The organism is Pseudomonas silesiensis, assembly GCF_001661075.1.
GTDB lineage: Bacteria > Pseudomonadota > Gammaproteobacteria > Pseudomonadales > Pseudomonadaceae > Aquipseudomonas > Aquipseudomonas silesiensis.
Window position 1 is genome coordinate 1316122 of the sequence record NZ_CP014870.1, and the last position, 56856, is coordinate 1372977.

Sequence of the window (56856 nt, forward strand, 5' to 3'; positions counted from 1 at the left end):
GGGTGGTCGCGGCGATCGCGCCCAGGGCTTCGCGGGTCAGGAAGGCCTGGTGTGCGGTAATGATCACGTTGGGAAACGTCAGCAGGCGCGCCAGCACATCGTCCTGCAGCGGCAGATCGGAGCGGTCCTCGAAGAACAGCTGCGCCTCCTCTTCATAGACGTCCAGCCCCAGGTAACCCAATTGGCCGTCTTTCAACGCATCGATCAGCGCGGGGGTATCCACCAGGCCGCCGCGACCGGTATTGATCAGCATCGCGCCGGCTTGCATGTGTGCCAGCGACTCGCGGTTGATCAAGTGTTTGCTCTGTTCGTTGAGCGGGCAATGCAGGCTGATGATCTGCGATTCGGCCAGTAACTGCGGCAGGCTCAAATAGCGGGCGCCGAGGGCCTCGACCTGAGGGTTGGGGAAGGGGTCGTACGCCAGCAACCGGCAGCCAAAGCCGTGCATGATTCTGGCGAAGGTCGCGCCGATCTGCCCGGTGCCGACCACGCCGACGGTCTTGCCGACCAGGTCGAAGCCGGTCAGGCCATGCAGGGTGAAATCGCCTTCGCGGGTGCGGTTGTAGGCGCGGTGGAGGCGGCGGTTGAGCGCCAGGATCAGCGCCACCGCGTGTTCGGCCACCGCATGGGGCGAGTAGGCCGGGACCCGTACGATCGTCAGTCCCAGCCGCTTGGCCTCGGCCAGGTCGACATGGTTGTAGCCGGCCGAACGCAGCGCGATCAGACGGGTGCCGCCGGCGGCCAGGCGTTCGAGCACCGGGGCGCTGAGGTCGTCATTGATGAACGCGCAGACGACCTCGTGATGCTCCGCCAACGCCGCCGTATCGAGGCTCAATCGCGCCGATTGAAAGTGCAGCTCGATGCCGGAGGGCAGGGCGGCGGCGAGAAAGCTGTCGCGGTCGTAGGTCTGGCTGCTGAAAAGAATGGTGCGCATGATTTCCTCCTTGTCCCCTCTCCGCTGTAGGAGCGAGCTTGCTCGCGAAAAACCAGAGAACGCCGCAGGGTGTCAGGTTCCAAGCGTTATCTTTAACGACCATCGTCGGAACGCCGCCCGGAGCAAGCTCGCTCCTACAGAGGTGCGGTGAGCTTGGCGCTGAAGGTGATCAACGCCATTGTGCTGTATCAAGCATTTATACGGGCATGGGCAGCCAGGCGGTTGATCGCCCGGTCGAGCTCTTCCAGCGCGCCGGGGGCTTTCGGGTCCTGTTGCTTGAGCAGGGTTTCGCTGCGCTGGCAGGCGGCGCGCAGTTGCGGCACGCCGCAATAGCGGGTCGCGCCGTGCAGACGGTGAACGCGCTCGATCAGGGCGTTCTGGTCGTTGGTTTCCCGGGCGCAGCGGATGGCTTCGCGGTCGGCTTCCAATGACGCCAGCAGCATCGCCAGCATGTCCGCCGCCAGATCAGCCTTGCCGGCGGCCAGGCGTAAACCTTCTTCGTGATCGAGCACCTGCAATTCATGGTCGCCGCCATGGCGGTCGCTGGAACGCTCCGGCCCATGATTGCGCAACGCCAGGCCGGTCCACTTCAACACCACTTGCGCCAGTTGCCGTTCGCTGATCGGTTTGGTCAGGTAGTCGTCCATGCCGCTTTGCAGCAGCGCGCGTTTTTCGTTGGCCATGGCGTGGGCGGTGAGGGCCACGATCGGCAGCGGCGTGCAATGCCGTTCGCTTTCCCACTGGCGAATCGCTTCGGTGCTTTGGCGCCCGTCCATGCCGGGCATTTGCACGTCCATCAGCACCAGGTCGAAGGTCTCGTTCTGCACCGCCTTGACCGCGGCATAACCACTTTCCACCGCGAGTACCTTGGCGCCCATGTCTTCGAGCAGCGTCTGCACCAGTAGCAGGTTGGCAGGATTGTCGTCGACACACAGCACCTTCGGCGCCCGGCTGGACACCGGTTCGCCCGGCTCGCTACGCAACTGGCGCGGGTTGACCAGGTCGGACAGTGCCCGTCGCAGCTTGCGGGTGCAGGCCGGCTTGGCCTGGAGCTGGCTGTGGGGATTGGGAACCGAGAGGTGGAACAGCGTCTGTTCGGTGGTCGGACACAGCACCAGCACTTTGCAGCCCAGGTGTTCGAGGTCCCAGATGTGCTGGTTGAGGCGTTCCGGCGGCATGTCGTTGCTGGTGATGCCCAGCACCGCCAGGTCAATCGCCTGATCGGTCTGATGCGCGCCGGTCACGCCATTGGTCAGGCTTTCCAGGGTATTGAACGGGGTGACGTCGAGGCCGCAGTCCTCCAGTTGATGCTGCAGCGCCTGACGGGCCAGCTCGTGGTTTTCCAGCACCGCCACCCGGCGCCCGAGCAGCGGCGGGCCCGGCAGGTCTTCGGCGTCGTCGCGGGTCTTGGGCAGGCTCAGGCTGATCCAGAACTCCGAACCTTCGCCCGGGGTGCTGTCGACCCCGATCTCGCCGCCCATCTGTTCGATCAAGCGTTTGGAGATCACCAGCCCAAGACCGGTGCCGCCGGGCTGTCGGGACAGCGAGTTGTCGGCCTGGCTGAAGGCCTGGAACAGCGCGCGCACGTCCTGGTTCGACAGGCCGATGCCAGTGTCCTGGATGCTGATGCGCAACTGCACGCTGTCCTCATGCTCTTCTTCGAGCATGGCCCGGGCGACAATGGTGCCTTCGCGGGTGAATTTGATCGCGTTGCTGACCAGGTTGGTGAGGATCTGCTTGAGGCGCAGCGGATCACCCACCAGTGACAGTGGCGTGTCGCGATACACCAGGCTCACCAGCTCCAGCTGTTTGGCATGGGCGGCCGGGGCGAGGATGGTCAGGGTGTCCTGCAACAGGTCGCGCAGATTGAACGGAATATGGTCGAGTACCAGTTTGCCGGCCTCGATCTTGGAAAAGTCGAGGATCTCATTGATGATCCCCAGCAGGCTGTCGGCGGACTTTTCGATGGTGCCCAGGTAGTCGAGCTGGCGCGGGGTCAGCTCGCTTTTTTGCAGCAGGTGGGTGAAGCCGAGTATGCCGTTGAGCGGCGTGCGGATTTCATGGCTCATGTTGGCCAGGAATTCGGATTTGATCCGACTGGCTTCCAGGGCTTCCTTGCGCGCCAGGTCGAGTTCGATGTTCTGGATTTCGATGGTTTCCAGGTTCTGGCGCACGTCTTCAGTGGCCTGGTCGATGCTGTGCTGCAATTCTTCCTGGGCATTTTGCAGGGTGCCGGCCATGCGGTTGATGCCGGACGCCAGCTCGTCCAGCTCGTGACTGCCGAGGGGCGGCAGGCGGGTTTCCAGATGCCCGTCCTTGAGTTGCGTCACGGCTTGCTTGATCTGGCTCAGCGGCCGGTTGATGGTGCGGCCCATGCGCAACGCCAGCAGCGCCGCACCGCCCAGGCCCGCGGCGATCAGCAACAGGCTGGCGAACAGGCTGCGGTAGCCACGCAGCAGCATGCCGTTGTGGGACAGTTCGAGTTCCACCCAGCCGAGCAGGCGATTGGCTTCATCGGGGATCAAGTCACCGGCCAGGTTGCGGTGCTTGCCAAATACCGGCAGTAGATAGCGAGTCGCATCGTTGCCGCTGCGACGCAGCAGCTGCGAGCCGTCGCCCAGGGGGGCAGGGTTGAGCATGATCGGGCCGGCATGGGCCAGCAGGGTGCGATCGGGCGCGAGGAAGGTCACTGCGCGAACGTCCGGCTGCTCCAGTGACTGGGTGGCGATGCGCTCCAGCAGCTCGTTGTTCTGGTGACCCATGGCCGGCGCCACCAGGGGCGCCAGTTGTTCGGCGATCATTTCGCCACGCTGCATGAGTTGGGCTTGCAGGTCGGACTGCTGCATCCAGGTAAAGTAGCCACCCAGTACCAGCGCCATCAGGCTGGTCGGTAACAGGGTCAGCAACAGCACGCGGCCTTTAATTCCCAGTTTCTTGAGCACGCCTCTCTCCTGCATCCCGCTATTCAAATGACCTGCACGTACATCCGGCACGCACCACCTGCGCAGTGTAGCGATTTGATCGCAGGCCATCCCGGTAAAATTTGAAGCAGTCATTCGTCGGCTGCACGCCTGCTTTTGCGCCGCGGGCAAACCTTGGGTTGCCCCTGGCGAGGCAATCTTGAATAATTGCCAACTGAGAATTATTTGCAGATACTCATGAATCCCATCTCTGTTGGCCATCCGCGCATCCTTTCTATCGAAGACGACCTCGTGCTCGGTGCCTATGTCCATGAGCACCTGGGACGTTGCGGGTTTCAGGTGACCTGGTGCCAGAACGGCCAGGAAGGCCTGACCATCGCCCGCCAGCAAGCATTCGATGTGGTACTGATGGACATTCTGTTGCCGGGCATGGACGGGCTGAACGTGCTGACGCAGTTGCGCCAGAGCCATTCGACCCCGGTGGTGCTGATGTCCGCGCTCGGGGCCGAGGCGGATCGCATCAGCGGCTTTCGCCTGGGCGCCGATGACTATTTGCCCAAACCCTTCAGCATGGCGGAGTTGCGGGTGCGCATCGAAGCGATCCTGCGGAGGGTGGCGCTCGACCGGCGGCCAGCGCCTGCATCGGTCGCCCCCTCGGCGGACAGCCTGCGGTTCGATGATGAGCTGTTTGAGGTCTATTGCGGCGCCCAGGCTGCCGGCCTGACCCGCAGCGAGTATCGGCTGCTGGAAACGCTGAACCGCCATGGCGATGAGGTGCTGAGCAAGGCCTTCCTTTATCAGCATGTGCTGCAACGCGGTTATGCAGCCCATGACCGCAGCCTCGACATGCACATCAGCCAGATCCGCCGCAAGCTCAAGGTCATCGGCTATACCGAGCGGGAAGTGCGCACGGTGTGGGGCAAGGGTTATGTACTGAGTGCCGTCGATGAAATGGTCTGATCTGCCGGGCCGGCATTCGCTGTTCTGGAAGCTGGCGTGTCTGTTGGTGGCCTTCTGTCTGTTGATGATCTGGTTGAGTTGGTCCTGGGGCCGCTACATGGAGCAGCGCAACCAGTTCCTGTCGGATGACGCCCGGGCCACCCTGACGCGCTATGCCAGCGAGGCCGAGCAGGCCTGGCTCGAGCGCCAGCACGAGGGTGTCGATGCCTGGTTGCAGGGCATGCAACAGCGCGAAACGGGCTGGGTGGGCGTCATTGGCGGTGATCTGCAGTCGTTGAGCAGCCTGCCGCTATCGGACAAGGACATCCTGCGCCTGACCTTTCTGCGCGGCCTGGACTGGCCCGTCCATAAAAAAGGCCGGCCGTGGCTGCGGGTGCCGTTTCCCGGCGACTCGTCCGCCGGCAGCCTGGTGATCGAGTTGCCCCAGCGTTTCGTGCCCGGGCGTTATCGGGTGTTCTGGCGGGTGATCACCAACGGCGTCATCCCCGGCCTGTTTACCTTGCTGTTGTGCGTCGGGCTGTATCGGCTGCTGGTCGTGCCGTTGAACAATCTGCGTGAGCAAGCCAATGCCTGGCGCGCCGACCAATTGGGCGTGCGCCTGTCGCGCCGTACCACCAACCGTTCCGATGAGTTGGGAGAGCTCGGCCGAGCCTTCGATCACATGTCCGAACGCCTGCAAAGCACCGTGGCCCTGCAACAACAATTGCTGCGCGACCTGTCCCACGAACTGCGCACCCCGCTGAGCCGCCTGCGGGTGGCCAGTGAGAGCGAGCAGGGGCTTGAGCAGTTGCGCGAGCGCATCAACCGGGAAGTCGATGGCATGCAGCGCCTGGTCGAAGACACCCTGCAACTGGCCTGGCTCGACACCGAGCGCTCACCGCTGCCCGACGAAGCGATCCAGATCCAGGCGCTGTGGGAAATGCTCACGGAAAACGCCTGCTATGAAAGTGGCTGGCCTGCAAGCCAGTTGCAGTGCGCGGTGGATTCATCCTGTTGGGTGCGCGGCAATCTCAATACCCTGGCCCAGGCGCTGGAAAATATTCTGCGCAATGCCATTCGTCATTCACCCAAAGGCGGCGTCGTGCGTCTGGACGGACGGCGTGATGGCGACTTCTGGCATTTGTGGCTGGAGGATCAGGGCGGTGGGGTGGCCGAGGCGGATCTGGAACGGATCTTCTCGCCGTTCATTCGACTCGATGGTTCGCGGCCGGGGAATGGTGGATTCGGCTTGGGGTTGAGCATTGCGAGGAATGCGGTGCAGCGCCAGGGTGGGAGGCTTTGGGCTGAAAATACCAGTAAGGGGTTGCGGCTGAATATGCGGTTATTGGCTGATGCCGGTGGTGTCAGTGATGACGCCTTCGCGAGCAAGCTCGCTCCCACAGGATATATGGGTAGGCCACAAAAGGTGTGAGCGACTCTAGTACCTGTGAGAGAGGGCTTGGTCTGGGCGGCATTCCGACGAAGGGGCCCTGCCAACTGCCACCTTGCTGATTTTTGCCGGAACGTTCGCGAATTTCTGTACGACATTTCCCAAAGGGTTTTGCCGGCGCCTTGGAGCATTCTTGACGGGTTAAGCTCCTGCTTTTACTCATCATCAAGGATTGGGCATGAATTCGACCGATGTTCCCTCCGGCACAGTCGACGACCGCTTCAGTGAAGTGCTTGCGCTGATTCACAGTGCCAGACAGCAAGCGATTCAGGCGGTCAACACCCGGTTGATCGAACTGTATTGGCAGGTCGGTGCTTACGTCAGTCGCAAGCTGGAACGGGCTGAGTGGGGTGATGCGGTGGTCAGCCAGTTGGCGGAGCATCTGGCTCTGACGCAACCAGGGTTGCGTGGTTTTACCCGGTCGAATTTGTTCCGGATGCGCCAGTTCTATGAGACTTACCACGCTGAAGAGAAAGTCGCACCACTGGTGCGACAATTACCCTGGTCACACAACGTGATCATTTTCAGCCAAAGCAAACGCCCGCAAGAGCGGGAATTCTATGTACGTATGGCGGTTCAGGAGAAGTGGTCGAAGCGCGAACTGGAGCGCCAGTTCAAGGCTGCGCTGTTTGAGCGCAGCGTTACCCAACCGGCAAAAGCCTCTGCAGTGCTGAGACAAACTCATCCTGAGGCGCTGGAAGTATTCCGCGATGCCTACATGATCGAGTTTCTTGGACTGCCCGGCGGCCACGCCGAAACTGATCTTCATCTGGGATTGCTGGCGCGCCTCCAAGAGTTCCTCGTCGAACTGGGCCGAGACTTCTGCTTTGTCGGCTCCCAATACCCGCTTCAAGTCGGTGGGCGTGATTTCGCCCTCGATCTGTTGTTCTTCCACCGTGGGCTCAACTGTCTGGTGGCGATTGAACTGAAGGTCGGTCGTTTTGAACCGGAGTATTTGGGCAAGCTGAACTTCTATCTGGAGGCTCTGGATCAACATGCGCGCAAACCTCACGAAAACCCTGCAATCGGTGTGTTGCTCTGTGCCAGCAAGGATGATGAGGTGGTCGAATACGCCCTTAACCGTAGCCTGTCGCCGGCATTGATCGCTGAATACCAGGTCCAGTTACCGGACAAACAGTTGTTGCAGGCCAAGTTGCATGAGTTTTATGCCCTGAATATTGCACAGGGGGAGGGGACTGAATAATTCGCTTATTCCCATAAGCCATAAGCACCGTACTTTGCGTGATATGGCCTGCGAACGTTTGCCGGTATGATAGGCGCCCCCGCAGTCTGGATTGCGAATACGCCATGACCTTGCAGTACCCAACCATCGCCGATTGCGTCGGCAACACTCCGCTGGTCCGTTTGCAGCGCCTGCCCGGCGCCACCAGCAACACCCTTTTGCTCAAGCTCGAAGGGAATAACCCGGCGGGTTCGGTCAAGGACCGTCCGGCGCTGTCGATGATCACCCGTGCCGAGTTGCGCGGGCAGATCCACGTCGGCGACACGCTGATCGAGGCGACCTCGGGCAACACCGGGATCGCCCTGGCGATGGCCGCCGCGATCAAGGGTTACAAGATGATCCTGATCATGCCGGACAACTCCAGCGCCGAGCGCAAGGCTGCCATGACCGCCTATGGTGCCGAGCTGATCCTGGTCACCCAGGAAGAAGGCATGGAAGGTGCGCGCGACCTCGCCCAGCGCATGGAGGCCGAAGGCTGCGGCAAGGTGCTGGATCAGTTCGCCAACGGCGATAACCCCGAGGCGCACTACACCACCACGGGCCCGGAAATCTGGCGTCAGACCGAAGGCACCATCACCCATTTCGTCAGTTCGATGGGCACCACCGGCACCATCATGGGCGTTTCGCGCTACTTGAAAGAGCAGAACGACAACGTGCAGATCATCGGTCTGCAACCGATGGAAGGTTCGGCGATTCCGGGTATCCGCCGCTGGCCGCAGGAATACCTGCCGAAAATTTACCAAGCCGATCGCGTGGACCGGATCGTCGACATGGCGCAAAGCGAAGCCGAAGACGTGACCCGTCGTCTGGCCCGCGAAGAAGGCATCTTCTGTGGCGTGTCCTCGGGCGGTGCGGTGGCGGCGATGCTGCGCCTGTCCAAAGAGGTTGAAAACGCGGTGATCGTCGCGATCATCTGCGACCGTGGCGACCGATACCTGTCGACCGGCATTTTCGACGCGCCCAACTGATGGCCAAGCATGAGAGAGGCCTGCGCTTCCAGCCCACCGGCGGCAGCAAGGCCCCGCAAATCCCGACCGGCAAAAAGCAGCGCCTGACCATCGAGCGCCTCGCCAACGACGGTCGCGGCATCGCGTTTTTCGAAGGTCGCACCTGGTTCGTCCTCGGTGCATTGGCCGGTGAAGAGGTCGAAGCGCGGGTTCTGGGCGCCCACGGCAAAGTGGTCGAGGCGCGTACCGAACGCGTGTTCCAGGCCAGCGAATTGCGTCGCCCGGCACCGTGCCCCCATGCCGGTCGCTGCGGCGGTTGCAGCGTGCAACATCTGCCGCACGACGAACAGCTCGCCCTGAAACAACGCATGCTCGCCGAGCAATTATCGAAGGTCGCCGGTGTCGAGCCCGAGGAGTGGGCAGCGCCGTTGAGCGGTCCGGAATTCGGTTACCGTCGTCGCGCCCGGGTGGCGGTGCGCTGGGACATGAAGGCGAAAAAACTCGAGGTCGGTTTTCGCGCGGCGGGCAGCCAGGACATCGTTGCAATCAACGAATGCCCGGTGCTGGTGCAGCCGTTGCAGCCGATCATGACCCGCTTGCCGGAGATGCTCCGGCGCTTGAGCAAACCTCAGGCGTTGGGGCATGTGGAACTGTTCAGTGGTTCGTCGCTGGCGGTCTTGCTGCGGCACATGGCGCCGCTGTCCGACGCCGACCTGACGATCCTCAAGGATTTCTGCGCCTTCCACGGAGCACAATTGTGGTTGCACGGTGACGGCGAACCGCATCCGGTCGAGCCCGATCAGTCCTTGGGCTATCGTTTGGAAACCTGGGATTTGAATCTGGCGTACCGGCCCGGAGATTTCATTCAGGTCAACGCCGGGGTCAATGAAGCGATGGTCGCCCAGGCGCTGGATTGGCTGCAGCCAAAGGCCGATGATCGGGTGCTCGATCTGTTCTGTGGCCTGGGCAATTTTGCCTTGCCGCTGGCCAGGACCGTTCGCGAAGTGGTGGCAGTGGAAGGTGTGCAGGCGATGGTCGAGCGCGCAGCCAATAACGCCGCTAGCAACAATCTGCATAATACGAAGTTTTTTCAGGCCGATTTATCCCAGCCTTTGACCGATGCCGAATGGGCGCGCGAAGGCTTTTGTGCGGTACTCTTGGACCCACCCCGTGACGGTGCTTTCGAGGTCGTGCGCAAGCTCAAGTCGTTGGGCGCCGAACGGTTGGTGTATGTGTCATGCAACCCTGCAACCCTGGCGCGTGACACGGTCGAATTGATCAAACAGGGCTACCGGTTAAAACGTGCCGGGATTCTCGATATGTTTCCTCAAACGGCACATGTCGAGGCCATGGCGTTATTTGAAGCGAGCTAGGAAGGCTCGTCTGGTCCGACTGACCCGCCCGTGCAGCCGCGCACCAGCCCGACGTGGGTTCATGGGCTGCGAAGGTCAGCGATTTTGACGCATTGAATCTGCGTCGTAGGGAAGGTAAGCAAGATGGTACAGGTGAGAGCACACCAGCCGATCAACACCGACGGCAGTATCAATCTCGAGGCTTGGCTCGATCACGCGGTCAGTGTCGATCTGGCGCTGGATCGCGAAGCCTTGAAGGAAGCGTGCGAGTTCGCTCGCGCCTCTGAACAACAGGCCAATGCGGCGAAGAATCTCTGGTCCGAAGGGACCTCGAGTTTCCGCACGGGCCTCGAGATCGCCGAGATTCTCGCCGACCTCAAACTCGATCAGGATTCGTTGGTTGCCGCGGTCTTGTACCGCGGCGTGCGCGAAGGCCAGATCGAACTGCCGGCGATCAGCCAGCGCTTCGGTCCGGTGGTCGCCAAACTCATCGACGGTGTGTTGCGCATGGCGGCCATCAGCGCCAGCCTCAGCCCCCGTCAATCCCTGGTGCTGGGCACCCAGGGCCAGGTGGAAAACCTGCGCAAGATGCTGGTGGCCATGGTCGACGACGTACGCGTTGCGCTGATCAAGCTGGCCGAGCGCACCTGCGCGATCCGGGCGGTGAAAACCGCCGACGACGAGAAGCGCAACCGCGTGGCTCGTGAGGTCTTCGACATCTACGCGCCCCTGGCTCACCGGCTCGGTATCGGTCACATCAAGTGGGAGCTGGAGGACTTGTCCTTCCGTTACCTCGAGCCCGACCAATACAAGCAGATTGCCAAGTTGCTCCACGAGCGGCGCCTGGATCGCGAGCGTTTCATCGCCGATGTGATGAACCAGCTGAAAGTCGAATTGCAGGCCACCGGGGTCGACGCCGATATCAGCGGCCGGGCCAAGCACATCTATTCGATCTGGCGCAAAATGCAGCGCAAGGGTCTGGAATTCAGCCAGATCTACGACGTGCGCGCCGTTCGTGTCCTGGTGCCGGAAATGCGCGATTGCTACACCGCGCTCGGCATTGTCCACACGTTGTGGCGGCACATCCCGAAGGAATTCGACGACTACATCGCCAACCCCAAGGAAAACGGCTACCGCTCGCTGCACACTGCGGTGATCGGGCCCGAGGGCAAGGTGCTGGAAGTGCAGATCCGCACTCACGCGATGCACGAGGAGGCGGAGCTGGGCGTTTGCGCGCACTGGCGCTACAAGGGCACTGACGTCAAATCCGGCTCCAACCATTACGAAGAGAAAATTTCCTGGCTGCGTCAGGTCCTCGAATGGCATGAAGAGCTGGGCGACATTGGCGGTCTGGCAGACCAGCTACGGGTCGATATCGAACCGGACCGGGTCTACATTTTCACTCCGGACGGTCACGCCATCGATTTGCCGAAGGGCGCGACGCCACTGGACTTCGCCTACCGGGTACACACCGAGATCGGTCACAACTGTCGTGGTGCGAAGATCAACGGACGGATCGTCCCGCTCAACTACAGCCTGCAAACCGGTGAGCAGGTCGAGATCATCACCAGCAAGCACGGCACGCCGAGTCGCGACTGGCTGAACCCGAACCTGGGCTACATCACCACCTCGCGGGCGCGGGCGAAGATCGTTCACTGGTTCAAACTGCAGGCGCGGGATCAGAACGTCGCAGCCGGCAAGACCTTGCTCGAGCGTGAGCTCAGCCGTCTGGGCCTGCCCGCGGTGGACTTCGACAAACTGGCCGACAAGGCCAACATGAAGACGGCCGAGGACATGTACGCCGCGTTGGGTGCGGGGGATTTGCGCCTGGCGCAACTGGTCAACCTGGCACAGCAGCTGGTGGAGCCGGAGCGCGGCAACGAACAGCTCGAACTCATCCCGCGCAAGGCCACCGGCTACAAGCCGGGCAAGCGCGGCGATATCCAGATCCAGGGCGTCGGCAACCTGATGACACAGATGGCCGGCTGCTGCCAGCCGCTGCCGGGGGATGCGATCGTCGGTTACATCACCGTGGGCCGTGGCGTGAGCATTCACCGTCAGGACTGCGCCTCGGTCTTGCAATTGGGCGGGCGCGAGCCTGAGCGGATCATCCAGGTCAGCTGGGGCCCGGTGCCGGTGCTCACCTATCCGGTGGACATCATCATCCGCGCCTACGACCGGTCCGGCTTGCTGCGTGACGTATCGCAAGTGCTGCTCAACGAGCGGATCAACGTGCTGGCGGTCAACACCCGCTCGAACAAGGAGGACAACACCGCGTTGATGTCCCTGACCATCGAGATTCCGGGGCTGGATGCACTGGGGCGGTTGCTGGGACGGATTTCCCAGTTGCCGAACATCATCGAAACCCGGCGTAACCGCACGCCGTGATGGTCAGCGCCGATCCAATGTGGGAGCGGGCTTGCTCGCGAAGAGGGCGTGTCAGTCGACATCAATGTTGTCTGACACACCGCTTTCGTCGGAACGCCGCCCGGAGCAAGCCCGCTCCCACAAGGGTTTTGCAGTGAGAGAAATTGATGTACAGCCTTGAAGACTTGCTGCACCTGATGAACCGCCTGCGCGACCCGCAGTTCGGCTGCCCGTGGGACATCAGGCAAACCTACGCCACCATCGTCCCGCACACCCTCGAAGAAGCTTACGAAGTCGCCGATGCCATCGAGCGCGGTGATTTCGATCACTTGCAGGGTGAGTTGGGGGATCTGCTATTCCAGGTGGTCTACTACAGCCAGCTGGCCCGGGAAGAAGGGCGCTTCGAGTTCGCCGGTGTGGTCGACAGCATCACCCGCAAGTTGATCCGCCGCCATCCTCACGTGTTTCCCACCGGGGATCTGTACGCGCCGCTGGATGTTCCGCGCCTGAGTGAAGAACAGGTCAAGCAGCGCTGGGAGGAGATCAAGGCCGAAGAACGGGCGGAGAAATCCTCGGCGCCCGAACAGCTGTCCTTGCTCGACGACGTGCCCGCAGCATTGCCGGCGCTGTCTCGTTCGGCGAAGTTGCAAAAGCGCGCCGGGCAGGTCGGTTTCGACTGGCCTGATGCCTTGCCGGTACTCGACAAGGTGCGCGAAGAGCTCGATGAAGTGCTTGAAGCCATGGCCGACAATGATTCGGCTGCGATTGCCGATGAGGTCGGCGATCTGCTGTTTTCCGTGGTCAATCTGGCGCGTCATCTCAAGGTCGACCCGGAAACCGCCTTGCGCGGTGCCAACAGCAAGTTCGAAAGACGCTTCCGATTTATCGAACAGGCATTGCGCGACACCCACCGTCCCATGGAAGATTGCACCCTCGAAGAGTTGGACGCCTTGTGGGGCGAAGCCAAACGTCAGGAAAAGAATATGCCCAGCTGCGGTTGAGCAGTTGCCTAAGTGAGAAATAAGCACCATGAGCATTTCCCTTCGCGACCAGTTGCTTAAAGCAGGGCTGGTCAACCAGAAGCAGGCCAAGCAGGTCGGCAAAGAGAAACAGAAGCAGCAACGCCTGGCCCACAAAGGCCAGATCGAACTGGATGATTCACAGCAGCGGGCAGCTCAGGAAGCCATGGCCGAAAAGGTCAAGCGCGACCAGGAGCTGAACCGTCAGCAACAGGAGAAGGCCGAGGCGAAAGCCCGCGCTGCCCAGATCAAGCAATTGATCGAAGTCTCGCGCCTGCCGAAGCTGACCACCGAGGATTACTACAACTTCGTCGACGACAAGAAGGTCAAGCGCCTGTCTGTCAACACGCTGATGCGCAACAAGCTCAGCAACGGTTCGTTGGCGATCGTGCACCATGCCGGTGGCTACGAAGTGATCCCGCGTGAGGCGGCCCTGAAGATTCAGGAGCGCGATCCACAGCGTATCGTGCAGTTGAACGTTCACACCGAAGAAGTCGTCGCCGAGGACGATCCGTACGCAGCCTATCAGATCCCGGATGATCTGATGTGGTAAGCCGTTAAAGGCTGCAACAACGACAAACCCGCTCGGTTCTGTAGGAGCAAGCTTGCTCGCGATGGACGTTAACGATAACGCGTGTTTACCGGTTAAACGCGGCGCTCTTTCGGCCATCGCGAGCAGGCTCGCTCCTACAATTGCTTATGCGGAAAGCAGTTCGCGTTGCTGCTCCTGTTTCTCCAGTTCGGCCTTGTAGCTGTGGGCGTCGGTCTCAGAGTGAAACATCCCCACCAGCATGTCTTGTTGATGTACATCCCAGATCCGGATACCGGCGGCTACACCTTCGTGGGACTTATGTGAATCGTCGCGTTCAGTTACTTTTACAGTCATCTGCTAGCTCCAATCTCTGTTATCTGCAGCAAGGCGTGTGCAGGCCTTTGTTATATATTTTGGTAGCTTGCTAAGTAAATGGCAGAATTCGGCGAGGCATTTTTGCCAGATTTGCAAAAGTCCTGCAGCCCGCCAAACACGCGGCATTTGGTTGCAGGGCGTTAAGTTTCATGACAAAAGCTTCATGTTCGCGACGACAAAACGGCGAATTGAAACCGGTACCTGTAGGAGCCAGGCTTGCCGGCGAAGGCGTCTTTGGGTACGCCTTCGCCGGCAAGCCTGGCTCCTACAAAAGCAAATGCAAAATCAAAGGCACACAAAAACGCCCCGAACCAGTCGGGGCGTTTTTGTGTGCAGCAGAGCGGCGGGGTATTACTTGCCCGACCAGCGCTTCAGTACCAGCGTGGCATTGGTGCCACCGAAACCGAAGCTGTTGCTCATCACGGTGTTGATGGTGGCGTCTTCGCGAGTCTTGGTCAGGATTGGCATGTCTGCCACTTCCGGGTCCAGTTCGTCGATGTTGGCCGAACCTGCCATGAAGTTGCCTTCCATCATCAGCATGCAGTAGATCGCTTCGTGAACGCCGGCGGCGCCCAGGGAGTGACCCGACAGGCTCTTGGTGGAGCTGATGGCCGGCGCCTTGTCGCCGAACACTTCACGCACACCTTTCATTTCCATGACATCGCCGACCGGCGTCGAAGTGCCGTGGGTGTTCAGGTAGTCGATGGGGGCGTCAACGGTGGACATGGCCATCTGCATGCAGCGGATGGCGCCTTCGCCGCTTGGGGCGACCATGTCGTAGCCGTCGGAGGTCGCGCCGTAGCCAACGATTTCGGCGTAGATCTTCGCGCCGCGGGCCAGAGCGTGTTCCAGCTCTTCGACCACGACCATGCCGCCACCGCCGGCGATGACGAAACCGTCACGCTTGGCGTCGTAGGCACGGGAAGCTTTTTCCGGGGTTTCGTTGTACTGGCTGGACAGGGCGCCCATGGCGTCGAACAGGAACGACTGGCTCCAATGCTCTTCTTCACCGCCGCCGGCGAACACGATGTCCTGCTTGCCCATCTGGATCTGTTCCATGGCGGTACCGATGCAGTGAGCACTGGTGGCGCAGGCAGAAGCGATGGAGTAGTTCAGGCCCTTGATCTTGAACGGCGTGGCCAGGCAAGCGGAAACGGTACTGCTCATGGTCCGCGTTACACGGTATGGGCCGACGCGCTTCACGCCTTTCTCGCGCAGGATGTCCAGCGCTTCCATCTGGTTCAGCGTGGAAGCACCACCGGAACCGGCGATCAGGCCGGTACGCGGGTTGGAGACCTGCTCTTCGCTCAGACCGGAGTCGGCGATAGCGTCTTTCATGGCCAGGTAGGCGTAAGCCGCCGCGTGGCCGACGAAGCGAAAGATCTTGCGATCGATCAGCTCTTCGAGGGGAAGGTCAATGGAGCCGGAAACCTGGCTACGCAGACCCATTTCGGCATATTCCGGGTTGAACCGGATGCCAGGGCGACTTGCACGCAGGTTAGCGGAGACGGTCTCTTTGTCATTGCCCAGGCACGAAACGATGCCCAGACCAGTGATAACGACGCGGCGCATGCGGATAACCCTTAGAAGTTGTCAGTGGAGGTGAAAACGCCGACCCGAAGGCCTTCGGCGGTATAGATCTCGCGACCGTCGACAGTCACCGAACCATCGGCGATGGCCAGGTTCAGCTTGCCTTTGAGGACGCGCTTGATATGTATGTTATAGGTCACTTTCTTTGCAGTCGGCAGAACCTGACCAAAGAACTTCACTTCGCCCGAACCCAGGGCGCGGCCGCGGCCCGGCAGACCTTGCCAGCCAAGGAAGAAACCGACCAGTTGCCACATGGCGTCGAGGCCCAGGCAGCCTGGCATCACCGGGTCGCCTTCGAAGTGACAGGCGAAAAACCACAGATCCGGAGTGATATCCAGCTCGGCGACCAATTCACCTTTGCCGTACTTGCCGCCTTCTTCGCTGATCAGGGTGATGCGATCGACCATCAGCATGTTCGGGGCGGGCAGTTGCGCGTTACCTGGGCCGAACAGCTCACCGCGACTGCAGCGCAGCAGGTCTTCCCGGGTAAAGGCGTTTTGTTTGGTCATGCGAGCTCCTCAATAGTCCCGTGCGGCAGGTGGGGCAAATCTTCCCGGCCGGTCGAAGCATTCATGCCTCGAGTCAGCAGCCTACTCATAGACTATTGCGTTGTGGTGAAAGTCACAGCGCCAAGGACACGAATGTACACTTGTGCACTGAAATTTTTAATCAAGCCCCTTTTCGGGCTTGTTCGGGTGCCTAAGACTGCCGCACTTTCGCCTTTCACGCCAGTCGCAGATAGCCGAAAGGCCTGCACTACTGCACCCATCGCTGCAGAATTTGCTGCAGATCGGTGCGTTTGAAGGGCTTGGCCAGGTAATCGTTCATTCCGGCCGATAAACAGGCTTCCCGGTCGCCCTGCAAGGCATTGGCGGTCAGGGCGATGATGGGCACGCCAGCGCAGCCGGGCAATTGGCGAATCTGGCGGGTCGCCTCGTACCCATCGATGATCGGCAATCGGCAATCCATCAGGATCGCTTCGTAAATCAGACTCTCGGCACTGCGCACCGCTTGGGCGCCATCCGTCGCGACGCTGACAGTAAAGCCCAGGCTGCGCAACATTGCCTCGATAACCGTCTGGTTGACCGGATTGTCCTCGACCAGCAGCACATTGCGCCCGTTGCCCTCACCGGTGCCGGTGGGTGGCCGTGGCGTCAGTATCGGTAGCGTCTGTTTATAGAGCGCCAGCGGGATTTGCAGGGTGAACACCGATCCGCGACCCTCTTCGCTCTGGGCGCGCAAGGTGCCGCCCATGCGTTCAGCCAGGGTGCGGGCGATGGGGAGGCCCAGCCCGGTGCCGCCATAGCGCCTGGAAATGGAGCTGTCGGCCTGCTGGAAGGCATTGAACATCGATTCCAGGTGCTCGCTGGAAATACCGATCCCGCTGTCGCGCACCGCGCAGGTAAACCAGAGCAGTTCGTGATCCAGCCATTGCCATTGCGGCTCGATGGTGACGCGACCGTGCTCGGTGAACTTCAGCGCATTGCCGACCAGGTTGACCAGGATCTGCCGGATCCGCGTCGGGTCGCCCTGCACCTGCAGCGCGCGCATGTTATCGGGAATCAGCAATGCCAGATCCAGCCCGCGTTGCGCTGCGCTGTGCGAGAACGCCTGGGCGCAACTGCCGATCAGGTCCGCGAGGTTGAACGGAATGTGCTCCAGTTCCAGTTCCGAGCGCTCGATGCGCGAGAAATCGAGAATGTCGTTGATGACCTTGAGCAGGTGTTCGGTGGACTCCGAAGCCAGCGCCGCATATTCGAGCTGCTCCTCGGTCATCTCGGTGGTTTCCAGCAGTTGCAGCATGCCCATTACGCCATTCATCGGGGTGCGCAGTTCGTGGCTCATCATCGCGAGGAAATCGGATTTGGCGTTGTTGGCCTTTTCCGCCTCTTCGCGGGTCTGGATCAACTGCGCCATCGCCTGGTGCTGTTCGCGGCTGGCTTGTTCGAGACCGCTGGCGAGGTTGTTGATGTGTTGCGACAGCGCCCCGAGTTCGGTGTCGTCGACGATGGGCAGCGGGGTTTTGTAGTCGCCGTTCTGGATCGCCTTGACCGCATTACCGATGTCGCGCAGCGGCTGCGACAGGCTGCTCGCCAGGCGCCGGGCGATCAGAAACGTAAACAGAAGCGCGAACAATGCCAGAATCCCGGCCTTGAACAGGATTTCCTGCTGACGCTGACTGAAGGCGTCGTTGGACAGGCCGACAATGACCCGGCCCAGATAATCCTCGGTGGACGTGAGGCCGGGGGCTTTGCTGCCCTGGAAAAAGTCGCTGTGCAGCGCAATGCGTTGCAGTCGCACCGGGGCCTGGAAGACTTCGACCTGATGCGAACGGGTGTGGGTTTCCGACGGTTGTTCGACGTACACCAGAATCCGGTTGGCGCTGTCCTGAACTTCCAGGAAGCGCACATTGGGTGTGGCCAGCGTGGCCTTGAGCAAACTGTCGAGCACTTCGTTGTTGCCCGAAATCACCCCGTATTCGGTGGCCGGCGCCAGTTGGTTGGCAATCAACTGACCGGTGTGGTTGAGTTCCTGGCGCAGGTCCTGGATTCGCACGAAGGTGAAAAAACTGATCAACAGCAAGGTCAGCAACAGGGCAGGGCCGAGGCTGATGATTTGCGTGCGGGTGCTGATGTCCCAGCGACGATGGAAAGTCATGGGTGGCGCTCTCCTGCGGCCAACTGTGTTGCGACAGAGGCTTCATCTATCTGCTCGATACCTAATGAACGAGCCACTTGCGGATTGCTCAAGACCTGGAAGCGCTGCGGGTAGTGCGTCCGTGGCCAGTTGGCCGGTGGCTGGTCGAGCAGCGTGTCAAGAATCGCCAGCCAGTCGCTCTGATCGCTGTAGGTACTGGCCAGGCTTCCCGCCTTGACGAAACCGGCATTGGGACCGATCAACGCCAGCTGCCGTGCATAGCTGCTGAGCAACAGGTTTTTCGCGGTTTTCGGGTTGAACACATCGGGATCGTCGAGCCCCAGCAGCGCGTCGCTGTTGTTCAGCAAAGACTGGAGCGGGCGGCTGTCACGGGTGTCGTTCCAGCGCTCGGCGACGATTTCAAGACCCAGCGGCAAGGCGGCCTGGCGCAGTTCCTTCAAGAGAAACGCACTGTGACTGTCGTAGAGCACGCCGATTCGTCGGGCCTGGGGTAGAAGAATACCGGTCAGGCGCAATTGCCGGGCCAGCGGCGGATCGCTCCACAGCAGGCTCAAGTGCGGGGGCAGGGTGGCACCCAGGCGTTGGCGCGCTTGCAGGCGGCTGATGCGCAATACCAGTGTCGCCGGGCCCTGGGCCTCTTGCAGGCGCCAGTCGAGACTCGGCAGGTCCAGCAGGATCAAGCGGGTGCTGGCGGGCAGTTTGTCCGGTGCTGCCAGATGGGGCAGCGGCTGGAAACGCACGTTGTCGGCAGGGCGCAGCTCCCTCAGCGCCTGGGTAAAGGATTGCAACGCCTGGCTGTCCTCGGCGGCGATCAGCAGGATGTCGGCGGCCCGGACAGGCAGGCTGCACAGTAAACCACTGAGTGCCAGGCATAGTCCGGCCAGCAGGTGGCCAAGGGGTGATGGAGAGCCAGACGACACGACACGTCCTTGATAGCGAACAATTGGCGCGCATGGTAACCGAGCCGCTCGACTTTTCCAGTCACGATGGCGGCATTTTCCGCGGATTTATTGGTCTTCTTCGTACAGGTGCCGGTATTTGAAACGGGGACTGGCCGCCAGTGGGCTGCTCCGTATAATGCCGACATCGCCACTGGTATGGATTAACGGATTGCATATGACTGAACAGCGCCCGATTGCGGTCCTGGGAGGCGGAAGTTTTGGTACCGCCGTGGCTAATCTGTTGGCCGAGAACGGGCATCAGGTGCGGCTGTGGATGCGTGACCCCGAACAGGCCGAGGCCATTCGGATCAATCGCGAAAACCCGCGCTACCTCAAAGGCATCAAGATTCTGCCGGCCGTGGAAGCGGTCACCGACCTGCAAGCTACCCTGGAAGCCTGCGACCTGAGTTTCGTGGCGCTGCCGTCCAGCGCGCTGCGCTCGGTGCTGGCGCCGCATGCCGAACGTTTGCGCGGCAAATTGCTGGTGAGCCTGACCAAAGGCATCGAAGCCCACACCTTCAAGCTGATGAGCGAGATCCTCGAAGAGATCGCCCCGCAAGCGCGCATCGGCGTACTGTCGGGGCCGAACCTGGCCCGTGAAATCGCCGAACACGCCTTGACCGCCACGGTGGTCGCCAGCGAAGACGAAGACCTCTGCCAGCAGGTCCAGGCCGCGCTGCACGGTCGCACCTTTCGCGTCTACGCCAGCGCCGACCGCTTCGGCGTGGAGTTGGGCGGGGCGCTGAAAAACGTCTACGCGATCATCGCCGGCATGGCGGTGGCGCTGGGCATGGGCGAAAACACCAAGAGCATGTTGATTACCCGGGCGCTGGCGGAAATGACCCGCTTCGCGGTGAATCAGGGCGCCAACCCCATGACGTTCCTCGGGCTGGCGGGCGTGGGCGATTTGATCGTCACCTGTTCGTCGCCGAAAAGCCGCAACTACCAGGTCGGGTTCGCCCTCGGCCAGGGATTGAGCCTGGAAGACGCGGTGACGCGCCTGGGCGAGGTGGCCGAAGGCGTCAACACCCTGAAAGTGCTCAAGGCCAAGGCCCAGGAAGTTGGCGTGTATATGCCGCTGGTCGCCGGACTCCATGCCATCCTGTTCGAAGGGCGCACGCTGGAGCAGGTGATCGGTCTATTGATGCGTGCCGAGCCGAAAACCGACGTCGACTTTATTTCTACCAGCGGTTTTAACTGAATACTTATATCGACAGGGCAGGGAGCTGGACATGAACGATCCGAAAGTAGAAGCCAAGTACGAATCCATCCTGCTGCGTGTGCTGTGGATGATCGTCTTCTTGCTGGTCTGGCAAGTGGCGCAATTCATCCTCGGCGCGGTGGTGCTGGTGCAGCTGATCTATCGTTTGATTTATGGCGCCCCGAGCGCCAGCCTGATGAACTTCGGCGACAGTCTGAGCCAGTTCCTGGCGCAGATCGGTCGTTTCGGCACTTTTCACAGCGACCAGAAGCCCTGGCCGTTCGCGGACTGGCCGACGCCGCGTACGCCGGAAGGCGAAGCCCCACACGTTGTGGCGCCAGCACCGCATCCGGCTCGAGATGAGGAACCGAAATTATGAAACTCTGGGTATTGCGTCATGGTGAAGCCGAGCCACACGGTACGCGTCCGGACTCCGAGCGGGCCTTGACCGTCAAGGGGCGTGAAGAGGTATTGCGCAGTGCCGCCGAATTGATCGGCCAGCCGCTCACCGCCATTTATGCCAGTCCTTTCCTGCGAGCGCAGGAAACCGCCATGCTGGTACGTGAAGCGCTGGGCTTTCTACCTGAAATCCGCACCGTCGAATGGCTGACACCCGACTACCGCCCGCAAACGGTGGCGGAGCAGTTGGTATCCGTCGATCATGCGCTGCTGGTCAGTCATAACCCGCTGGTGGGTAACCTGCTCGGTTATCTTCAGCACGGCCATGTGCAGGATCCGGAAAGGGTCCCTACCGCCGGCCTTGCCGAGCTTGAAGGCGAGGGGCCGCTGGCAGGGGCGATGAAGCTCAAAGGAATCAAACACCCATAGCTGAATAAACCGGCCCCTGTGGGAGCGGGGCTTGCCCGCGATGCAGGCACCGCGGTTTTCCAAGGAGACCGAGTCGATTCAATCGCGGGCAAGCCACGCTCCCACAAGAGCGTTGCTGGTCTTGTGTGAAATAGTTGACCGAGCATTTGCTTGGTTGACTACGCTTGCTCCAGAACAAAAACACAGGAGCGAGTCGCATGTCAGCCGCTTATTGTTTGCCGCTGGACGTCTTCTACGAGCGTGAAGCCCGTCATCCCCACCAGCGCTTCCTGGTACAGCCCACGGGTGGCGGACAGGTCGAGACCCTGACCTGGGAAGACGTCGGGCATCAGGCCCGATGCGCCGCGCATTGGTTGCGTGCGCGGGAACTGCCCCAAGGTAGTCATATCGCCCTGATCTCGAAAAACTGCGCGCACTGGATCATTGCCGACCTGGCGATCTGGATGGCTGGCCATGTCTCGGTGCCGCTGTACCCGAACCTCACGGCCGAGTCCGTCGCCCAGGTACTGGAGCATTCGCAAGCGACGTTGGCGTTCATCGGCAAGCTCGATGACTGGCCGGGCATGTCCCGCGGGGTCAATCCCGATCTGCCGACCATCAGCCTGCCCTTGCACCCACCCGGCACTTTCGATTTCAGCTGGGCCGACCTGCAAGCGAGTTCGCCGATCCAGGATGATCCCAGGCCGTCCGCCGATCAGTTGGCGACGATCATCTACACCTCCGGCACCACCGGCCTGCCCAAGGGCGTGATGCACAGCTTCGGCAGTCTGGGGTTTGCCACCACCCATGGTACGCAGTTATTCGGTCTCAACGAGTCGGACCGGCTGCTGTCCTACTTGCCGCTGTGCCACGTCGCCGAACGGATGTTCGTCGAACTGGCGTCGATCTATGGCGGGCAGACGGTATTCTTTGCCGAAAGCCTCGACACCTTCCTGACCGATCTGCAACGTGCACGGCCGACCGTCATGTTCGGCGTGCCGCGCATCTGGACCCGGTTCCAGATGGGCGTGTACAGCAAAATTGCGCCAAAGCGTCTCGACTTTCTGCTGGGCCTGCCGGTCATCGGCAAGCGGGTGGGGCACAAAGTCCTCGCCGGATTGGGGCTGGATGCTTTGCGCGTAGCCTTGTCCGGTGCCGCGCCCGTGCCGCAGTCCTTGCTGCTGTGGTACCAGAAACTGGGGCTGGATGTGCTGGAGGTCTACGGCATGACCGAAAACTGCGGCTATTCGCACGTTGGCCGGCCCGGCGAGAACAAGCCCGGCTGGATCGGCAAGCCATGCCCCGAGGTGGAGGTGCGCATCGCGCCATCCGGCGAAGTGTGGGTGCGCAGCGGCGCCACCATGCTCGGGTATTTCAAGGAACCGGAAAAAACCGCTGAAACCCTCACGGAAGACGGCTTCCTGCGTACCGGTGACAAAGGCGAGCAAGACGCCGAAGGCAACCTGCGCCTGACAGGGCGCCTGAAGGAAATCTTCAAGACCAGCACAGGCAAATATGTCGCTCCGGCACCGATCGAGAATCGGCTGGCGGTGCATTCGCGGATCGAGCAGGTGTGCGTGGTCGGCGATGGATTGAGTGCGCCGCTGGGTTTGTGCGTGCTTTCGGCGGTCGGGCAACTGGACGCGGGCGGCGCCGCGCGCGCAGGCCTGCATTCCAGCCTGGAAAAGCTCCTGGAAGAGGTCAACGGTGTGCTCGACAAACATGAGCGCTTGGGGCGGCTGGTGGTGGTCAAGGACAGTTGGGCCGTGGAAAACGGCTTCCTGACGCCGACCCTGAAGATCAAGCGCAACATGATCGAAGCGGCTTACGGTGCCCGGTTCGAAGAATGGAGCGCGCGCAGCGAAGCCGTGCTGTGGCAGGATTGAGTGACGAATAAAAACCAACGAAGGATGTCAGCAATGAGTTTGTGGCGCACCACCCCCAACATCGAGCAGTTGAACGCACTCCAGAAAAACACCATTGGCGAAGTGCTGGATATCCGCTTCGAAGACTTCGATGAAGCGTCCCTGACCGCCAGCATGGTCATCGACCAACGCACTCATCAGCCTTACGGCCTGCTGCACGGTGGCGCCTCGGTGGTACTGGCCGAATCCGTCGGCTCCATGGCCAGTTACCTGTGCATCGATACCAGCAAGTTTTATTGCGTGGGCCTGGAAATCAACGCCAACCATTTGCGGGGCCTGCGCAGCGGGCGGGTGACGGCGGTGGCCAGGGCGATCCACATCGGGCGTACGACCCATGTCTGGGACATTCGGCTGACCAGCGATGAGGGCAAGGCCAGTTGTGTGTCGCGGTTGACCATGGCAGTGGTGCCGTTGGGTGAGAATCCGCCAGCGCGTTGATTGAGGGTTGATGGATCAAAAGATCGCAGCCCGCGGCAGCTCGTGCATCGCCTACCCTGCGATCTTTTTGAGATTTGCGACATTTCCTACCACCATTGCTGACAGTTATGGTCATTGCTGTAGGACCTCGTCTTACGGACAATCAAATCCTGTTCTCGCTCATGGATTTGCCTGTATGTCGCAACAGATTTTTTTCGCCCACGCCAATGGCTTTCCCTCGGGCACCTACGGCAAATTGTTCGCGGCGCTGGCGCCCGAGTATCAGGTGACGCATCTGGAGCAGCACGCCCACGACCCGCGTTTCCCGGCGGACGACAATTGGCACAACCTGGTCGACGAATTGATCCATCACCTCAAGCAGCAACCGGAACCGGTTTGGGGTGTCGGGCATTCCTTGGGCGGTGTATTGCATCTGCATGCCGCCCTGCGTTGCCCCGAGTTGTATCGAGGGGTGGTGATGCTCGATTCGCCGGTGCTGACCCGTACTGATCAATGGGTCATCCGCGCGGCCAAGCGCTTTGGTTTCATCGACCGCCTGACCCCGGCCGGTCGCACCCTGGGCCGTCGGGAAGAGTTCAGCGATCTGGATGCTGCGCGAGTGTATTTTGCCGGCAAAACCCTGTTTCGCAGTTTCGACCCGGAATGCTTCGATGCTTATCTGCAGCACGGTTTGCACAAGGTGGGCGACAAGCTGCGCCTGCGCTTCGACCCGGCCACGGAAATCAGCATCTACCGCGGCGTGCCCCACACCAGCCCCGGCCGGGCAGGGCAGCTGAAAGTGCCGCTGGCGGTGGTTCGCGGACACAAGAGCCGAGTGGTGATGCGTCATCACGTCAACTCCGTCGGGCGCATGCCCCTGGGCGAGTCACTGACCATGCCCGGCGGCCACATGTTTCCTCTCGAACGTCCCCAGGATACGGCCCTGCTGCTGAAGAATCTGTTCAGTCGCTGGGACGGTCGCCGCCCGCAGGAATGCGTATGAGCCCTGTCGTCGAAGAAGTTCGCCTGAGCCTGCCGCACATTGAATTGGCGGCGCATCTGTTCGGACCGCAAGACGGGGTGCCGGTGATCGCCTTGCACGGCTGGCTGGACAACGCCAACAGCTTTGCCCGGCTGGCACCGAAGCTCAAGGGCCTGCGCATTGTCGCCCTCGACATGGCCGGTCACGGTCACTCCGGGCATCGGCCTGCGGGCGCCGGTTACGCGCTCTGGGATTACGCCCATGACGTGCTGCAAGTGGCCGAACAGCTGGGCTGGAAACGCTTCGGATTATTGGGGCACTCGTTGGGGGCGATTGTTTCACTGGTGCTGGCCGGGTCATTGCCGGAGCGGGTGACCCATCTGGCCTTGATCGACGGCATCATTCCTCCTACAGACAAAGGCGAAAATGCCGCCGAGCGCATGGGCATGGCCCTGCAAGCACAGCTTGATCTAAGGGAGAAACGCAAACCGGTCTACCACACCCTCGATCGCGCCATCGAAGCGCGCATGAAAGGTCTGGTGGCCGTCAGTCGCGAAGCCGCCGAGCTGTTGGCGCAACGGGGGTTGATGCCGGTACCGGGTGGTTACACCTGGCGCACCGATAACCGTCTTACATTGCCATCGCCGCTGCGTCTGACTACCGAACAGGCGATGGCCTTCGTCCAGCGGGTCGGTTGTCCTGCAAAACTGGTCGTCGCGGCCGACGGCATGCTCGCCAGACATTCCGAGCTGCTGGAACGTCTACCCTTTAGCCCTGAACAGCTGCCTGGCGGCCATCATTTGCACCTGAATGACGAAACCGGTGCCGACCTTGTCGCAGACTGTTTCAATCGGTTCTTCGCCGTTCCTTGACTTGCGCCGGGCAACTGTCGAGGCTGGGCGGGTTGAAATGGGAGACAACCATGATAGATCTCTACACCGCAGCGACTCCAAATGGCCACAAGGTCTCTATCGTGCTCGAGGAACTCGGCCTGCCCTACAGGGTGCACGCCTTGAGTTTCGACAAGAAGGAACAGAAGTCCGAGGACTTCCTCAAGATCAATCCCAATGGCCGGATTCCGGCGATTGTCGACCGTGCCAACGGCGATTTTGCCGTGTTCGAATCCGGTGCCATCCTGGTCTATCTCGCTGAACTGAGCGGCAAGCTGCTGCCAAAGGACCCGAAAGGGCGCTCGGTGGTGCTGCAGTGGCTGATGTTCCAGATGGGCGGAATCGGTCCGATGCAGGGGCAGGCCAACGTATTTTTCCGCTATTTCCCGGAGAAACTGCAGGGTGCCATCGACCGTTACCAGCATGAAACCCGTCGTCTCTACGAAGTGCTCGACACACGCCTGCAAGCGGTAGAGTTTCTGGCGGGCGAGTACAGCATTGCCGATATCGCGACCTTTCCATGGGTTCGTGGCCACGAGTGGTCCGGCGTCGAGGTGGAGGGCTTGTCCGCCTTGCAACGCTGGATGGCGACCATGGAGGCGCGCCCGGCCGTACAGCGTGGTCTGCTGGTGCCCGAACGCATCGATGACGCCAGCGTCGTCAAAGGTGCCCAGGCCATGCTGATCCGATGAGCCTGACCATGCGTTCATTCCGTCTGCTGGTGGTGTGTTGTTTCAGTCCGTTAGCGTTTGCCGCCGATATTCCCGGCAGTCAGGACCTGCCGATCGTGCCGCGCATGACCGATGCGCAGATCGTCGACTATCGCCCGGCCACCGAGCTCGAGCGGATCTACCCGCTGGGTTCGATCCGCAAGATCAGCGGCCAGCTGCGCTTCGATGGTCAGGTCAGCGCCCGTGGCAATGCGACCTCGGTCACCTACGAGTTGCCACCGGAGCACTCGTCGCTCGACGCCTTCACGGCCGCCCGCGAATCCCTGCAGAAGCAGGATGCCCAGTTGCTGTTCTGGTGCCAGGCCCGGGATTGCGGGGAAAGCAGCCTGTGGGCCAACGATGTCTTCGGCAACGCCAAGCTCTATGGCGCCGACGATCGGCAAGCGTATCTGCTGTTGCGTCTGGCGGCGCCCCGGGACAACACCCTGGTGGCGCTGTACAGCATCACTCGCGGTAATCGCAAAGCCTATCTGCACGTCGAACAGTTCGATGCCGCGGCACCGTTGGGGGATTTGCTGCCGACGTCCGCGACCTTGCTGCGCGAGCTCAAGAGCACCGGTGAGCTCGATTTCCCCCAATTGACCGGAGATCCTGACGAGACCTGGCTGCGCTTGATCTCCCGTGGACTGAATCTTGATACCACCTTGCGGGTCAGTATTTCCGGGCCCAAGGCCGAAACCTGGCGCCAGGCCCTGATCGGGCAGGGCGTCCGTACGGCCAGAATGGAAGCGGGCAGTGTCGAAGGCTCTGGCCTGCACCTCGAACTGTTGCGATAAGCTGTATCGGGTGAACGTGCTCGCATGTTCACCTACTTTTTGGCTGACTGACTTTTTTCGAGACTGGGATGATCAATAACGATCGGCTGTTGGTGCAGATCCTGCTCCTGGTGCTGTTTGGCGCGAGCTTCTGGGTGATGGCGCCGTTCTGGTCCGCGTTGTTCTGGGGCGCGGTGCTGGCCTTCGCCAGCTGGCCACTGATGCGTTTGCTGACCCGCGGGCTCAACGGGCGCGAATCCCTGGCGGCGGCGCTGCTGACCATGGGCTGGATGGTGCTGGTGGCGGCGCCGCTGGTCTGGCTGGGGTTCAACCTGGCGGACCATGTGCGCGACGCCACGGCGTTCATCAAGGATGTGCAGGTCGACGGCCTGCCTGAAGCACCGGTCTGGCTGGGCAGCATTCCCTTGGTGGGCGAGCGGCTGGTGGGGATCTGGAACAGTATCGATCAGCAGGGCGCGGCGATGATGCTGGCGATCAAGCCCTATCTGGGCCAGGTCGGTAACTGGTTGCTGGCGCGCAGTGCGCAGATCGGCGGCGGGATTCTCGAGCTGACGTTGAGCATTGTCTTCGTGTTCTTTTTCTACCGCGACGGGCCGCGGCTGGCGGCGTTTGTTCATGGGTTGCTGCAGCGGCTGATCGGCGATCGAGCCGGCTATTACATCGAACTGGTGGCGGGAACGGTGCAACGCGTGGTGAACGGGGTGATCGGGACGGCGGCTGCCCAGGCGGTTCTGGCGTTGATCGGCTTCCTGATTGCCGGGGTGCCCGGGGCGCTGGTGCTGGGGATCGTCACGTTCATGCTGAGCCTGATTCCGATGGGGCCACCGCTGGTGTGGATTCCGGCCACGGCCTGGCTGGCCTGGAAGGGTGATTACGGGATGGCGGTGTTCCTCGGCTGCTGGGGGATGTTCATCATCAGTGGGGTCGACAACGTGCTCAAGCCTTACCTGATCAGTCGGGGCGGGAATTTGCCTTTGGTGATTGTATTGCTCGGGGTATTTGGCGGGCTGATTGCGTTTGGCTTCATCGGTTTGTTTATCGGGCCGACCTTGTTGGCCGTGGCTTACAGCTTGCTGACCGACTGGAGCAAAAGTCAGGCCCGGGTCGAGGATCGCCGGCCTTGAGAGGCCTCGCGGGTGCGCTGTTCGTCCTGGCAGATGATGCTGTGGGTGTGTGAATCGAATTGGACACAATGGACACAATGGACGCAGGGGCTAGGCTTGCGAGAGCCGACTCGACGATTTACCGATCATCGGGTCCCGCAGCGCCGCTGGTTCCGCTACAATGCGCGCCGATTTCGACCTGCCTGAGAGCCCACTCATGTCCGCCTGCCAGACTCCTATCATCGTCGCCCTGGATTTCCCTACCCGTGACGCCGCACTGAAGCTGGCCGATCAGTTGGACCCGAAGCTGTGCCGGGTCAAAGTCGGTAAGGAACTGTTCACCAGCTGCGCCTCGGAAATCGTCGGCACCCTGCGTGACAAGGGTTTCGAAGTGTTCCTGGACCTCAAGTTCCACGACATCCCGAATACCACCGCCATGGCCGTCAAGGCGGCTGCGGAAATGGGCGTATGGATGGTCAACGTGCACTGTTCCGGCGGTCTGCGCATGATGGCCGCCTGCCGCGAAGTGCTCGACCAGCGCACCGGCCCGAAACCGCTGTTGATCGGCGTAACCGTGCTGACCAGCATGGAACGTGAAGACCTGGCGGGTATCGGCCTGGACATCGAGCCGCAAGAGCAGGTGCTGCGCTTGGCCGCGTTGGCGGAAAAAGCCGGGATGGACGGCCTGGTCTGCTCAGCCCTGGAAGCCCAGGCCCTGAAATCGGCTCACCCGTCGCTGCAACTGGTGACCCCGGGGATTCGTCCCGCGGGCAGCGCCCAGGACGATCAGCGCCGTATCCTGACCCCGCGTCAAGCGTTGGATGCCGGTTCCGACTACCTGGTGATCGGCCGTCCGATCAGCCAGGCGGCGGATCCGGCCAAGGCCCTCGCCGCTGTGGTGGCCGAACTCGCTTAACCAAACACTCAAGATCAAATGTGGGAGCAAGCCCGCTCCCACATTGGTTTTGTGATCGGCTCAAGCGCTGGATTAAACCTTCAGAACCAACTTTCCGAAATTCTCCCCGCTGAACAACTTCATCAGCGTCTCCGGGAACGTCTCGAGTCCTTCGACGATGTCTTCCTTGCTCTTGAGCTGCCCCTTGGCCATCCAGCCAGCCATTTCCTGCGCGGCAGCGGCGTACTGTGCGGCGTAATCCATCACCACGAAACCTTCCATCCGTGCGCGGTTGACCAGCAGCGACAGGTAGTTGGCCGGACCTTTGACCGCTTCCTTGTTGTTGTACTGGCTGATGGCGCCGCAAATCACCACCCGTGCCTTCAGGTTCAGGCGGCTCAGCACGGCGTCGAGAATATCGCCGCCGACGTTATCGAAGTACACATCGACGCCTTTCGGGCACTCGCGCTTTAGCCCGGCGTGGACGTCTTCGTTCTTGTAATCGATGGCACCGTCAAAACCCAGTTCGTCGATCAGGAACCGGCACTTGTCGGCACCGCCCGCGATGCCGACGACGCGGCAACCCTTGAGCTTGGCAATTTGCCCGGCAATGCTGCCCACCGCGCCGGCCGCGCCCGAGAGCACCACGGTGTCACCGGCCTTGGGCGCACCAACGTCGAGCAGGGCGAAGTAGGCCGTCATCCCGGTCATGCCCAGTGCCGAAAGATAGCGCGGCAGCGGCGCCAGTTTCGGATCGACCTTGTAGAAACCCCGTGGCTCGCCGAGGAAATAATCCTGCACGCCCAAGGCACCGTTGACGTAGTCCCCGACCGCAAAATCCGAATGGTTCGACGCGATGACCTGGCCTACACCCAATGCACGCATGACCTCGCCAATACCGACTGGCGGAATATAGGACTTGCCCTCGTTCATCCAGCCGCGCATGGCCGGGTCCAGGGACAGGTATTCGTTTTTGACCAGAATCTGACCCGCGGCCGGCTCGCCGACCGGTACTTGCTGATAGGTAAAGGTCTCGCGGGTTGCCGCACCCACCGGACGTTTGGCGAGCAGGAACTGGCGATTGGTCTGGGTAGTCATGACAGGCACTCAAGATGAATGAAGTCTTGTTGATAGCCCTTGATGATCATTGCCGCAAGTCGCGCCGATGCCGCGAATGCAGTCCGATCCAGAACAGTGATGGCTGGCCCGGCAGCTTTATCACCGTCACTCATGGGCACTCAACCGGCCTTCTGATAGTGCTGCCGCGCGACGGATGCCTGTGGCTAGACTGCGGCACGCGAACCCCCGCATCTTCTCTACGAGGACATAACAATGAGCATGACGTTTTCCGGCCAGGTGGCAGTGGTGACAGGGGCGGCCGCCGGTATTGGCCGCGCGACTGCCCTGGCGTTCGCTGCCGAAGGCTTGAGAGTAGTGGTCGCCGATCTTGATACGGCGGGTGGCGAGGGCACGGTGGCGTTGATTCGCACGGCGGGCGGTGAAGCAACCTTCGTACGTTGCAACGTTACCGTGGAAAGCGATGTAAAAAATCTGATGGACGAAGTCGTGAATACCTACGGCCGTCTCGACTATGCCTTCAACAACGCCGGCATCGAGATCGAGAAAGGCAAACTGGCCGAGGGTACGATCGACGAATTCGACGCGATCATGGGCGTCAATGTCAAAGGTGTCTGGCTGTGCATGAAGTACCAATTACCCTTGCTGCTGGCCCAGGGTGGTGGTGCGATCGTCAACACCGCGTCGGTGGCCGGCCTGGGGGCTGCGCCGAAGATGAGTATCTACGCCGCCTCCAAACACGCAGTGATCGGCCTGACCAAATCGGCGGCCATCGAATACGCCAGGAAAAAGATTCGCGTGAATGCCGTGTGTCCCGCGGTGATCGACACCGACATGTTCCGCCGTGCCTATGAAGCGGATCCGAAGAAGGGCGAGTTCGCCAATGCCATGCATCCGGTGGGTCGCATTGGCAAGGTCGAGGAGATTGCCAGCGCGGTGCTGTACCTGTGCAGCGATGGTGCAGCGTTTACCACCGGCCACTCGTTGGCGGTGGACGGAGGCGTCACGGCATTCTGAATGTGATTTTCAGCTTCGGCGATGGTGCCGGCCAATGTGTTTCCAATGGTTAGAACCGAAGATTCTGGCGGCGTTGTCGCACATCCCATCGAGCATTCCTGTGATTAACTGTTCCAGCAAAACGAACAGGAGTTTGCTTGCTCATGGAATTGAGAATCGATCGACAGGCCTTGGTGCCGCTCGTCCAGCAAATTGTCGATGCGCTGGCGGGCTGGCTCCGGCAAAGCGAAGTATTGCCCGGGACGCGTTTACCTTCTGCGCGGCAAATCGCGCGGGATAATCTGCTCAGTCAGTCCAGCGTCGTTGAAGCGTGTGAGCGTCTGGTCGCTGAAGGGGTGTTGGCGTCGCGTCAGGGTAGCGGCTTTTTTGTCGCCGACCCGGTATTGGCTGCTCGCAGGCAACGGGATTACCCCTGGTTCGAAGGGGCGGCGGTAAAGCACGATGGCGTCTTCGGTGAACTAAAGCTGGGCTGTGGTGGATTGCCCATAAGCTGGCGCGAGACTGACGACCTGGGTTACGCGATCCGTGAGATCAGTCGCACCGACATGGCGGGGCTGTTCAACTATGGCACCCCGCTGGGCCTGCCAGCCTTGCGCCAACACATTCGCAAGCGCCTGCTGCAACTGCATATCGCCGTGCAGGAGCACCAGATCCTGACAACGGCGGGCGCTAGCCAGGGGCTTGATCTGATTGTGCGCACCTTGCTCAAGCCGGGGGAGTGCGTGGTGGTGGAAAGTCCCGGGTACTCGATGCTGTTCGAGTTGCTCCGGCTGCGCGGCGTCCACATGATCGAGGTGCCGCGAACGCCGAACGGGCCCGATATCAACGTGCTCGAGGCGCTGCTCCTGCAGTACCGGCCCCGAGCATTGTTCATCAACAGTTTCTATCACAATCCAACGGGCAGCAGCCTGACGCCAAAGGTGGCCCAGCAGATTCTGCAACTGGCGAAAACCCACTGTACGCTGGTCGTCGAAGATGACGTCTATGCGGATTTATCCGGCGGGCCCGGTACTCGGCTCGCCGCGCTGGATACTGCGGAAAACGTGATCTACGTCGGCAGTTTCTCCAAGACCCTTAGCAGCTCGTTGCGCGTCGGTTTTGTAGTAGCCGGCGCCGGGGTTGTTTCGCGACTGGCCGAAGTCAAGATGGTCAGCAGCATGGGCGCGTCACAGTTCTGCGAATCGGTGGTGGCTTGCCTGTTGGCCAGTGGTGCCTACCGCAAGCTGGTACAGCGACAACGCCAGCGTTTGAACAGCGATCGGGAGACCGCCTTGCAAGTGCTCGAAGACGCTGAGTGGGAGGTCTTCGGCAAACCTGCCGGGGGCTTGTTCATCTGGGCGCGATCGCCCATGGCCGACTACGCTCAAGTGCGGGCCCAGGCACAGCGCTTCGGCGTCCAGCTGTCTTCAGCGACGGCCTTCAGTCCCACCGGCGAGCCCGGTGACTGGCAGCGTATCAACGTGGCCTATGCCAGTGATCCGCGAGCCCGGGCGTTTTTCCAAGCCACCACTGTGGATCGACCTCAAGCGTTCTGAAAACGACGTGGGCGTAGCTTTTTGCCATTATTCCAGCGCCAGAGACTTGTGTTGATACAGGCCCGTTGCGACTCTGCGTCAACAGACTATATCAGGGGACCAAGTGCAATGATTTCGGCCGTGCAAGGACGTTTTGCCAACCTCGGTATGGCGAAAAAACTGGGTGTCGGGTTTGTACTCGTACTGCTGTTGACTGCCTTGGTGGCGGCCATTGGCGTGTGGTCCCTGCAGACCATCAGCCAACGCTTCGACGGGCTCAAGCAAATGTCGTCGCTCAACAGCGGTCTGCTCAAGGTGCGATTGCTTGAGCAGGAGTACGCGTTGGGTGGCAACCCGAAAACCGCTGATGCCTTGCACAAGGGCATTGACGACCTGGTCGCCCTTGCGAACGAACTCAAGGAGCAATCGGCTGCCAATGTGCCGGTGATGAGTGATGTCGAACAATCCCTGAGTGCCTATCGCAAGGCCTTTGACGAGTTCGTCTCGCTCAGCCAGGCCAAGGACCTGGCGCTGGAAATGGCCAGCTGGTCGGTGTCCAGCGTGGCCAATAACCTCGACGTGCTGCAAGCCGGGCTGGCCGATGACGGCGCCTATACCTTGAAAGAATCCGCAGGCAAGGATGGCGCGCAGTTCATCGAGCAAGCCAGTCAGGTCAGCCAGGTATCGCGGCTGATGTTGCAGGCTATGAACGAAGCGCGCGTGCGCCTGGACCAGAGCCGCAAGGGTGACGACAGCGCGGCACAGGGCAAGATCGAGCAGGCCGACCAGGCGCTGGTCCAGGCCGAGCAACTGAGAACCACCGTCAAGGATGAGGGCTACCAGACTGTGCTCAATGAAGTGGCCGGCCACATCGGCGGTTTCAGCGAAAAACTCGCCGAATACACTGGCTTGCTAGCTCAGGAAAAAATCGTTTATGAGCAACTGCATCAGCGCGCCGCGCAGGTGGTGGAGCGGGTGGATCAGGCCTATGTCGCCGAAGACCAGTCGATGCAGACCGAACTGAAAAAGAATTCGTTGCTGATTATCGGCTCCTCCGCGCTGGCCTTGCTGGTGGGGTTGATTGCGGCATGGGTGATTACCCGGTTGATCGTCGGCCCCTTGCGCAGCGTGATGCGTGTGGCGCAACAGATCGCCGCCGGCGATTTGAGTGCGACGGTCGAGGTGACTCGTCGTGACGAGATCGGTCAATTGATGCAGGCCATGCAGCAGATGGGAACAGGACTCAGCAGTATTGTCAGCGGTTTGCAGGCCGGCATCGAGCAACTGGCCAGTTCGGCGCAATCACTGTCGACGGTAACCGAACAGACCAATCTGGAAGTCAGCAGCCAAAAGGAAGAAACCGATCAGGTTGCTACGGCGATGAATCAGATGACCGCGACCGTGCACGACGTTGCGCGAAACGCCGAGGAGGCCGCTCAGGCGGCACAGACAGCGGACGACAAGGTTGAAAGCGGTCAGCAGGTGGTGCGCCAGAGTATGGCCCGGATCGAGCAACTGGCAGATTCTGCGACCTCGGCCAGTTCGAGCATCGAAAGCCTGAGCGCGCAAATCCAGAACATCGGCACGGTGCTCGGTGTCATCAAGAGCGTGGCCGAGCAAACCAACCTGTTGGCGCTCAATGCCGCTATCGAGGCGGCGCGGGCCGGCGAGCAGGGGCGGGGCTTTGCGGTGGTGGCGGACGAGGTGCGGGCATTGGCGAAACGGACCCAGCAATCGACCGAGGAGATCGAGCGACTGGTCAGCGCCTTGCGTTCGGCGGCGCACTCGTCGGTACAGCAGATTCAGAACAGTGGTGAGTTGGTGAAGCTGGCAGTCAGCGATGCGCTGCAGACTGAGAGTGCGCTGGGCAGCATTGCCGCGGCGGTATCGTTGATTCAGCAAATGAACCAGCAGATCGCAGCGGCTGCCGAGGAGCAGAGTTCGGTGGCCGAGGAGATCAATCGCAGTGTGACAAGTATTCGCGCCAGTGCGGATCAGTCTTCGTTGGCGATGCGGGGGAATGCGGCGTCCAGTATTGAGCTGGCGCAGTTGGGGGTTGAGTTGAAGGGGATGGTGGGGCACTTTCGGCTTTGATGTGGGCTTTTTTGGACTTGGCGGCCGTTGGGCCGACCAGGTTGTTGGTGGTTGAGTGCATATCCGTTGGTGCGGTAACGGCCGCCTATGGTTTCGCCCTTACGGCGAGTCACTTGGAAAAGCCCCAAGTAACCAAGGGCTCTTGCCCCTTTCGTTCGGTGCCTCGCTAGTGCTCGGCATGCCCTCGCTCCGGTCCTGCTCCGTGGGCCCGCCGCGATCGGCCATCCCTGGCCGTGCGCGGCTAACCCGGCATCCATGCCGGGTTGCCCACTACGCAGAACCTCCACTCGGCCTCTCGATGGGGCGGTGCGTCAAGATCAAAAGCTGCAGGCGAGCTAACGCTCGGCCTGATGAGTGGTGGAGAGCGTCGGTGTACGCCGATCCCTTGTAGGAGCGAGCCTGCTCGCGAAGGCGGCCTGACAGCCGACGTGATTTCAGAAATGCACGCGTACCCCTTGTAGGAGCGAGCCTGCTCGCGAAGGCGGCCTGACAGCCGACCTGATTTCAGAACGCACCCGTACCCCTTGTGGGAGCTGGCTTGCCAGCGAAGACGGCCTGCCAGCCAACCAATCTTTATCGGATGCACTCACCGCTAAAATCCAACCCAAAAAAAAGCCACCTTTTCGGTGGCTCTCCCGCTTCCCTTGATCAGTCGTAAACAACTTTCTTCTTCCAGTCCGCATCAGCCTCGGCGTCCTTCAGGCCTTCAGTCAGCTGGTTCACTTCGCCATCAGCCGGCGCGATGTTATCCATGACCTGTGCGTTGGCCCGGGCCAGGAGTTTTTCCAGGTAGTCCAGTTGTTCGGCGTAGACCTTGGGGTCCTGCTGTTTGCGCAGGTACTGCACGCCGCGTTCGAATGCCAGGCGGGCTTGGCCGGGCTGGTTCTGTTGCAGGGCGTGCTGGCCGAGGTTGTTGAAGAATTCGATGTGCAGCAGGACCAGGAGATGGCGAACTTCGCGGATCCAGCGCTTGGCTTCGTTGGTTGGCAGGAAGCCATCATGGGCGGCGCGGGTGATCTGGCCGTGCAGGGCTTCGAGCAGGAAGCGTACGTCCTTGGCTTTGGCTTCGGTCTGGATCGGTGCCGGTGGATTGTTGACCGGGATCGATTCGCCTTGGGCGACCAGGGCATTCAGTTCGGCAATCCGTTCCTTCATCGCGGCGTCGGATTTTTCCAGACTGAGCAGGCGCTGGCAGACATTAAGCTCCAGACGGGTCAACAGCAGTTTGAGTTCCGCTGTCATCAACTGACCGGGAAAAGTCTCGGTGATTTCGCCACAGCGACGCAGGCGGTCGTTCAGCTCGATCCGGGTGCGGGCTTTTTCCAGCTTGTTGTTTTCCACCACATGGTTCATGTAGCCAATGGCGATCAATAGTGCGATCCCGGCTACGACGAGCAGGGTGATCATGAGTGGTGTCACCGGTAAGACCTCTTTATGGGTTTATGGGGTCGCGTGCAGGGGAGTTGCCCGGACCGCTCGACGGGATGAATCGGTTATCCTTATGTGGTATCGGCCGCAACCCTGATTACTATAAGTAATAGTCGTTCTAGAGGCGTATTGCCATCACTCAGGGCATGCATGAACTATAACGCCTTGACGCTTGCCTGGCGTCAGAATATAGGCGTCAATCGTCGGACGGCGTAAAACCCGGATCGGTGTCCTAAAGCAGGGCGAAGTCATTGATTTAAATAAATTTATATCAGGGGGTTGACGACCCCTCAATCCATCCATAGAATGCGCGCCACTTACAGCGGAAAGCACACAGCGAAACGCGGTAGGGAGTGAATGTTGTACGTGTGTCCCCTTCGTCTAGTGGCCTAGGACACCGCCCTTTCACGGCGGTAACAGGGGTTCGAGTCCCCTAGGGGACGCCAATGCGGGAATAGCTCAGTTGGTAGAGCACGACCTTGCCAAGGTCGGGGTCGCGAGTTCGAGTCTCGTTTCCCGCTCCATTTTTAAACAGCGTTGCTTTCGGGCAGGGCTGAGTGAAACCAGAACCAAGTCTTCGGATGCGGGTCTGGGCACCGAAACACAGACCATGTGTTCCGGGCAGCGTGTCCCCTTCGTCTAGTGGCCTAGGACACCGCCCTTTCACGGCGGTAACAGGGGTTCGAGTCCCCTAGGGGACGCCATTTGCGGGAATAGCTCAGTTGGTAGAGCACGACCTTGCCAAGGTCGGGGTCGCGAGTTCGAGTCTCGTTTCCCGCTCCAATTTCACAAAAACGCCGCTCATCGAGCGGCGTTTTTGTTTGTGCGCGATTTGTGTCCGCAGCAGTAAAAAAGGCCCGCCAGTCAGACTGTGCGGGCCTTTTGCTCGTTCGACGTTTTTACATCGACAGAATCAGACGCCCTGCGAACAAGATCAGAATCACCCCCATCGTTCGTTCGAACCAGTGCCCCATGCGCAGAAAGAGCAATCGCACCCGGGCGCTGGAAAAGAACAGGGCGACAATGACAAACCACGATGCATTAACGAAACACATCCAGACCCCATACAGCGCCTGAACCTTGAGCGGTGTCGTGGCGCTGATGAGACTGGTGAATATCGCCAGGAAAAACAGCGTGGCCTTGGGGTTGGTGGCGTTGGTCAGGAAACCTGTGCTGAACGCCTTGAGCAGTGTTTGCTCTGCCATCGGTTGGTCCGCACCTTTGTCGCCTTCCAGCACGGTCTTGGGTTTGCTGCGTATCAGGCTGACGCCGAGGTACAGAATGTAGGCGCCGCCCACCACCTTGGCCACGGTCAGTAGCCAGGGGGTGGTGTGCATCAATGCGCCGACGCCGAGCAGGGTGTAAAGCACGTGCACGGAAATGCCCGCACCGATGCCCAGCGCCGTGCAGATGCCGACCAGTCTGCCGAAACGCACGCTTTGACGGATGGTGACCGCGAAGTCCGGTCCGGGTGCGACCACAGCGAGGAAGTGGATGATCGCCAGCGTCAGAAACTCGCCCATGTAATTGGAAAGCATCTCAACTCCAGAAAGTAAGGGGTGAAGCATTGCCGCGATAGCCGACAAAGAAGGAAAGGCTCAAGCGCGGGTCCGCCACACCCGGCGTCACTGAGTGCATGCGGCGCGAGTTGAACATGATGAAGTCGCCAGGCTCGGGGAGAATCTCCAGAGCCGCGGGGCCGAGCAGGGCCGGGTCGATGCCGTAGCTCTCGCCGCGCATCTCGTCGAATTGGTCCGGGGAAATGTCGTCGTCCCACATCTGCAATGCGCCACCTTCGGTGGGCATGTTCAGGTAAACGTTGCAGGCGAACTGCGCTTCCAGGCTTCTGGCCTGGTAGCTGTCAGGGGCGTCCTTGGCGAAAATGTCGTGGTGGGCGAGGAAGCACACGCCTGGCTTCACCACCCGGGACAGCCCTACATACATTTTGCGCCCGTAAAGATTTTCCAGGTGCGCACCCGCTGGCCAGGATTCGTCGAGCATGCAGCGCAGGGTGTCGACCGGGGACGGGTAGGGCGCGCAGCGGTTGCGTAATTCCGCGATGTTGCGGGTGGCGCGGGCGAAATAATCCTCGATCAACAGCGGCTGGTTTTCCGCTTCATAAAACGCCATGCCGATGCGACCGATGCTGGGCGCGTTGATATAGCCTTCGAAACCGGGGGTGAGGATCTTGTCGCCGATCTGCATCGCCAGCGATCGGGGCAGCAAGCCTTTGACGCGAATGGCGAGGACTTCTTCGTTGGCCAGTTTTTTTATGCACGTCTCATCGAGACGCTCGACGTCAAGCATCATGGTTTAAGGTCCATCTATCAAAGAGGCAACGGAGCCTGCGAATGCGGGCTGCCCCGGCGTCAGGCGATGCCGGGTTCGGCATCGCCCACATGCTCAGTCCACATCGTAGTGAACGGACAGCGTTCCTTTTTTTTGCGAAACGGCAGTGATCGAGACCACGCCCAAATCCTTCAAGCTACGTACATGGGTGCCGCCGCAACCGTAGGCGGGCAGTTCACCGAAACCGATTTCCCTGGCGCCTTCGCGCAATGACGTCAGGCGGGGCAGGTCGTGGGCGATCCATTGCTCGATGCCGTGCTGAACAGTTTGCGCATCAACGTCCTGCGCCGAATCTTCGGGTTTGAACTGCACTCGTCCTTCGCCTGGCCAGTGATGCGCCTTGATCGGCATCCAGCCCAAGGCCTGAACAAAGTGACCGATCAGATGGCCGGCGGAGTGCATGCGCGTGTTGAACTGGCGACACTGTTCGTCGACCCGAATCTGGGTCATGCCGAGTTTTACCGGGCGATCGACAAAATGGATGACTCGGTCCGGGTCCTGAACCACGCGCAACACCTGACTTTCACCGATCCAGCCGGTGTCGAAGGGTTGTCCGCCCCCCTGTGGATGAAACAGCGTGGCACGCAGCACCACCGCGAATTCATTTTCGCAGGGCGTGCAATCCAGCACTTCAACGTTGGCCTTGAGATCATCACTATGGAAAAACAGGCGAAGCGTCATAGTCCATGACCTTATTAAAGTTTCTGTTTTTCATTATATGGAGAGCGGATTTGCGTGATAATCCGTTCAAACATCAAAGGACTGTTGTGCTGTGAGCATAAATCTTCCACTGCCTCTGCTGGGTGAAATGGCGATTTTCGTCAAGGTCGTCGAGACCGGCAGTTTCTCCGAAGCGGCTCGCCAGCTGGGTTCTTCGCCCTCGGCGATCAGTCGCAGCATTTCGCGTCTGGAGAAGGCGCTTGCCACCCGTTTGCTGCAACGCACCACCCGTAAACTGCGCCTGAGCGACGGTGGCGAGGAAGTGTTCAAGCGCTGCCAGGAAATGGTCAGTGCGGCCAAGTCGGTCATGGAAATCAGCGGCCAGTTCACCCACGAAGCGGAAGGGCTGGTGCGCGTCAGTGTGCCGAAAGCGGTGGGGCGGTTCGTGATTCATCCGCATATGCCGGAATTTTTGCGGCGTTATCCCAAAGTCGATGTGGAGTTGTTGCTCGAGGACCGTCAGGTGGACTTGATCGATGACAACGTCGACTTGGCTATTCGCATTACCGATCGGCCACCCGCCGGTCTGGTGGGGCGGCAACTGCTGACCATCGACCATTTGCTCTGCGCAACGCCGCAGTACCTCGCCGAACACGGCACGCCGACCCATCCCCACGACTTGCTCGATCACAGTTGCATCTACCTGGGCGAAACCCCGAGCGATGCGCGGTGGAAATTCAAGAAAGGCACCAAGGCAGTGACCGTCGGTGTACGCGGTCGTTATGCGGCCAATCACACCGGTGTGCGACTGGGGGCGGTGTTGCAGCACATCGGGATCGGCAGCCTGCCCTATTTCACCGCGCGTTATGCGCTGGAGCAGGGACTCATCGTGCAGGTGTTGCCGGACTGGACCTTCCTCGCGTCCTACCACGGCGGCGCCTGGTTGCTGCATTCGCCGACCCGTTACTTGCCGCCCAAGCTTCGGGTGTTGATCGATTATCTGGTGGAGTGCCTCGAGAAGGAGCCGACCTTGAGCAAGCCGGGCAAGCCAAGTGCGCTGGGCAAGATGGCGGCACAGTATGAGCTTCCCGAGAGTGATGGGTTGTTCTGACGGGCGCCTTCGCGGGCAAGCCCGCTCCCACATTTGATTTGTGAGCGCCCCAGATCCAATGTGGGAGCGGGCTTGCTCGCGAAGGCGTCCGCCCGGTCACCACATGATTCAGCAATACCAAAAAAAGGCCCGCATGAATCACCATGCGGGCCTTTTGATTGCTGACCGTGAATCAGTGCTTGCTGTCGTCGTTCGACATTGCCAGCAGCTGTTTTTCCTGGTTCCAGTCGAAGGGTTCGTCGTTCTGTTCGGCTTCGAAACGACGTTCTTCCAGTGCCTGATACAGGTCGATCTCATCGTCGGGCATGTAGTGCAGGCAGTCGCCGGCGAAGTACCACAGCAGGTCGCGCGGAACCAGGTGGGCGATTTGTGGATAGCGGGTGATCACTTGGCACAGGATGTCCTGGCCCAGGTATTGGCTTTCGATCGGGTCGACCGGCAGCAACGCGCGCAGTTCGTCGAAGCGCTCCAGGAACAAGGCATGGCTTTCTTCGGGAACCTGTTCGGCCTCACCTACGGCGACCAGGATGCTGCGCAGGTGGTCGAGCAAGACAAGATGATCGGCAACGACATTGGACACGAGATAAGTCCTCAAGAGCAAAACGGGCGCGGGAGTATAAAGCGCCCGCGCCCTTTTTTACATGGTGGACGGGATCAGCGGACCTTTCCTTTGGCCAAAGCCAGCTCCTCTTTGTCGAAATCATCGACATCGATCACCTTGCGCCGCGCTGCTTCGGCATCGCGCAGGGTTTGCGCCTCCCCGGGCTGCAACACGCCGGCTTCCAGCGCTGCATCGATGACATGTTCCCCGACCGCCGGTTTAACCTGACCGCTTTTGAGGCCCATATGCAGTTTTTTCTGCAATGGCCGCGCCGCGTCCAACAGGTTGCAGGCGTGTTGCAGCGCGCCAACGGCGTCATCGGGTGATTGTGGACGGTAGCAACCGCCGAGCAATTCTTCGAGGGTCGGATCGCCCTTGGCCCGGCCAATCACCGCCGCGACTTCTGCGCCGAGCTTGTCCGAAGGGCCTTTGTGGCGACGACCCAGCGGGAATACGATCACCCGCAGCAGGCAACCCAGCACCCTGTTCGGGAAGTTGCTCAGCAGTTCATCGAGTGCACGCTCGGACTGACCCAGGCTTTCTTCCATGGCCCAGGTAAACAGCGGTGCCATATGCTCCGGTGAGTCGAGGTCGTGGTAACGCTTGAGCGCGGCGGAGGCGAGGTACATGTTGCTGAGTACGTCCCCCAGACGCGCCGACAAGCGCTCGCGACGTTTCAGTTCACCGCCCAGCAGCATCATGCTCAGGTCGGCGAGCATGGCGAACGCAGCGGCCTGGCGATTGAGGGCCCGGAAGTAGCCTTGGCTGAGCGTGTTGCCCGGCGCGTGTTCGAAATGCCCCAGGCCGAGGTTCAGCACCAGGGTGCTGGCGGCGTTGCCCACGGCGAAACCGATGTGCTTGAGCAGCAGGCCATCGAACTCGGTGAGTGCCTGGTCCTTGTCTTCGCGGCCGGCGAGGGCCATTTCCTTGAGCACGAAAGGATGGCAGCGAATCGCACCCTGGCCGAAGATCATCAGGTTGCGCGAGAGAATGTTCGCGCCTTCCACGGTGATGAAGATCGGCGCGCCATTCCAGCTGCGCCCCAGATAATTGTTTGGCCCCATGATGATCGCCTTGCCACCGTGCACATCCATGGCGTGGCTGATGCACTCGCGACCGCGTTCGGTGAGGTGATACTTGAGAATCGCAGACAGCACCGAGGGCTTTTCGCCCAGGTCTACCGCGTTGGCGGTCAGCATCCGCGCGGCGTCCATCATCCAGGCATTGCCGCCGATGCGCGCCATGGCTTCCTGGATGCCTTCGAACGCCGACAGCGGAACGTTGAACTGCTCACGAATCTGCGCATATTGGCCCGTCACCAGGCTGGTGAATTTGGCTGCGCCGGTACCGACCGCAGGCAGGGAAATCGAACGCCCGACCGACAGGCAGTTCATCAGCATCATCCAGCCCTTGCCGAGCATTTCCTGGCCGCCGATGAGGAAGTCCAGGGGAATGAACACATCCTTGCCCGAGTTCGGGCCGTTCATGAACGAAGCGCCAAGGGGCAAGTGACGGCGGCCGATTTCGACGCCGGCGGTATCGGTGGGGATCAGCGCCAGGCTGATGCCCAGGTCTTCCTCGTCCCCCAGCAGGTGGTCCGGGTCGTAGGCCTTGAACGCCAGACCGAGCAGGGTGGCTACCGGCCCCAGCGTGATGTAGCGTTTTTCCCAGTTCAGGCGCAGGCCGAGGGTTTCCTGGCCTTCCCATTGTCCTTTGCAGATCACCCCGGTGTCGGGCATCGCGCCAGCGTCGGAACCGGCCAGGGGGCCGGTCAAGGCGAAACAGGGGATGTCGTCACCCCGTGCCAGGCGTGGCAGGTAGTGGTTGCGTTGTTCATCGGTGCCGTAATGCAGCAACAGTTCGGCCGGGCCGAGGGAATTGGGGACCATCACCGTGGAGGCGAGGTCGCCGCTGTGGGTCGCCAGTTTCATCGCCACTTGCGAGTGGGCATAGGCGGAAAACCCTTTGCCCCCGAACTCCTTGGGAATGATCAGGGCGAAGAAGCCGTTTTCCTTGATGTGGGCCCAGGCTTCTGGTGGCAGGTCCATGTCTTGCCCGATCTGCCAGTCGCTCACCATGGCGCACAGTGCTTCGGTGGGGCCATCGATAAAGGCCTGTTCTTCTTCGCTCAGTTGCGCTTTGGGGTAGGACAGCAACTTGTCCCAGTCCGGACGACCGCTGAACAGTTCACCGTCCCACCACACAGTGCCGGCATCGATGGCATCGCGTTCGGTGGGCGACATCGGCGGCAGGGTTTTTTGGAACCAGTTGAACATCGGCGCACTAAAATATTTGCGGCGCAGGTCGGGCAGCAATAGCGGAGCCGCGGTGGCAGCGAGCAACACCCAGAAAATCAGCAGCAGCCAACCCGGTGCACGGCTGAAAATACCCATCGCCAACAGGTAGACAGCCACGATACCCATGGCGGGCAGCGGGGCGATGCGGCGGTGAGCCAGATAAGCTATCCCGACAACCAGAACCAGTATCCACAACAGCAGCATATTTAATCCTCCGTGAAACCAGGGCAAAACCAGCCTTCAGAGCTTAGACGGCATCCGTAAAACAAGGTGGTCAGAGCGATGTGATTGAAATCGTAGGAAACCGTGATGAGTTTTGTAGGACTGATGGGCGACAGGCCGTGAAAAATCAAGCATGGAGCGAGCGACAATGCGCTCAAGTTTGGCCGAAACGTCGTTATCTCTGTGCTGAACCTGTCGCTAGACTCGTGGCTTCCCCAGGAGAGTGTTCTCATGCACGAGTATCTGAGTCCCGGCCGCTTCATCGATAGTGACCATCCGTCGGTGGTGGAGTTCGCCGAAAAACATCGGGGCAGCAGTCGCGACCCGCTCGAGCAGGCGATCAATCTCTATTACGCCGTGCGCGAGGCGGTGCGCTACAACCCTTACACCTTCAGTCGCGACCCGCAGACCTTGCGTGGCAGTCATGCACTGGCAGCCGGGGTGAGTTACTGCGTGCCCAAAGCCACACTGCTGGCCGGATGCGCGCGGCATTGCTCGATCCCCGCACGCATCGGGCTGGCGGATGTGCGCAACCATTTGGCGACGCCGCGCCTGCTCGAATTGCTCAAGAGCGACGTGTTCGCCATGCATGGTTATACCGAACTGTACCTGAACGGAAGCTGGGTCAAAGCCACACCGGCGTTCAACCAGGACTTGTGCGAACTGTTCAATGTCGAACCCTTGGAATTCGACGGCATCCACGACAGCGTATTCCATCCGTTCAATCGTGACGGAGCGCAATTGATGGAGTACCTGATCGATCACGGCCAGTTCCCCGACGTGCCTGAAACGTTCTTTTTCGAGCACCTGGAAAAGTGCTACCCACATCTGTTCCGCGAGCAACTGCCGGTGCTGTTGGGTGATATGCAGAGCGATTTGAGTCGCGCCTGATCCGGCGTATGCTGCCTGCGCATTCATCCATAAAGAGGCGGTCATGCTGAAGATCTGGGGTCGGAAAAATTCGTCGAATGTCAGGAAACCGTTGTGGGCCGCCGAGGAGCTGGGCCTGGCCTACGAAGCGATCGATGCCGGCGGCGCCTTTGGTGTAGTCGATACACCGCAGTACCGCGCGATGAATCCCAATGGTCGCGTGCCGGTGATTGAAGACGACGGTTTCGTGCTGTGGGAATCCAACACCATCGTGCGTTACCTGCTGGCCTCTCATGCCAACGGTACGGCCTGGTACCCGGAGAGTCCTCAGGTCCGCGCTGCTGCGGAGAAGTGGATGGACTGGACCACTTCAAGTTTTGCCGGTCCGTTCCGCACAGTGTTCTGGGGCGTTTTGCGCACGCCGGAGGATAAACAGGACTGGCCCGCCATCAAGGCTGCGATCAAGGAATGCGACGATCTGCTGTCGATGGCCGATCAGGCGCTGGCGACCCAACCGTACCTGTCGGGCAACGACATCGGCATGGGCGACATTTCCCTCGGCAGTTTCATTTATGCCTGGTTCGAGATGCCGATCGAGCGTGCGCCGCAACCTCATGTGGAAGCCTGGTATGCACGATTGAAGCAGCGTCCGGCGTATCGGAAAGCCGTCATGACCGCGTTGACTTAATACTCACTATCGACACGCTTGACTGTACTTGTGTGGCGGCGACAAGCACCATTGCTTTCATGCGCTGCGGTTGCATTGCTCGCCGCCCGCCCTTATTTATTCCTTCCTTCCCTTCTTGGTGCGTAAATCCGATATGAGTTCCGCTCTGTCCATCCGGCAGCTAACCAAAACCTACGGCAACGGTTTCCAGGCCTTGAGTGGTATCGATCTGGACGTCGCCGAAGGTGACTTCTTCGCCTTGCTTGGCCCTAATGGCGCTGGCAAATCCACGACCATCGGCATTCTCTCGACCCTGGTGAACAAGACCAGCGGCACGGTGAATATCTTCGGTAACGACCTGGACAAAAACCCGGCGCAGCTCAAGCGCTGCATAGGCGTGGTGCCTCAGGAATTCAACTTCAACCAGTTCGAAAAGACCTTCGACATCGTCGTGACCCAGGCCGGTTACTACGGGATCCCGCCGAAAATCGCCAAGGAGCGAGCCGAGCAATACCTGACCCAGCTCGGCCTGTGGGACAAGCGCGATGTGCCATCCCGCTCGCTGTCCGGTGGCATGAAGCGTCGGTTGATGATCGCCCGGGCGCTGGTCCACGAACCACGCTTGTTGATTCTCGATGAACCGACGGCGGGTGTGGACATCGAACTGCGTCGCTCGATGTGGACCTTCCTGACCGAGCTGAACAAGAAAGGCATCACTATCATCCTCACCACCCACTACCTGGAAGAGGCTGAGCAATTGTGCCGCAACATCGGCATCATCGACCACGGCACTATCGTCGAGAACACCAGCATGAAGCAGTTGCTCGGCCAACTGCATGTTGAAACCTTCTTGCTCGACATGAAAAACGATCTGAAAGTGGCGCCGCAGTTGCTTGGTTACGCCACCAGGTTGCTCGACAGTCACACCCTGGAAGTTCAGGTGGACAAGTCCATGGGCATTACGGCGCTATTTACTCAGCTTGCGCAGCAGAACATCGAAGTGCTGAGCCTGCGTAACAAAACCAATCGCCTCGAGGAGTTGTTCGTGTCCCTGGTGGAAAAAAATCTGTCGAAGGTGGCGGTATGAGTTCCGAGCTGCAACCCAATCTCGTTGCCCTCAATACCATCGTCTACCGTGAGATCAGACGCTTTACCCGGATCTGGCCGCAGACCTTGCTGCCGCCGGCCATCACCATGGTTCTGTACTTCGTGATCTTCGGCAATCTGATCGGTCGGCAGATCGGCGACATGGGTGGCTTCACCTACATGGAGTACATCGTGCCAGGGCTGATCATGATGTCGGTGATCACCAACTCGTACGGCAACGTGGTCTCGAGTTTCTTCGGCAGCAAATTCCAGCGGTCCATCGAGGAATTGATGGTATCGCCGGTGTCGCCGCATACGATTCTGATCGGCTACACCCTCGGTGGCGTACTGCGCGGATTGATGGTCGGGGTCATCGTGACGCTGCTGTCGCTGTTCTTCACCCAGTTGCAGGTGCATCACCTGGGCGTGACCATTCTGGTGGTAGTGCTGACGGCGACGATCTTTTCGCTGCTGGGCTTCATCAACGCGGTGTTTGCGCGCAACTTCGATGATATTTCGATCATCCCGACCTTCGTGCTGACACCCCTGACGTACCTGGGCGGGGTGTTTTACTCGATCAGCCTGCTGCCGCCGTTCTGGCAGACCGTGTCCCTGGCCAACCCGGTGCTGCACATGGTCAACGCTTTCCGTTACGGCATCCTGGGCGTTTCGGATATCCGGATCAGCGTGGCGATCACCTTCATGCTGGTGGCGACCGCAGTGTTGTATATCGGTTGTGCGCGGTTGCTGGTGAGTGGGCGCGGGATGCGCACCTGAGGAGAGACCGTGTCGTCTGCTTCGCGGGCAAGCCTCGCTCCTACAGCGAAGGCGTCAGCCCGGACACCACAAAAAAACGGCCTCTCCATAAAGGAAGGAGGCCGTTTTGCATTCACTGCATCCGCTTTTTCTTGCGCCGCGCCCATTGCCGACCCACCCACCAGCGCCAATACATCATCACCAGACAATAAGCCAAGCCTCCGAGTACCAGCCCCACCACCACCGATCCCAGCAGGAATGGCTGCCACAACGTCGAGAGTTGGCCGCTGATCCACTCCCAGGTCAATTCATCCGGCAAATGCCGGGCAGGGACATCCATCAACCACGCACCGGTCTGGTACGTGCAGAAGAACACGGCCGGCATGGTGATCGGGTTGGTCAGCCAGACCAGGCTGACGGCGATCGGCATGTTGCCGCGCACGATGATGGCGAGGATGGCGGCCACCAGCATTTGCAAGGGAATCGGCAGAAAAGCAGCGAACAGACCCACTGCCATGGCCCGGGCGACGGAGTGTCGGTTGAGGTGCCAGAGGTTCGGGTCATGCAGCAGCGTGCCGAGAAAGCGTAAGGACTTGTGTTCCCTGATGCTCGTCGGGTCTGGCATGTAACGTTTGAATAAGCGCCGGGGCATAAGGCTTCTCGGTCGGTTAAGGCGGCAAGTATGTCTGGATTCCATGAACCGCCCATTCAGACTTTGTGACAATTGATATCCGCAGTCGTGCGATAAGCCAGCTATGCCTAGGGCTGGAACCCTCAAGGACGGGCTTATGCGCACAGGGATGATAGCGTTGGCGCTGGGTCTGCTGGCCCTGCGTTTTTTACCGGTACTACCGCCGGTCTGGTTTTGGCTGGTGTTGCCGGTAGCGGCTTTGATGATGCTGCCGTTCAGGACGTATCCATTGGCATTTTTCCTGTTCGGCTTCAGTTGGGCATGTGCGAATGCGCAGTGGGCCTTGGATGATCGCCTGCCCGCCAATCTGGATGGCGAAACCCGTTGGGTGGAAGGGCGGGTGGTGGGATTGCCCCAGAATGGTGAGGCGGTCGTGCGTTTCCAATTGGCAGACGCCCATTCGCGACGCGAAACTGTCCCGCCATTGATACGCCTGGCCTGGTACGGCGGGCCGCCGGTCAACAGCGGCGAACAGTGGCGACTGGCAGTGAAATTGAAGCGTCCTGCGGGGCTGCTCAATCCACATGCCTTCGATTACGACGCCTGGCTGCTGGCGCAACGCATCGGCGCCACCGGGACGGTCAAGGATGGCGTGCGTCTCCAGGAAGCTCGATGGGCCTGGCGCGACGGCATCCGCCAACGCTTGCAGGCGGTGGATGCCCAAGGCCGAACGGGAGCGCTGACGGCGCTGGTGCTGGGGGATGGCGCCGGGCTCAGTCGCGAGGATTGGCAGGTGTTGCAAGACACCGGCACCGTGCATTTGCTGGTAATTTCCGGGCAGCACATTGGCTTGCTCGCGGGGCTGGTGTACCTGCTGATCGCCGGCCTGCCTCGTTATGGCCTGTGGCCGGGGCGTCTGCCCTGGCTGCCATGGGCCTGCGGCCTGGCCTTCGCCGCTGCGCTCGGTTATGGGTTGCTGGCCGGTTTCGACGTGCCCGTGCGGCGAGCCTGCGTGATGATCGGCCTGGTGCTGTTGTGGCGGCTGCGCTTTCGCCATCTCGGTGCCTGGTGGCCGTTGTTGCTGGCGCTCAACGCCGTTCTGCTGCTGGACCCGCTGGCGAGTCTGCAGCAGGGTTTCTGGTTGTCTTTCGCCGCGGTAGCCGTGTTGATCTTCATTTTCGGCGGCCGGCTGGGTCCCTGGCGCTGGTGGCAATCCTGGACTCGCGCCCAGTGGCTGATCGCGATCGGCCTGGGCCCGATATTGCTGATACTGGGCTTGCCGATCAGCCTCAGCGGGCCGCTGGTCAATCTGCTGGCCGTGCCCTGGATCAGTCTGGTGGTGCTGCCGCCAGCCTTGCTGGGGACGCTGCTGTTGCCCATCCCTTTTGTGGGCGAGGGGTTGCTGTGGGTGGCGGGAGGCTTGATCGATCTGTTGTTCAGGGGCCTTGCACTGATGGCCGGGCGTTTCCCCGCGTGGATGCCGGCGGCGGTACCGTTGTGGATAGGGGGCCTGGGGGCACTGGGTGCGTTGCTGCTGTTAATGCCTCGCGGGGTGCCCCTGCGCCCGTTGGGTTGGCCGCTGCTGCTGTTGCTGGTATTTCCACCCCGCCAACTGTTGCCGGAGGGCACGGCCGAAATCTGGCAACTGGACGTCGGCCAGGGACTGGCCATCCTGGTGCGCACCCGTCATCACACGCTGTTGTACGACGCCGGGCCACGTTTCGGCGATAACGACCTCGGCGAGCGCGTGGTACTGCCGACGCTGCGCAAACTGGGGGTGAGCGGCCTCGACCTGATGCTGATCAGCCACGCCCATGCCGATCACGCCGGCGGGGCGCAGGCCGTCGCCAAAGGGTTGCCGGTGAGGCGCGTGCTCAGTGGCGAACCCTTGGAGTTGCCCACCGAGCTGCAAGCCGAGGCCTGCGAGAGCGGCCGGCAATGGACCTGGGACGGTGTGCAGTTCGCGCTCTGGCAATGGGCAGCAGCCCGGGAAAGCAACCCAAAATCCTGCGTGTTGCAGATCGAAGCCAACGGCGAGCGGTTGCTGCTGACCGGTGACATCGACACCGCGGCCGAGCGGGCCCTGCTCGACAGCCCCCTGGCGGTGACAACCGATTGGTTGCAGTCGCCACACCATGGCAGTCGCAGTTCATCTTCGCCGGCGCTGCTTGCCGCGTTGCAACCCGCGGCGGCGCTGATCTCCCGCGGCCAGGGCAATGCCTTCGGCCATCCCCATCCCACGGTCTTGGCGCGTTACCGACAGCGTGGCATGGCGATACATGACAGCGCCGAACAGGGTGCCATCCGTCTGCAACTGGGACAGTTCAAGCCAGCCTGGACAATGCGTCAGGAACGGCGTTTCTGGCGCCCTGCACCCTGATCGCCCCTGAATGAAGCCCGGCGGATGCGACATCCCGGTCTTCGGTGCGCCCACCCCCTATGTTAGAGTGGCGCACTTTTTCGAGGGGACTGTCACTGTGTGGGAATTGGTCAAATCCGGCGGCTGGATGATGCTGCCGATCATTCTGAGTTCCATCGCGGCCATGGCAATCGTTGCCGAGCGTCTCTGGACCCTGCGTGCCAGCCGTGTGACCCCGGAGCATTTGCTCGGGCAGGTCTGGGTCTGGATCAAAGACAAGCAACTCAATAAAGAGAAGCTCAAGGAACTGCGCGCCAACTCGCCGTTGGGTGAAATCCTGGCGGCAGGCCTGGCCAACTCCAAGCATGGTCGCGAGATCATGAAAGAGTGCATCGAAGAGGCCGCCGCACGGGTCATTCATGAACTCGAACGCTACATCAACGCCCTGGGCACCATCGCCGCCATGGCCCCGTTGCTGGGCTTGCTCGGTACGGTGCTGGGCATGATCGACATCTTCAGTGCGTTCATGGGCTCGGGCATGGGCACCAACGCTGCCGTGCTGGCCGGCGGTATTTCCAAAGCGCTGATCACCACCGCCGCGGGCCTGATGGTCGGCATTCCGGCCGTGTTCTTCCACCGCTTCCTGCAACGCCGGATCGATGAGCTGGTGGTGGGCATGGAGCAGGAAGCGATCAAGCTGGTCGAGGTTGTGCAGGGTGATCGTGACGTGGACCTGTCCGAGGGCAAAAAAGCGTGAAATTCCGCCGCAAGCAACGGGAGAATGTGGACATCAACCTCGCGTCGCTGATCGACGTGGTGTTTATCCTGCTGCTGTTTTTCGTCGTGACCACCACCTTTACCCGTGAAACCCAGTTACGCGTCGATCTGCCGGAAGCGGTCAGCGGTGCGCCTGCCGAAGATCGACAGGTCAAGCAGCTGGATGTGGCCATCAGTGCCGAAGGGGTATTCTCGCTGAACAATCAGGTATTGCCGAAGAATGACCTGGCGACCCTGATGGACGCGCTGCAGAAAGAATCCAGCGGTGACACGACTTTGCCGCTGTCCATCAGCGCCGACGGCAAGACCCAGCACCAGGCCGTCATCACCGCCATGGACGCCGCCGGCAAACTCGGCTTCAGTCACCTGCGCATGACCACTGTCGAGGCGGCGCCGCCCGCGCCCTGATGGCCATGTCCGATCGCTTGCTCGCCGCGTGGTACCAGGGTCATCCGGCCCTGAAGCTGTTGCAGCCGCTGGAGTGGTTGTATCGGCGCGTGGTCAACAACAAGCGCAAGCGCTTCCTGGCGGGCGAGGGCGAGATCTATCAGCCGCCGGTGCCGCTGATCGTGGTCGGTAACATCACCGTCGGCGGCACTGGCAAGACGCCGTTGATTCTGTGGATGATCCAGCACTGTCAGCGCAGCGGTTTACGGGTGGGCGTGGTCAGTCGCGGATACGGCGCCAAACCGCCGCACCTGCCGTGGCGGGTCGAAGCCGAGCAGGGCGCCGAAATCGCCGGGGATGAGCCTTTGTTGATCGTCCAGCGCACCGGCGTACCCTTGATGATCGATCCGGATCGCAGCCGCGCGGTCAAAGCCTTGCTGGCGAGTGAACCACTGGACCTGATCCTGTCCGACGACGGCATGCAGCATTATCGCCTGGCCCGTGACCTGGAACTGGTGCTGATCGACGCCGCCCGTGGCCTTGGCAATAGACGCTGCCTGCCGGCCGGGCCGTTGCGCGAGCCGGCCGAGCGCCTGCAAAGCGTCGACGCGGTGCTCTACAACGGCGCCGACTCCGACCGCGAAGGTAGTTTTGCCTTCCGGTTGTACCCCACTGCGCTGGTCAATCTGCAAAGCGGCGAACGGCGCGCGCTCGACCACTTTCCCGCCGGCCAAGCCCTGCACGCCGTGGCCGGAATCGGCAATCCCCAGCGTTTCTTCACGACCCTCGAAACGCTACACTGGCAGCCAGTTCCCCACGCGTTTGCCGACCACGCTGAATACAGCGTCCAGGCCTTGAATTTCACTCCGTCATTGCCGTTGGTGATGACTGAAAAGGACGCGGTGAAGTGCCGTGCCTTCGCCGCCGCCGATTGGTGGTACCTGGCGGTCGATGCTGCGCCGTCACCGGCCTTCGTGGCCTGGTTCGACACGCAGCTGATGCGCCTGTTGCCGGCCCGACTTTTGCCTTGAAACCGATTTAATCCAGGGAATGCACATGGACACCAAATTGCTCGACATCCTCGCTTGCCCGGTCTGCAAAGGCCCACTCAAGCTCAGCGCCGACAAAACCGAGCTGATCAGCAAGGGCGCCGGCCTGGCCTACCCGATCCGCGACGGCATTCCGGTGATGCTCGAAACCGAAGCCCGCACCCTGACCACCGACGAGCGTCTGGATAAATGACCACAGCCTTTACCGTTGTCATCCCGTCGCGTTACGCCTCGACCCGCTTGCCGGGCAAACCGCTGCTGCTGATCGCCGGCAAGCCGATGATCCAGCACGTCTGGGAACAGGCCAGCAAGAGCAGTGCCGAGCGGGTGGTGGTGGCCACTGACGATGCGCGTATCGTCGAGGCTTGCCAGGGGTTTGGCGCCGAAGTGGTGCTGACCCGTGAAGACCACAACTCCGGCACCGATCGCCTGGCCGAGGTCGCGGAGAAACTGGGCCTGGCGCCGGACGCGATCGTGGTCAACGTCCAGGGTGACGAACCGCTGATCCCGCCAAGCGTGATCGATCAGGTCGCCGCCAACCTGGCCGCCCACACCGAAGCGCGCATGGCCACCCTGGCCGAGCCGATCGAGGATGTGCAAACCCTGTTCAACCCCAACGTGGTCAAGGTCGTCAGCGACCTCAACGGCCTGGCGCTGACCTTCAGTCGTGCGACCTTGCCTTGGGCCCGGGATGCCTTCGCCAAGAACCGCGAGCAACTGCCGGAAGGCGTGCCCTATCGCCGCCATATCGGCATCTATGCCTACCGCGCCGGTTTCCTGCATGACTTCGTCAGCTGGGGCCCGTGCTGGCTGGAAAACACCGAATCCCTGGAACAGCTGCGGGCCCTGTGGCACGGCGTGCGGATTCACGTCGCCGATGCGCTGATCGCACCACCCACCGGCGTCGACACCGTTGAAGACCTCGAGCGCGTTCGTCGCCTGTTGGAGGCCTGATGCGGGTCCTGTTCGTCTGTCTGGGCAATATCTGCCGGTCGCCCACGGCGGAAGGGGTGCTGCGGCATAAACTGCGCGAAGCGGGGCTGGCCGATCACGTCGAAGTCGCCTCTGCGGGCACCGGTGACTGGCACGTCGGCAAGGCGCCGGACAAGCGCAGCCAGGCCGCGGCCAGGCTGCGCGGCTACGACCTGTCCGCGCAGCGCGCCCAGCAAGTCACCCGTGCCGATTTCGCCGCCTACGACCTGATCCTGGCCATGGACAACAGCAACCTGCGCAACCTCAAGGCCCTGCAACCGGCCAAGGGCAAGGCCGAGCTGGACCTGTTCCTGCGTCGCTACGAGTCGGAAATCGACGAAGTCCCCGATCCGTATTACGACGGCGACCAGGGCTTTGAGCAGGTGCTCGACTTGATCGAGCGCGCCACCGATCGGCTGGTGATCGAGTTAAAGGGGCGGTTATGAGTTTGCAGGTACTGCCCCAGGTGTCGCTCAAACCGTTCAACACCTTCGGGGTGGACGTTCAGGCCCGGTTGTTCGCCGAGGCCCACAGCGATGCCGACGTGCGCGATGCACTGGCCTATGCCGCGGAACATGACGTACCGCTGCTGGTGATCGGCGGCGGTAGCAATTTACTGCTGACCGCCGACATCCAGTCGCTGGTGTTGCGCATGGCCACCCGCGGGATTCGCATCCTGAGCGATGACGGCAGCAAGGTCGTGATCGAAGCGGAGGCCGGCGAGCCTTGGCATCCGTTCGTGCAACACACCCTGGCCCAGGGGTTGTCGGGCCTGGAAAACCTAAGCCTGATTCCCGGCACCGTCGGCGCGGCACCGATGCAAAACATCGGCGCCTACGGCGTGGAGATCAAGGACGTGTTCGCCGGCTTGACCGCGCTGGATCGCCAGACCGGCACCCTGCGGGACTTTTCCCTGGAAGAATGCAACTTCGCTTACCGCGACAGCCTGTTCAAGCAGGAGCCGGGGCGCTGGTTGATCCTGCGGGTTCGTTTCCTCCTCGACCGCGCCGCGCCCCTGCATCTGGAGTACGGCCCGGTGCGTCAGCGCCTGACCGAGCAGGGCATCGATCACCCCACGGCCACCGATGTCAGCCAGGCGATTTGCAGCATCCGCAACGAAAAGCTTCCGGACCCGGCGGTGCTCGGCAATGCCGGCAGTTTCTTCAAGAACCCCTTGGTGCCCGCCGCGCTTGTGGCGCAGCTGAAGGGTGAATTCCCGGACCTGGTGGCCTACGCGCAACCCGATGGGCAAATGAAGCTGGCGGCGGGCTGGCTGATCGAGCGCGCGGGATGGAAAGGTTTCCGCGAGGCCGACGCTGGGGTGCATAAGCTGCAGGCGCTGGTGCTGGTCAACTACGGCAGCGCGACCGGCCTGCAATTGCTGCATCTGGCGCAGCGCATCCAGAAAGACATTTCAGAACGTTTTCACGTCGACCTGGAAATGGAGCCCAATCGTTATTGAAGCTAAGCTTTAGTGGATGATTCCAAAGCCCTGCACACCTTCAACTGTGCAGGGCTTTTTTGTTAATGCTGGGTTAACTTAGCCACCTAACGATGCAACTCTTTGCTCCATCAAAGGCCCGATGCAGACCCTGCCGTCTGCATAAGAGAGCCCATTTAGCCTGAGCAGATCTGCGTGATGCCAACCGCCATCCCCTCATGGCGGCAGATTGCTCGACCCCATAACTTCCAGACATATGCGGGCGTGCCCATGATTACCCTGAAGCTCAATGGTCAAGACCATCAACTCGACGTCACCGAGGATATGCCGCTGCTCTGGGCGATCCGTGATGTGGCCGGTTACAACGGCACCAAATTCGGCTGCGGCATGGGCCTGTGCGGCGCCTGCACCATTCACATCGAAGGCGCTCCGGCGCGCAGTTGCATCACGCCGATCGGCTCGGTGGTCGGCCAGAACGTCACCACCATCGACAACCTGCACGTCGACCCGGTCGGCCAGGTCGTCCAGCAAGCCTGGCTCGACACCGCCGTGGCGCAGTGCGGTTTCTGCCAGGGCGGGCAGATCATGTCCGCCACCGCCTTGCTCAAGACCCACCCAAACCCCAGCGACGAACAGATCGAAGAGGCGATGGTCGGCAACATTTGTCGTTGCGGCACTTACAACCGCATCAAGACCGCCATCCGCCAGGCATCCACTCACCTGAAGGAGGCCAAGGCATGAGCCGGTTACCCAATGATTTCGCCCTGAGCAACCTCAGTCGCCGTGGTTTTCTCAAAGGTGTCGGTGCCACCAGCGCGCTGGTGCTGGTGGCCAGCTGGGGCTGGCAGGACGCGTTCGCTGCCGGGGAACAGAAGAAGTTCGGCGCCGACGGCATGCCCCACGGCTGGATCGATGACCCGAAGGTGTACATCAGTATCGCTGATGACGGCATGGTGACCGTGGTCTGCAACCGCTCGGAGATGGGCCAGGGGGTGCGCACCAGCCTGACCATGGTGGTGGCCGATGAGCTGGAAGCCGACTGGGCGATGATGAAGGTGCAACAGGCGCCGGGGGACGAAGTACGCTTCGGCAACCAGGACACCGACGGTTCGCGCAGCATGCGCCACTGGTACGAGCCGATGCGTCGCTGCGGTGCGGCTGCACGGACCATGCTCGAACAGGCCGCCGCGCAGCAGTGGAAAGTGCCGGTCAGCGAGTGCCGGGCGCAATTGCACAAAGTGATTCACCAGCCGACCGGTCGCGAACTGGGCTACGGCGCCCTGGCCGCCGCTGCCGGCGCGCTGGCGGTGCCGGCCCGCGACAGTCTGCGGCTCAAGCAACCGTCGGAATTTCGCTATATCGGCAAGGAAGGCAGCAAGGCGATCGACGGTGACGACATCGTCAACGGTCGCGCGGTCTACGGCGCCGATGTGCATTTTGAAGGCATGCTCTACGCGACCATTGCCCGACCTGCGGTGTATGGCGGCAAGGTCAAATCCTTCGACGCCAGCGCGGCGATGAAAGTCCCCGGCGTGATCAAGGTCATTCAGATCGAAGATCGGCCGCTGCCGCTGGAATTTCAACCGCTGGGCGGCGTGGCCGTGGTCGCCAGCAATACCTGGGCGGCGATCAAGGGCCGCGATGCGCTGAAAATCGAATGGGATGACGGCCCCCACGCCAGTTACGACTCGATTGCCTACCGCAAGGAACTGGAAGCCGCGTCCCTCAAACCCGGCAAAGTGGTGCGCAATACCGGCAACATCGAAGAGGCCATGGGCAGCGCCGACAGTACCCTGGAAGCGTCCTACTACCTGCCGCACCTGACACAGGCGCCGATGGAACCGATGGTCGCCATCGCGCGTTTCAAGGACGGCCTGTGTGAAGCCTGGGCACCGAGCCAGGCGCCGCAGGTCACCCGCGAGCGCATTGGCGAGCGCCTGGGTATTCCCTTCGAAAAGGTCACCTTCAACGTCACGTTGTTGGGCGGTGGTTTCGGTCGCAAGTCCAAACCGGACTTCATCATCGAAGCGGCGATTCTCGCCAAGGAGTTCCCGGGCAAGGCGGTGCGGGTGCAATGGACCCGTGAAGACGACATCCATTGTTCCTATTTCCATACCGTATCGGCCGAATACCTGAAGGCGAGCCTGAGCAAGGACGGCTTGCCGTCCGCCTGGCTGCACCGCACCGTAGCGCCGAGCATCACCGCGCTGTTCGCGCCGGGGATGAATCACGAAGCGGCCTTCGAACTGGGCATGGGGTTCACCAACATGGCGTATGCGATCCCCAACGTGCGCCTGGAAAACCCCGAAGCGGCGGTCCACACCCGGGTCGGCTGGTACCGCTCGGTGTCGAACATCCCCCACGGCTTTGCGATCCAGAGCTTTGTCGATGAGCTGGCGCACAAGGCCGGGCAGGACCCGCTCAAGTACCAGATCAAATTGCTCGGTCCGGATCGGCAGATCGATCCGCGCACACTGAGTGAAGAGTGGAACTACG

Annotated in this window: 53 protein-coding genes, 4 tRNA genes and 1 pseudogene (2 of these 58 cut by a window edge); 42 read left to right on the plus strand and 16 right to left on the minus strand. The window is 61.0% G+C overall.

Translation table 11 applies throughout. The annotated features are described in order from the left end of the window. Window positions 1–934, minus strand: the 5' portion of a protein-coding gene (locus PMA3_RS05920) for a 2-hydroxyacid dehydrogenase (protein ID WP_064676293.1). The gene continues 59 nt to the left of window position 1, outside the view; the window shows 934 of its 993 coding nt (coding positions 1–934); its start codon is at window positions 932–934; its stop codon lies beyond the left edge, outside the window. 188 nt (window positions 935–1122) lie between these two features. Further along, window positions 1123–3876 (minus strand): response regulator, encoded by a 2754-nt coding sequence (locus PMA3_RS05925; protein ID WP_064676294.1) that lies wholly within the window; start codon window positions 3874–3876, stop codon window positions 1123–1125. Window positions 3877–4092: 216 nt separating this feature from the next. Here PMA3_RS05925 and PMA3_RS05930 point away from each other — a divergent pair, with 216 nt between their 5' ends. The 8 genes from PMA3_RS05930 (at window position 4093) to PMA3_RS05965 (ending at window position 13725) form a co-directional block, all read left to right on the plus strand. Next, window positions 4093–4815, plus strand: coding sequence for a response regulator transcription factor (locus PMA3_RS05930; RefSeq protein WP_064676295.1), 723 nt, complete (start codon window positions 4093–4095; stop codon window positions 4813–4815). Further along, window positions 4802–6226 carry a sensor histidine kinase gene (locus tag PMA3_RS05935; protein ID WP_064676296.1) on the plus strand — a complete coding sequence of 475 codons (1425 nt, stop codon included), beginning with the start codon at window positions 4802–4804 and terminating at the stop codon, window positions 6224–6226. The genes PMA3_RS05930 and PMA3_RS05935 overlap by 14 nt, the downstream gene beginning before the upstream one ends. A gap of 196 nt (window positions 6227–6422) precedes the next feature. Continuing rightward, window positions 6423–7448 (plus strand): PDDEXK nuclease domain-containing protein, encoded by a 1026-nt coding sequence (locus PMA3_RS05940; RefSeq protein ID WP_064676297.1) that lies wholly within the window; start codon window positions 6423–6425, stop codon window positions 7446–7448. A 104-nt stretch (window positions 7449–7552) separates the two neighbouring features. Further along, on the plus strand, window positions 7553–8455 hold the full coding sequence (cysM, locus tag PMA3_RS05945) for a cysteine synthase CysM (protein WP_064676298.1): 903 nt from the start codon (window positions 7553–7555) through the stop codon (window positions 8453–8455). Further along, window positions 8455–9807 (plus strand): 23S rRNA (uracil(1939)-C(5))-methyltransferase RlmD, encoded by a 1353-nt coding sequence (rlmD, locus tag PMA3_RS05950; RefSeq protein WP_064676299.1) that lies wholly within the window; start codon window positions 8455–8457, stop codon window positions 9805–9807. Before cysM ends, rlmD begins: the two co-directional genes overlap by 1 nt. Before the next feature lie 123 nt (window positions 9808–9930). Then, a complete protein-coding gene (gene relA, locus PMA3_RS05955; RefSeq protein WP_064676300.1) occupies window positions 9931–12174 on the plus strand; it encodes a GTP diphosphokinase in 2244 nt (747 codons plus the stop codon). A gap of 146 nt (window positions 12175–12320) precedes the next feature. Further along, the gene (gene mazG, locus PMA3_RS05960; RefSeq protein ID WP_064676301.1) at window positions 12321–13154 is read left to right on the plus strand and encodes a nucleoside triphosphate pyrophosphohydrolase; all 834 of its coding nucleotides are present in this window, start codon (window positions 12321–12323) and stop codon (window positions 13152–13154) included. Between the two features lie 28 nt (window positions 13155–13182). Further along, window positions 13183–13725 (plus strand): DUF2058 domain-containing protein, encoded by a 543-nt coding sequence (locus PMA3_RS05965; RefSeq protein WP_064676302.1) that lies wholly within the window; start codon window positions 13183–13185, stop codon window positions 13723–13725. A 144-nt stretch (window positions 13726–13869) separates the two neighbouring features. Here PMA3_RS05965 and PMA3_RS05970 read toward each other — a convergent pair whose 3' ends face one another. The 5 genes from PMA3_RS05970 to PMA3_RS05990 form a co-directional block, all read right to left on the minus strand. After that, complete coding sequence (locus PMA3_RS05970; protein ID WP_064676303.1) at window positions 13870–14058, minus strand: hypothetical protein; 189 nt, start codon at window positions 14056–14058, stop codon at window positions 13870–13872. 372 nt (window positions 14059–14430) lie between these two features. Beyond that, complete coding sequence (gene fabB, locus PMA3_RS05975; RefSeq protein WP_064676304.1) at window positions 14431–15651, minus strand: beta-ketoacyl-ACP synthase I; 1221 nt, start codon at window positions 15649–15651, stop codon at window positions 14431–14433. A gap of 11 nt (window positions 15652–15662) precedes the next feature. Continuing rightward, window positions 15663–16178 carry a 3-hydroxyacyl-[acyl-carrier-protein] dehydratase FabA gene (fabA, locus tag PMA3_RS05980; protein ID WP_003179264.1) on the minus strand — a complete coding sequence of 172 codons (516 nt, stop codon included), beginning with the start codon at window positions 16176–16178 and terminating at the stop codon, window positions 15663–15665. Between the two features lie 247 nt (window positions 16179–16425). After that, window positions 16426–18327, minus strand: a complete 1902-nt coding sequence (locus PMA3_RS05985) for an ATP-binding protein (RefSeq protein WP_064676305.1) — start codon at window positions 18325–18327, stop codon at window positions 16426–16428. Further along, window positions 18324–19247 carry a hypothetical protein gene (locus PMA3_RS05990; RefSeq protein ID WP_064676306.1) on the minus strand — a complete coding sequence of 308 codons (924 nt, stop codon included), beginning with the start codon at window positions 19245–19247 and terminating at the stop codon, window positions 18324–18326. The genes PMA3_RS05985 and PMA3_RS05990 overlap by 4 nt, the downstream gene beginning before the upstream one ends. Before the next feature lie 196 nt (window positions 19248–19443). Here PMA3_RS05990 and PMA3_RS05995 point away from each other — a divergent pair, with 196 nt between their 5' ends. From PMA3_RS05995 to pyrF, 11 genes are all read left to right on the plus strand, one after another. After that, window positions 19444–20469: an NAD(P)H-dependent glycerol-3-phosphate dehydrogenase gene (locus PMA3_RS05995; RefSeq protein WP_064676307.1), complete on the plus strand. Its 1026-nt coding sequence runs from the start codon at window positions 19444–19446 to the stop codon at window positions 20467–20469. 31 nt (window positions 20470–20500) lie between these two features. Next, on the plus strand, window positions 20501–20848 hold the full coding sequence (locus PMA3_RS06000) for a DUF4389 domain-containing protein (protein WP_064676308.1): 348 nt from the start codon (window positions 20501–20503) through the stop codon (window positions 20846–20848). Beyond that, window positions 20845–21297 carry a phosphohistidine phosphatase SixA gene (gene sixA, locus PMA3_RS06005; RefSeq protein WP_064676309.1) on the plus strand — a complete coding sequence of 151 codons (453 nt, stop codon included), beginning with the start codon at window positions 20845–20847 and terminating at the stop codon, window positions 21295–21297. The genes PMA3_RS06000 and sixA overlap by 4 nt, the downstream gene beginning before the upstream one ends. A gap of 197 nt (window positions 21298–21494) precedes the next feature. After that, window positions 21495–23162, plus strand: a complete 1668-nt coding sequence (locus PMA3_RS06010; protein WP_064676310.1) for an AMP-binding protein — start codon at window positions 21495–21497, stop codon at window positions 23160–23162. A 33-nt stretch (window positions 23163–23195) separates the two neighbouring features. Further along, window positions 23196–23639, plus strand: coding sequence for a hotdog fold thioesterase (locus tag PMA3_RS06015; protein WP_064676311.1), 444 nt, complete (start codon window positions 23196–23198; stop codon window positions 23637–23639). A gap of 175 nt (window positions 23640–23814) precedes the next feature. After that, window positions 23815–24621, plus strand: coding sequence for an alpha/beta fold hydrolase (locus tag PMA3_RS06020; RefSeq protein ID WP_064676312.1), 807 nt, complete (start codon window positions 23815–23817; stop codon window positions 24619–24621). Then, a complete protein-coding gene (locus PMA3_RS06025) occupies window positions 24618–25472 on the plus strand; it encodes an alpha/beta hydrolase (protein ID WP_064676313.1) in 855 nt (284 codons plus the stop codon). The genes PMA3_RS06020 and PMA3_RS06025 overlap by 4 nt, the downstream gene beginning before the upstream one ends. Before the next feature lie 50 nt (window positions 25473–25522). Continuing rightward, window positions 25523–26182: a glutathione S-transferase family protein gene (locus tag PMA3_RS06030; protein WP_064676314.1), complete on the plus strand. Its 660-nt coding sequence runs from the start codon at window positions 25523–25525 to the stop codon at window positions 26180–26182. A gap of 8 nt (window positions 26183–26190) precedes the next feature. Continuing rightward, on the plus strand, window positions 26191–26997 hold the full coding sequence (locus PMA3_RS06035) for a DUF4892 domain-containing protein (RefSeq protein WP_064680619.1): 807 nt from the start codon (window positions 26191–26193) through the stop codon (window positions 26995–26997). A 68-nt stretch (window positions 26998–27065) separates the two neighbouring features. Next, entirely contained in the window at window positions 27066–28121 is a 1056-nt protein-coding gene (locus PMA3_RS06040; RefSeq protein WP_064676315.1) for an AI-2E family transporter, read from the plus strand. Window positions 28122–28317: 196 nt separating this feature from the next. Continuing rightward, a complete protein-coding gene (gene pyrF, locus PMA3_RS06045) occupies window positions 28318–29016 on the plus strand; it encodes an orotidine-5'-phosphate decarboxylase (RefSeq protein ID WP_008148060.1) in 699 nt (232 codons plus the stop codon). 72 nt (window positions 29017–29088) lie between these two features. Here the strand turns inward: pyrF and PMA3_RS06050 are convergent, their stop codons facing one another. Then, window positions 29089–30093: an NADP-dependent oxidoreductase gene (locus PMA3_RS06050; protein WP_064676316.1), complete on the minus strand. Its 1005-nt coding sequence runs from the start codon at window positions 30091–30093 to the stop codon at window positions 29089–29091. Next, complete coding sequence (locus PMA3_RS32615) at window positions 30090–30227, minus strand: hypothetical protein (protein ID WP_161491134.1); 138 nt, start codon at window positions 30225–30227, stop codon at window positions 30090–30092. The genes PMA3_RS06050 and PMA3_RS32615 overlap by 4 nt, the downstream gene beginning before the upstream one ends. A 100-nt stretch (window positions 30228–30327) precedes the next feature. Here PMA3_RS32615 and PMA3_RS06055 point away from each other — a divergent pair, with 100 nt between their 5' ends. The 4 genes and pseudogenes from PMA3_RS06055 to PMA3_RS33520 all read left to right on the plus strand — a co-directional run bounded on the left by PMA3_RS06055 (window position 30328) and on the right by PMA3_RS33520 (window position 34697). After that, window positions 30328–31089, plus strand: a complete 762-nt coding sequence (locus PMA3_RS06055; RefSeq protein WP_064676317.1) for an SDR family oxidoreductase — start codon at window positions 30328–30330, stop codon at window positions 31087–31089. Window positions 31090–31232: 143 nt separating this feature from the next. Then, the gene (locus PMA3_RS06060; protein WP_064676318.1) at window positions 31233–32624 is read left to right on the plus strand and encodes an aminotransferase-like domain-containing protein; all 1392 of its coding nucleotides are present in this window, start codon (window positions 31233–31235) and stop codon (window positions 32622–32624) included. A 987-nt stretch (window positions 32625–33611) separates the two neighbouring features. Further along, window positions 33612–33836 (plus strand): annotated as a pseudogene (locus tag PMA3_RS33515) (HAMP domain-containing protein); the annotation flags it as partial. Beyond that, the gene (locus tag PMA3_RS33520) at window positions 33834–34697 is read left to right on the plus strand and encodes a methyl-accepting chemotaxis protein (protein WP_420848683.1); all 864 of its coding nucleotides are present in this window, start codon (window positions 33834–33836) and stop codon (window positions 34695–34697) included. The pseudogene PMA3_RS33515 and the gene PMA3_RS33520, both read left to right, overlap by 3 nt. A 648-nt stretch (window positions 34698–35345) precedes the next feature. Here the strand turns inward: PMA3_RS33520 and PMA3_RS06070 are convergent. Continuing rightward, window positions 35346–36104 carry a hypothetical protein gene (locus PMA3_RS06070; protein ID WP_064676320.1) on the minus strand — a complete coding sequence of 253 codons (759 nt, stop codon included), beginning with the start codon at window positions 36102–36104 and terminating at the stop codon, window positions 35346–35348. A gap of 391 nt (window positions 36105–36495) precedes the next feature. Between PMA3_RS06070 and PMA3_RS06075 the strand changes: the two genes are divergently transcribed. From PMA3_RS06075 to PMA3_RS06090, 4 genes are all read left to right on the plus strand, one after another. After that, window positions 36496–36571: transfer RNA gene (locus tag PMA3_RS06075), tRNA-Glu, on the plus strand. 2 nt (window positions 36572–36573) lie between these two features. Beyond that, window positions 36574–36649 (plus strand) — tRNA-Gly (locus tag PMA3_RS06080). A gap of 104 nt (window positions 36650–36753) precedes the next feature. After that, window positions 36754–36829: transfer RNA gene (locus tag PMA3_RS06085), tRNA-Glu, on the plus strand. 3 nt (window positions 36830–36832) lie between these two features. Then, window positions 36833–36908 (plus strand) — tRNA-Gly (locus PMA3_RS06090). A gap of 116 nt (window positions 36909–37024) precedes the next feature. Here PMA3_RS06090 and PMA3_RS06095 read toward each other — a convergent pair. From PMA3_RS06095 to PMA3_RS06105, 3 genes are all read right to left on the minus strand, one after another. Then, complete coding sequence (locus PMA3_RS06095; protein WP_064676321.1) at window positions 37025–37663, minus strand: LysE family translocator; 639 nt, start codon at window positions 37661–37663, stop codon at window positions 37025–37027. 1 nt (window position 37664) lies between these two features. Further along, window positions 37665–38435, minus strand: a complete 771-nt coding sequence (locus PMA3_RS06100) for a 2OG-Fe(II) oxygenase (protein ID WP_064676322.1) — start codon at window positions 38433–38435, stop codon at window positions 37665–37667. A gap of 93 nt (window positions 38436–38528) precedes the next feature. After that, complete coding sequence (locus PMA3_RS06105) at window positions 38529–39155, minus strand: alanyl-tRNA editing protein (protein ID WP_064676323.1); 627 nt, start codon at window positions 39153–39155, stop codon at window positions 38529–38531. Between the two features lie 91 nt (window positions 39156–39246). Here PMA3_RS06105 and PMA3_RS06110 point away from each other — a divergent pair, with 91 nt between their 5' ends. After that, window positions 39247–40245: a LysR family transcriptional regulator gene (locus tag PMA3_RS06110; RefSeq protein ID WP_064676324.1), complete on the plus strand. Its 999-nt coding sequence runs from the start codon at window positions 39247–39249 to the stop codon at window positions 40243–40245. 172 nt (window positions 40246–40417) lie between these two features. On the opposite strand, the gene PMA3_RS06115 is transcribed toward PMA3_RS06110, so the two are convergent. Further along, entirely contained in the window at window positions 40418–40825 is a 408-nt protein-coding gene (locus tag PMA3_RS06115) for a PA2817 family protein (protein WP_027924016.1), read from the minus strand. A gap of 74 nt (window positions 40826–40899) precedes the next feature. Beyond that, the gene (locus PMA3_RS06120) at window positions 40900–43347 is read right to left on the minus strand and encodes an acyl-CoA dehydrogenase (protein ID WP_064676325.1); all 2448 of its coding nucleotides are present in this window, start codon (window positions 43345–43347) and stop codon (window positions 40900–40902) included. Between the two features lie 249 nt (window positions 43348–43596). Between PMA3_RS06120 and PMA3_RS06125 the strand changes: the two genes are divergently transcribed. From PMA3_RS06125 to PMA3_RS06140, 4 genes are all read left to right on the plus strand, one after another. Further along, window positions 43597–44256: a transglutaminase-like domain-containing protein gene (locus PMA3_RS06125; RefSeq protein ID WP_064676326.1), complete on the plus strand. Its 660-nt coding sequence runs from the start codon at window positions 43597–43599 to the stop codon at window positions 44254–44256. A gap of 43 nt (window positions 44257–44299) precedes the next feature. Then, complete coding sequence (locus PMA3_RS06130) at window positions 44300–44923, plus strand: glutathione S-transferase family protein (protein WP_064676327.1); 624 nt, start codon at window positions 44300–44302, stop codon at window positions 44921–44923. A gap of 133 nt (window positions 44924–45056) precedes the next feature. Beyond that, window positions 45057–45989, plus strand: a complete 933-nt coding sequence (locus tag PMA3_RS06135; protein ID WP_064676328.1) for an ABC transporter ATP-binding protein — start codon at window positions 45057–45059, stop codon at window positions 45987–45989. Next, window positions 45986–46765 (plus strand): ABC transporter permease, encoded by a 780-nt coding sequence (locus PMA3_RS06140; RefSeq protein WP_064676329.1) that lies wholly within the window; start codon window positions 45986–45988, stop codon window positions 46763–46765. Before PMA3_RS06135 ends, PMA3_RS06140 begins: the two co-directional genes overlap by 4 nt. 112 nt (window positions 46766–46877) lie before the next feature. Here PMA3_RS06140 and PMA3_RS06145 read toward each other — a convergent pair whose 3' ends face one another. After that, window positions 46878–47396: a DUF2062 domain-containing protein gene (locus PMA3_RS06145; protein ID WP_064676330.1), complete on the minus strand. Its 519-nt coding sequence runs from the start codon at window positions 47394–47396 to the stop codon at window positions 46878–46880. A gap of 136 nt (window positions 47397–47532) precedes the next feature. Here PMA3_RS06145 and PMA3_RS06150 point away from each other — a divergent pair, with 136 nt between their 5' ends. The 10 genes from PMA3_RS06150 to PMA3_RS06195 form a co-directional block, all read left to right on the plus strand. Then, window positions 47533–49755: a DNA internalization-related competence protein ComEC/Rec2 gene (locus PMA3_RS06150; RefSeq protein ID WP_064676331.1), complete on the plus strand. Its 2223-nt coding sequence runs from the start codon at window positions 47533–47535 to the stop codon at window positions 49753–49755. A 97-nt stretch (window positions 49756–49852) separates the two neighbouring features. Further along, on the plus strand, window positions 49853–50491 hold the full coding sequence (locus tag PMA3_RS06155) for a MotA/TolQ/ExbB proton channel family protein (protein WP_064676332.1): 639 nt from the start codon (window positions 49853–49855) through the stop codon (window positions 50489–50491). Beyond that, window positions 50488–50919 carry an ExbD/TolR family protein gene (locus PMA3_RS06160; protein ID WP_064676333.1) on the plus strand — a complete coding sequence of 144 codons (432 nt, stop codon included), beginning with the start codon at window positions 50488–50490 and terminating at the stop codon, window positions 50917–50919. Before PMA3_RS06155 ends, PMA3_RS06160 begins: the two co-directional genes overlap by 4 nt. Next, a complete protein-coding gene (gene lpxK / locus PMA3_RS06165; protein ID WP_064676334.1) occupies window positions 50919–51929 on the plus strand; it encodes a tetraacyldisaccharide 4'-kinase in 1011 nt (336 codons plus the stop codon). The genes PMA3_RS06160 and lpxK overlap by 1 nt, the downstream gene beginning before the upstream one ends. 25 nt (window positions 51930–51954) lie before the next feature. Beyond that, entirely contained in the window at window positions 51955–52140 is a 186-nt protein-coding gene (locus tag PMA3_RS06170; protein ID WP_007945752.1) for a Trm112 family protein, read from the plus strand. Further along, window positions 52137–52901: a 3-deoxy-manno-octulosonate cytidylyltransferase gene (kdsB, locus tag PMA3_RS06175; RefSeq protein ID WP_064676335.1), complete on the plus strand. Its 765-nt coding sequence runs from the start codon at window positions 52137–52139 to the stop codon at window positions 52899–52901. Before PMA3_RS06170 ends, kdsB begins: the two co-directional genes overlap by 4 nt. After that, window positions 52901–53365 carry a low molecular weight protein-tyrosine-phosphatase gene (locus PMA3_RS06180; protein ID WP_064676336.1) on the plus strand — a complete coding sequence of 155 codons (465 nt, stop codon included), beginning with the start codon at window positions 52901–52903 and terminating at the stop codon, window positions 53363–53365. The genes kdsB and PMA3_RS06180 overlap by 1 nt, the downstream gene beginning before the upstream one ends. Continuing rightward, the gene (gene murB / locus PMA3_RS06185) at window positions 53362–54381 is read left to right on the plus strand and encodes a UDP-N-acetylmuramate dehydrogenase (RefSeq protein ID WP_064676337.1); all 1020 of its coding nucleotides are present in this window, start codon (window positions 53362–53364) and stop codon (window positions 54379–54381) included. Before PMA3_RS06180 ends, murB begins: the two co-directional genes overlap by 4 nt. Before the next feature lie 249 nt (window positions 54382–54630). Beyond that, window positions 54631–55101 carry a (2Fe-2S)-binding protein gene (locus tag PMA3_RS06190; RefSeq protein ID WP_064676338.1) on the plus strand — a complete coding sequence of 157 codons (471 nt, stop codon included), beginning with the start codon at window positions 54631–54633 and terminating at the stop codon, window positions 55099–55101. After that, window positions 55098–56856 carry the 5' portion of a xanthine dehydrogenase family protein molybdopterin-binding subunit gene (locus PMA3_RS06195; RefSeq protein ID WP_064676339.1) on the plus strand. Its footprint extends 563 nt past the window's final position, so only the first 1759 of its 2322 coding nucleotides appear in the window; the start codon lies at window positions 55098–55100; its stop codon lies off the right edge, out of view. Before PMA3_RS06190 ends, PMA3_RS06195 begins: the two co-directional genes overlap by 4 nt.

Bases quoted from the DNA above. Each gene is read 5' to 3' on its own strand.
- PMA3_RS05930 (WP_064676295.1), top strand. From the start codon at position 4,093: ATGAATCCCATCTCTGTTGGCCATCCGCGCATCCTTTCTATCGAAGAC.
- PMA3_RS05935 (WP_064676296.1), top strand. From the start codon at position 4,802: ATGAAATGGTCTGATCTGCCGGGCCGGCATTCGCTGTTCTGGAAGCTG.
- PMA3_RS05940 (WP_064676297.1), top strand. From the start codon at position 6,423: ATGAATTCGACCGATGTTCCCTCCGGCACAGTCGACGACCGCTTCAGT.
- cysM (WP_064676298.1), top strand. From the start codon at position 7,553: ATGACCTTGCAGTACCCAACCATCGCCGATTGCGTCGGCAACACTCCG.
- rlmD (WP_064676299.1), top strand. From the start codon at position 8,455: ATGGCCAAGCATGAGAGAGGCCTGCGCTTCCAGCCCACCGGCGGCAGC.
- relA (WP_064676300.1), top strand. From the start codon at position 9,931: ATGGTACAGGTGAGAGCACACCAGCCGATCAACACCGACGGCAGTATC.
- mazG (WP_064676301.1), top strand. From the start codon at position 12,321: ATGTACAGCCTTGAAGACTTGCTGCACCTGATGAACCGCCTGCGCGAC.
- PMA3_RS05965 (WP_064676302.1), top strand. From the start codon at position 13,183: ATGAGCATTTCCCTTCGCGACCAGTTGCTTAAAGCAGGGCTGGTCAAC.
- PMA3_RS05970 (WP_064676303.1), bottom strand. From the start codon at position 14,058: ATGACTGTAAAAGTAACTGAACGCGACGATTCACATAAGTCCCACGAA.
- fabB (WP_064676304.1), bottom strand. From the start codon at position 15,651: ATGCGCCGCGTCGTTATCACTGGTCTGGGCATCGTTTCGTGCCTGGGC.
- fabA (WP_003179264.1), bottom strand. From the start codon at position 16,178: ATGACCAAACAAAACGCCTTTACCCGGGAAGACCTGCTGCGCTGCAGT.
- PMA3_RS05985 (WP_064676305.1), bottom strand. From the start codon at position 18,327: ATGACTTTCCATCGTCGCTGGGACATCAGCACCCGCACGCAAATCATC.
- PMA3_RS05995 (WP_064676307.1), top strand. From the start codon at position 19,444: ATGACTGAACAGCGCCCGATTGCGGTCCTGGGAGGCGGAAGTTTTGGT.
- PMA3_RS06000 (WP_064676308.1), top strand. From the start codon at position 20,501: ATGAACGATCCGAAAGTAGAAGCCAAGTACGAATCCATCCTGCTGCGT.
- sixA (WP_064676309.1), top strand. From the start codon at position 20,845: ATGAAACTCTGGGTATTGCGTCATGGTGAAGCCGAGCCACACGGTACG.
- PMA3_RS06010 (WP_064676310.1), top strand. From the start codon at position 21,495: ATGTCAGCCGCTTATTGTTTGCCGCTGGACGTCTTCTACGAGCGTGAA.
- PMA3_RS06015 (WP_064676311.1), top strand. From the start codon at position 23,196: ATGAGTTTGTGGCGCACCACCCCCAACATCGAGCAGTTGAACGCACTC.
- PMA3_RS06020 (WP_064676312.1), top strand. From the start codon at position 23,815: ATGTCGCAACAGATTTTTTTCGCCCACGCCAATGGCTTTCCCTCGGGC.
- PMA3_RS06025 (WP_064676313.1), top strand. From the start codon at position 24,618: ATGAGCCCTGTCGTCGAAGAAGTTCGCCTGAGCCTGCCGCACATTGAA.
- PMA3_RS06030 (WP_064676314.1), top strand. From the start codon at position 25,523: ATGATAGATCTCTACACCGCAGCGACTCCAAATGGCCACAAGGTCTCT.
- PMA3_RS06035 (WP_064680619.1), top strand. From the start codon at position 26,191: ATGCGTTCATTCCGTCTGCTGGTGGTGTGTTGTTTCAGTCCGTTAGCG.
- PMA3_RS06040 (WP_064676315.1), top strand. From the start codon at position 27,066: ATGATCAATAACGATCGGCTGTTGGTGCAGATCCTGCTCCTGGTGCTG.
- pyrF (WP_008148060.1), top strand. From the start codon at position 28,318: ATGTCCGCCTGCCAGACTCCTATCATCGTCGCCCTGGATTTCCCTACC.
- PMA3_RS06050 (WP_064676316.1), bottom strand. From the start codon at position 30,093: ATGACTACCCAGACCAATCGCCAGTTCCTGCTCGCCAAACGTCCGGTG.
- PMA3_RS32615 (WP_161491134.1), bottom strand. From the start codon at position 30,227: ATGAGTGACGGTGATAAAGCTGCCGGGCCAGCCATCACTGTTCTGGAT.
- PMA3_RS06055 (WP_064676317.1), top strand. From the start codon at position 30,328: ATGAGCATGACGTTTTCCGGCCAGGTGGCAGTGGTGACAGGGGCGGCC.
- PMA3_RS06060 (WP_064676318.1), top strand. From the start codon at position 31,233: ATGGAATTGAGAATCGATCGACAGGCCTTGGTGCCGCTCGTCCAGCAA.
- PMA3_RS33520 (WP_420848683.1), top strand. From the start codon at position 33,834: ATGGGAACAGGACTCAGCAGTATTGTCAGCGGTTTGCAGGCCGGCATC.
- PMA3_RS06070 (WP_064676320.1), bottom strand. From the start codon at position 36,104: ATGATCACCCTGCTCGTCGTAGCCGGGATCGCACTATTGATCGCCATT.
- PMA3_RS06095 (WP_064676321.1), bottom strand. From the start codon at position 37,663: ATGCTTTCCAATTACATGGGCGAGTTTCTGACGCTGGCGATCATCCAC.
- PMA3_RS06100 (WP_064676322.1), bottom strand. From the start codon at position 38,435: ATGATGCTTGACGTCGAGCGTCTCGATGAGACGTGCATAAAAAAACTG.
- PMA3_RS06105 (WP_064676323.1), bottom strand. From the start codon at position 39,155: ATGACGCTTCGCCTGTTTTTCCATAGTGATGATCTCAAGGCCAACGTT.
- PMA3_RS06120 (WP_064676325.1), bottom strand. From the start codon at position 43,347: ATGCTGCTGTTGTGGATACTGGTTCTGGTTGTCGGGATAGCTTATCTG.
- PMA3_RS06125 (WP_064676326.1), top strand. From the start codon at position 43,597: ATGCACGAGTATCTGAGTCCCGGCCGCTTCATCGATAGTGACCATCCG.
- PMA3_RS06130 (WP_064676327.1), top strand. From the start codon at position 44,300: ATGCTGAAGATCTGGGGTCGGAAAAATTCGTCGAATGTCAGGAAACCG.
- PMA3_RS06135 (WP_064676328.1), top strand. From the start codon at position 45,057: ATGAGTTCCGCTCTGTCCATCCGGCAGCTAACCAAAACCTACGGCAAC.
- PMA3_RS06140 (WP_064676329.1), top strand. From the start codon at position 45,986: ATGAGTTCCGAGCTGCAACCCAATCTCGTTGCCCTCAATACCATCGTC.
- PMA3_RS06145 (WP_064676330.1), bottom strand. From the start codon at position 47,396: ATGCCCCGGCGCTTATTCAAACGTTACATGCCAGACCCGACGAGCATC.
- PMA3_RS06150 (WP_064676331.1), top strand. From the start codon at position 47,533: ATGCGCACAGGGATGATAGCGTTGGCGCTGGGTCTGCTGGCCCTGCGT.
- lpxK (WP_064676334.1), top strand. From the start codon at position 50,919: ATGGCCATGTCCGATCGCTTGCTCGCCGCGTGGTACCAGGGTCATCCG.
- PMA3_RS06170 (WP_007945752.1), top strand. From the start codon at position 51,955: ATGGACACCAAATTGCTCGACATCCTCGCTTGCCCGGTCTGCAAAGGC.
- kdsB (WP_064676335.1), top strand. From the start codon at position 52,137: ATGACCACAGCCTTTACCGTTGTCATCCCGTCGCGTTACGCCTCGACC.
- PMA3_RS06180 (WP_064676336.1), top strand. From the start codon at position 52,901: ATGCGGGTCCTGTTCGTCTGTCTGGGCAATATCTGCCGGTCGCCCACG.
- murB (WP_064676337.1), top strand. From the start codon at position 53,362: ATGAGTTTGCAGGTACTGCCCCAGGTGTCGCTCAAACCGTTCAACACC.
- PMA3_RS06190 (WP_064676338.1), top strand. From the start codon at position 54,631: ATGATTACCCTGAAGCTCAATGGTCAAGACCATCAACTCGACGTCACC.